General features: G+C 59.4%; 54 protein-coding genes, 1 tRNA gene and 1 pseudogene. 29 read left to right on the top strand and 27 right to left on the bottom strand.

All coding sequences use genetic code 11. The annotated features are described in order from the left end of the window. Window positions 1-37: 37 nt before the first annotated feature. The gene (locus tag F4V60_RS04600) at window positions 38-916 is read right to left on the bottom strand and encodes an ADP-ribosylglycohydrolase family protein (RefSeq protein WP_075729543.1); all 879 of its coding nucleotides are present in this window, start codon (window positions 914-916) and stop codon (window positions 38-40) included. A gap of 53 nt (window positions 917-969) precedes the next feature. Here F4V60_RS04600 and F4V60_RS04595 point away from each other — a divergent pair, with 53 nt between their 5' ends. After that, window positions 970-1923, top strand: a complete 954-nt coding sequence (locus tag F4V60_RS04595) for a DNA glycosylase AlkZ-like family protein (protein ID WP_075729542.1) — start codon at window positions 970-972, stop codon at window positions 1921-1923. Here the strand turns inward: F4V60_RS04595 and F4V60_RS04590 are convergent. Together F4V60_RS04590 and ychF are read right to left on the bottom strand one after the other, a co-directional pair. Further along, on the bottom strand, window positions 1920-2828 hold the full coding sequence (locus tag F4V60_RS04590; RefSeq protein WP_075729541.1) for a cation diffusion facilitator family transporter: 909 nt from the start codon (window positions 2826-2828) through the stop codon (window positions 1920-1922). The genes F4V60_RS04595 and F4V60_RS04590 overlap by 4 nt on opposite strands. 380 nt (window positions 2829-3208) lie before the next feature. Next, on the bottom strand, window positions 3209-4294 hold the full coding sequence (gene ychF, locus F4V60_RS04585) for a redox-regulated ATPase YchF (protein WP_075729540.1): 1086 nt from the start codon (window positions 4292-4294) through the stop codon (window positions 3209-3211). A gap of 29 nt (window positions 4295-4323) precedes the next feature. Between ychF and F4V60_RS04580 the strand changes: the two genes are divergently transcribed. The 3 genes from F4V60_RS04580 to F4V60_RS04570 all read left to right on the top strand — a co-directional run bounded on the left by F4V60_RS04580 (window position 4324) and on the right by F4V60_RS04570 (window position 7804). Continuing rightward, on the top strand, window positions 4324-5814 hold the full coding sequence (locus F4V60_RS04580; RefSeq protein ID WP_141255835.1) for an AI-2E family transporter: 1491 nt from the start codon (window positions 4324-4326) through the stop codon (window positions 5812-5814). A gap of 36 nt (window positions 5815-5850) precedes the next feature. Then, on the top strand, window positions 5851-6927 hold the full coding sequence (locus tag F4V60_RS04575) for a DNA recombination protein RmuC (protein WP_075729538.1): 1077 nt from the start codon (window positions 5851-5853) through the stop codon (window positions 6925-6927). 82 nt (window positions 6928-7009) lie between these two features. Continuing rightward, complete coding sequence (locus tag F4V60_RS04570) at window positions 7010-7804, top strand: DUF6542 domain-containing protein (RefSeq protein WP_141255837.1); 795 nt, start codon at window positions 7010-7012, stop codon at window positions 7802-7804. A gap of 3 nt (window positions 7805-7807) precedes the next feature. Here the strand turns inward: F4V60_RS04570 and F4V60_RS04565 are convergent, their stop codons facing one another. Continuing rightward, complete coding sequence (locus tag F4V60_RS04565; RefSeq protein WP_075729536.1) at window positions 7808-8761, bottom strand: 4-hydroxy-3-methylbut-2-enyl diphosphate reductase; 954 nt, start codon at window positions 8759-8761, stop codon at window positions 7808-7810. Between the two features lie 154 nt (window positions 8762-8915). On the opposite strand from F4V60_RS04565, the gene xseA reads away from it, so the two are divergent. The 3 genes from xseA to F4V60_RS04550 are packed head-to-tail and all read left to right on the top strand — an operon-like array spanning window position 8916 to window position 10883. Continuing rightward, the gene (xseA, locus tag F4V60_RS04560; RefSeq protein ID WP_075729535.1) at window positions 8916-10157 is read left to right on the top strand and encodes an exodeoxyribonuclease VII large subunit; all 1242 of its coding nucleotides are present in this window, start codon (window positions 8916-8918) and stop codon (window positions 10155-10157) included. A 58-nt stretch (window positions 10158-10215) separates the two neighbouring features. Beyond that, a complete protein-coding gene (locus F4V60_RS04555) occupies window positions 10216-10515 on the top strand; it encodes an exodeoxyribonuclease VII small subunit (protein WP_075729534.1) in 300 nt (99 codons plus the stop codon). Next, on the top strand, window positions 10515-10883 hold the full coding sequence (locus tag F4V60_RS04550) for a hypothetical protein (protein ID WP_075729533.1): 369 nt from the start codon (window positions 10515-10517) through the stop codon (window positions 10881-10883). The genes F4V60_RS04555 and F4V60_RS04550 overlap by 1 nt, the downstream gene beginning before the upstream one ends. Here the strand turns inward: F4V60_RS04550 and F4V60_RS04545 are convergent. Continuing rightward, window positions 10880-11458 carry a DUF4245 domain-containing protein gene (locus F4V60_RS04545; protein WP_075731072.1) on the bottom strand — a complete coding sequence of 193 codons (579 nt, stop codon included), beginning with the start codon at window positions 11456-11458 and terminating at the stop codon, window positions 10880-10882. The genes F4V60_RS04550 and F4V60_RS04545 overlap by 4 nt on opposite strands. 276 nt (window positions 11459-11734) lie before the next feature. On the opposite strand from F4V60_RS04545, the gene glpX reads away from it, so the two are divergent. From glpX to F4V60_RS04520, 5 genes are all read left to right on the top strand, one after another. After that, a complete protein-coding gene (gene glpX / locus F4V60_RS04540; RefSeq protein WP_075729531.1) occupies window positions 11735-12754 on the top strand; it encodes a class II fructose-bisphosphatase in 1020 nt (339 codons plus the stop codon). Window positions 12755-12961: 207 nt separating this feature from the next. Further along, entirely contained in the window at window positions 12962-14362 is a 1401-nt protein-coding gene (locus F4V60_RS04535) for a class II fumarate hydratase (RefSeq protein ID WP_075729530.1), read from the top strand. A 305-nt stretch (window positions 14363-14667) separates the two neighbouring features. After that, window positions 14668-15672 (top strand): HNH endonuclease signature motif containing protein, encoded by a 1005-nt coding sequence (locus tag F4V60_RS04530; protein WP_075731070.1) that lies wholly within the window; start codon window positions 14668-14670, stop codon window positions 15670-15672. A gap of 348 nt (window positions 15673-16020) precedes the next feature. Then, window positions 16021-16638, top strand: coding sequence for a TetR family transcriptional regulator (locus F4V60_RS04525; protein WP_075729529.1), 618 nt, complete (start codon window positions 16021-16023; stop codon window positions 16636-16638). Further along, complete coding sequence (locus F4V60_RS04520) at window positions 16638-18206, top strand: MDR family MFS transporter (RefSeq protein WP_075729528.1); 1569 nt, start codon at window positions 16638-16640, stop codon at window positions 18204-18206. The genes F4V60_RS04525 and F4V60_RS04520 overlap by 1 nt, the downstream gene beginning before the upstream one ends. A gap of 124 nt (window positions 18207-18330) precedes the next feature. Here F4V60_RS04520 and F4V60_RS04515 read toward each other — a convergent pair whose 3' ends face one another. From F4V60_RS04515 to F4V60_RS04505, 3 genes are all read right to left on the bottom strand, one after another. After that, on the bottom strand, window positions 18331-18873 hold the full coding sequence (locus tag F4V60_RS04515) for a GNAT family N-acetyltransferase (protein WP_232315982.1): 543 nt from the start codon (window positions 18871-18873) through the stop codon (window positions 18331-18333). 144 nt (window positions 18874-19017) lie between these two features. Continuing rightward, window positions 19018-20376 (bottom strand): RNA 5'-3' helicase PhoH2, encoded by a 1359-nt coding sequence (gene phoH2, locus F4V60_RS04510; RefSeq protein ID WP_075729526.1) that lies wholly within the window; start codon window positions 20374-20376, stop codon window positions 19018-19020. A 221-nt stretch (window positions 20377-20597) separates the two neighbouring features. Next, the gene (locus F4V60_RS04505) at window positions 20598-21272 is read right to left on the bottom strand and encodes a LysR family transcriptional regulator substrate-binding protein (RefSeq protein WP_075729525.1); all 675 of its coding nucleotides are present in this window, start codon (window positions 21270-21272) and stop codon (window positions 20598-20600) included. Window positions 21273-21344: 72 nt separating this feature from the next. Here F4V60_RS04505 and F4V60_RS04500 point away from each other — a divergent pair, with 72 nt between their 5' ends. Further along, window positions 21345-21695 (top strand): DUF5997 family protein, encoded by a 351-nt coding sequence (locus F4V60_RS04500; RefSeq protein WP_232316007.1) that lies wholly within the window; start codon window positions 21345-21347, stop codon window positions 21693-21695. On the opposite strand, the gene glyA is transcribed toward F4V60_RS04500, so the two are convergent. After that, complete coding sequence (glyA, locus tag F4V60_RS04495) at window positions 21692-22993, bottom strand: serine hydroxymethyltransferase (protein WP_075729523.1); 1302 nt, start codon at window positions 22991-22993, stop codon at window positions 21692-21694. The two genes, F4V60_RS04500 and glyA, sit on opposite strands and share 4 nt — an antisense overlap. 119 nt (window positions 22994-23112) lie before the next feature. On the opposite strand from glyA, the gene coaA reads away from it, so the two are divergent. Then, window positions 23113-24039 carry a type I pantothenate kinase gene (coaA, locus tag F4V60_RS04490; RefSeq protein WP_075729522.1) on the top strand — a complete coding sequence of 309 codons (927 nt, stop codon included), beginning with the start codon at window positions 23113-23115 and terminating at the stop codon, window positions 24037-24039. A gap of 12 nt (window positions 24040-24051) precedes the next feature. On the opposite strand, the gene F4V60_RS04485 is transcribed toward coaA, so the two are convergent. The 3 genes from F4V60_RS04485 to mca are packed head-to-tail and all read right to left on the bottom strand — an operon-like array spanning window position 24052 to window position 26051. After that, a complete protein-coding gene (locus tag F4V60_RS04485; RefSeq protein WP_075729521.1) occupies window positions 24052-24822 on the bottom strand; it encodes an isoprenyl transferase in 771 nt (256 codons plus the stop codon). A gap of 22 nt (window positions 24823-24844) precedes the next feature. Next, window positions 24845-25153 (bottom strand): hypothetical protein, encoded by a 309-nt coding sequence (locus F4V60_RS04480; RefSeq protein WP_075729520.1) that lies wholly within the window; start codon window positions 25151-25153, stop codon window positions 24845-24847. Window positions 25154-25157: 4 nt separating this feature from the next. Continuing rightward, a complete protein-coding gene (gene mca, locus F4V60_RS04475) occupies window positions 25158-26051 on the bottom strand; it encodes a mycothiol conjugate amidase Mca (RefSeq protein ID WP_075729519.1) in 894 nt (297 codons plus the stop codon). Window positions 26052-26144: 93 nt separating this feature from the next. On the opposite strand from mca, the gene F4V60_RS04470 reads away from it, so the two are divergent. The 3 genes from F4V60_RS04470 (at window position 26145) to F4V60_RS04460 (ending at window position 27652) form a co-directional block, all read left to right on the top strand. Further along, window positions 26145-26615, top strand: coding sequence for a DUF4307 domain-containing protein (locus tag F4V60_RS04470; protein ID WP_075729518.1), 471 nt, complete (start codon window positions 26145-26147; stop codon window positions 26613-26615). 165 nt (window positions 26616-26780) lie between these two features. Next, window positions 26781-27302 carry a transcription elongation factor GreA gene (gene greA / locus F4V60_RS04465; protein ID WP_075729517.1) on the top strand — a complete coding sequence of 174 codons (522 nt, stop codon included), beginning with the start codon at window positions 26781-26783 and terminating at the stop codon, window positions 27300-27302. A gap of 47 nt (window positions 27303-27349) precedes the next feature. Next, complete coding sequence (locus F4V60_RS04460) at window positions 27350-27652, top strand: RodZ family helix-turn-helix domain-containing protein (protein WP_075729516.1); 303 nt, start codon at window positions 27350-27352, stop codon at window positions 27650-27652. A gap of 93 nt (window positions 27653-27745) precedes the next feature. Here F4V60_RS04460 and F4V60_RS12865 read toward each other — a convergent pair whose 3' ends face one another. The 10 genes from F4V60_RS12865 to F4V60_RS04410 all read right to left on the bottom strand — a co-directional run bounded on the left by F4V60_RS12865 (window position 27746) and on the right by F4V60_RS04410 (window position 37638). Beyond that, the gene (locus tag F4V60_RS12865) at window positions 27746-29380 is read right to left on the bottom strand and encodes a hypothetical protein (protein ID WP_373862531.1); all 1635 of its coding nucleotides are present in this window, start codon (window positions 29378-29380) and stop codon (window positions 27746-27748) included. Window positions 29381-29456: 76 nt separating this feature from the next. Beyond that, window positions 29457-30146 (bottom strand): DUF3558 family protein, encoded by a 690-nt coding sequence (locus F4V60_RS12960; protein ID WP_198154415.1) that lies wholly within the window; start codon window positions 30144-30146, stop codon window positions 29457-29459. A 457-nt stretch (window positions 30147-30603) separates the two neighbouring features. Further along, window positions 30604-31404 carry a Bax inhibitor-1/YccA family protein gene (locus F4V60_RS04445; RefSeq protein WP_075729514.1) on the bottom strand — a complete coding sequence of 267 codons (801 nt, stop codon included), beginning with the start codon at window positions 31402-31404 and terminating at the stop codon, window positions 30604-30606. 117 nt (window positions 31405-31521) lie between these two features. Then, window positions 31522-32529, bottom strand: coding sequence for a dioxygenase family protein (locus tag F4V60_RS04440; protein ID WP_075731066.1), 1008 nt, complete (start codon window positions 32527-32529; stop codon window positions 31522-31524). 370 nt (window positions 32530-32899) lie between these two features. Next, window positions 32900-32973 (bottom strand) — tRNA-Leu (locus F4V60_RS04435). Between the two features lie 57 nt (window positions 32974-33030). Next, window positions 33031-33990: a Ppx/GppA phosphatase family protein gene (locus F4V60_RS04430; RefSeq protein ID WP_075729513.1), complete on the bottom strand. Its 960-nt coding sequence runs from the start codon at window positions 33988-33990 to the stop codon at window positions 33031-33033. A 51-nt stretch (window positions 33991-34041) separates the two neighbouring features. Further along, entirely contained in the window at window positions 34042-34590 is a 549-nt protein-coding gene (locus F4V60_RS04425; RefSeq protein ID WP_075729512.1) for a DUF501 domain-containing protein, read from the bottom strand. 54 nt (window positions 34591-34644) lie between these two features. After that, window positions 34645-35262, bottom strand: coding sequence for a septum formation initiator family protein (locus tag F4V60_RS04420; protein WP_075729511.1), 618 nt, complete (start codon window positions 35260-35262; stop codon window positions 34645-34647). Between the two features lie 188 nt (window positions 35263-35450). Then, the gene (gene eno / locus F4V60_RS04415; protein ID WP_075729510.1) at window positions 35451-36728 is read right to left on the bottom strand and encodes a phosphopyruvate hydratase; all 1278 of its coding nucleotides are present in this window, start codon (window positions 36726-36728) and stop codon (window positions 35451-35453) included. 118 nt (window positions 36729-36846) lie between these two features. Beyond that, entirely contained in the window at window positions 36847-37638 is a 792-nt protein-coding gene (locus F4V60_RS04410; RefSeq protein WP_075729509.1) for a lysozyme family protein, read from the bottom strand. 243 nt (window positions 37639-37881) lie between these two features. Here F4V60_RS04410 and F4V60_RS04405 point away from each other — a divergent pair, with 243 nt between their 5' ends. Then, window positions 37882-38322, top strand: a complete 441-nt coding sequence (locus F4V60_RS04405; protein ID WP_075729508.1) for a hypothetical protein — start codon at window positions 37882-37884, stop codon at window positions 38320-38322. Between the two features lie 39 nt (window positions 38323-38361). Here the strand turns inward: F4V60_RS04405 and F4V60_RS04400 are convergent, their stop codons facing one another. Continuing rightward, on the bottom strand, window positions 38362-38973 hold the full coding sequence (locus F4V60_RS04400) for a MazG nucleotide pyrophosphohydrolase domain-containing protein (RefSeq protein ID WP_075729507.1): 612 nt from the start codon (window positions 38971-38973) through the stop codon (window positions 38362-38364). Between the two features lie 58 nt (window positions 38974-39031). Between F4V60_RS04400 and F4V60_RS04395 the strand changes: the two genes are divergently transcribed. Continuing rightward, window positions 39032-40519: an amino acid permease gene (locus F4V60_RS04395; protein ID WP_075729506.1), complete on the top strand. Its 1488-nt coding sequence runs from the start codon at window positions 39032-39034 to the stop codon at window positions 40517-40519. Window positions 40520-40551: 32 nt separating this feature from the next. On the opposite strand, the pseudogene F4V60_RS04390 reads toward F4V60_RS04395, so the two are convergent. From F4V60_RS04390 to F4V60_RS04380, 3 genes and pseudogenes are all read right to left on the bottom strand, one after another. Further along, a pseudogene (locus tag F4V60_RS04390) lies at window positions 40552-41271 on the bottom strand (zinc-dependent alcohol dehydrogenase); the annotation flags it as partial. A gap of 283 nt (window positions 41272-41554) precedes the next feature. Next, the gene (gene mfd, locus F4V60_RS04385) at window positions 41555-45193 is read right to left on the bottom strand and encodes a transcription-repair coupling factor (RefSeq protein ID WP_075729505.1); all 3639 of its coding nucleotides are present in this window, start codon (window positions 45191-45193) and stop codon (window positions 41555-41557) included. A 14-nt stretch (window positions 45194-45207) separates the two neighbouring features. Continuing rightward, complete coding sequence (locus F4V60_RS04380; protein WP_075729504.1) at window positions 45208-45816, bottom strand: TetR/AcrR family transcriptional regulator; 609 nt, start codon at window positions 45814-45816, stop codon at window positions 45208-45210. Between the two features lie 595 nt (window positions 45817-46411). Between F4V60_RS04380 and F4V60_RS04375 the strand changes: the two genes are divergently transcribed. After that, entirely contained in the window at window positions 46412-47059 is a 648-nt protein-coding gene (locus tag F4V60_RS04375; RefSeq protein ID WP_084559138.1) for an Ltp family lipoprotein, read from the top strand. A gap of 54 nt (window positions 47060-47113) precedes the next feature. On the opposite strand, the gene F4V60_RS04370 is transcribed toward F4V60_RS04375, so the two are convergent. Then, window positions 47114-48715 carry a multicopper oxidase family protein gene (locus F4V60_RS04370; protein ID WP_075729503.1) on the bottom strand — a complete coding sequence of 534 codons (1602 nt, stop codon included), beginning with the start codon at window positions 48713-48715 and terminating at the stop codon, window positions 47114-47116. Window positions 48716-48799: 84 nt separating this feature from the next. Between F4V60_RS04370 and F4V60_RS04365 the strand changes: the two genes are divergently transcribed. From F4V60_RS04365 to F4V60_RS04325, 9 genes are all read left to right on the top strand, one after another. After that, complete coding sequence (locus tag F4V60_RS04365; RefSeq protein WP_075729502.1) at window positions 48800-50035, top strand: MFS transporter; 1236 nt, start codon at window positions 48800-48802, stop codon at window positions 50033-50035. A 64-nt stretch (window positions 50036-50099) separates the two neighbouring features. Next, entirely contained in the window at window positions 50100-51545 is a 1446-nt protein-coding gene (glmU, locus tag F4V60_RS04360; protein ID WP_075729501.1) for a bifunctional UDP-N-acetylglucosamine diphosphorylase/glucosamine-1-phosphate N-acetyltransferase GlmU, read from the top strand. 15 nt (window positions 51546-51560) lie between these two features. Beyond that, window positions 51561-52535 carry a ribose-phosphate diphosphokinase gene (locus F4V60_RS04355; RefSeq protein ID WP_075729500.1) on the top strand — a complete coding sequence of 325 codons (975 nt, stop codon included), beginning with the start codon at window positions 51561-51563 and terminating at the stop codon, window positions 52533-52535. A gap of 261 nt (window positions 52536-52796) precedes the next feature. Continuing rightward, window positions 52797-53441 carry a 50S ribosomal protein L25/general stress protein Ctc gene (locus tag F4V60_RS04350; RefSeq protein ID WP_075729499.1) on the top strand — a complete coding sequence of 215 codons (645 nt, stop codon included), beginning with the start codon at window positions 52797-52799 and terminating at the stop codon, window positions 53439-53441. Window positions 53442-53593: 152 nt separating this feature from the next. Next, on the top strand, window positions 53594-54133 hold the full coding sequence (pth, locus tag F4V60_RS04345) for an aminoacyl-tRNA hydrolase (RefSeq protein WP_075729498.1): 540 nt from the start codon (window positions 53594-53596) through the stop codon (window positions 54131-54133). Window positions 54134-54149: 16 nt separating this feature from the next. Further along, complete coding sequence (locus tag F4V60_RS04340; protein ID WP_075729497.1) at window positions 54150-55019, top strand: fumarylacetoacetate hydrolase family protein; 870 nt, start codon at window positions 54150-54152, stop codon at window positions 55017-55019. 87 nt (window positions 55020-55106) lie between these two features. Next, window positions 55107-55541, top strand: coding sequence for a PepSY domain-containing protein (locus F4V60_RS04335; protein WP_075729496.1), 435 nt, complete (start codon window positions 55107-55109; stop codon window positions 55539-55541). A 104-nt stretch (window positions 55542-55645) separates the two neighbouring features. Beyond that, window positions 55646-56560, top strand: coding sequence for a polyphosphate kinase 2 (ppk2, locus tag F4V60_RS04330; RefSeq protein ID WP_075729495.1), 915 nt, complete (start codon window positions 55646-55648; stop codon window positions 56558-56560). A gap of 290 nt (window positions 56561-56850) precedes the next feature. After that, window positions 56851-57093, top strand: coding sequence for a hypothetical protein (locus tag F4V60_RS04325; RefSeq protein ID WP_150387357.1), 243 nt, complete (start codon window positions 56851-56853; stop codon window positions 57091-57093). The last annotated feature ends 101 nt before the right edge of the window (window positions 57094-57194 follow it).

Genomic DNA, 57194 nt, shown 5'->3' with positions numbered 1-57194 from the left:
GGCGTTTTAGAGGTGTTTCAAGAGGGAATTGCGGGGACTATCCCAGCAAGTCTGCCAAACGGATGGCCAGCTGCGCTACGTCGCACGGGTTATACTCCGCCGGACGATCATGCGCAGGCTGGCAGTTATCAACAACCGTGCGCCAGCGCTGAGGAATAGCATTAACGCCGTAGGCGCCGCCCAAAAACGCGCCGACGATGGCCGCGTTGGTATCGCTATCCCCGCCTAGGCCTACTACCTTAACCAGGCTCTCCTCAAAGCCTAGGTCCGCCGCGACCGCCCAATCGACCAAGCGCACGGCATGGTCGACCCAGCCGATGGAGCGGCTGACATCAGGCAGGGAGCCGTCTAGCTCATGCGGATAGAGCCGCAAATTATCCTGGACGGCCTGTTTCGCGTCCTTGCCAGCAACGACCTCCGCCAGCGCCGTGACATAGAAAGCATTGGCCTCGTCGGTGAGGGCGGCGATGTGGGTGAAGTGGCCGTCGACAAGCGCGAGGCGGGCGGCCATGCCTGGGTTGCGGTGATAGGCCACGGCCAAGGGCGAGATGCGCATGAGCGCACCGTTGGCCTGGGAATCGGGGTTGAAATCATCGTTTCGAAGCGCATTCGCGCAGGTATTTCCAATGTCAAAGGGGTGGGAACGCGCCCAACGGCGATAGGCCTCGTGGACCGTGTCCTGACAAAAACTCCCCTCTTTCACCAGGCTGCGGGCCAGGGCGAGGGCCATCTCGGAATCGTCCGTGGGCTGGCCCGCAGTCAGCTGGAGGTGTCCGCCATCCGCCAGCTCGCGCACCCCCTCCGGATATTTAGCGCGAATTGCTTCTGCCCCCTGGAACTCCACGAGGGAGCCGAGGGAATCTCCAATAATCTGGCCGTAGAGGACGCCTTGGGCGCGTTCATGTAGGGAAGTCATTTTCGCCATTCTAAAAGGAATTCGCCGTCGGCGGAGGTTTAGACTCTTGAAGCATGGACACCTCTGAACTGCTCGCCCGGCGCCTTATCTCCCAAGGCCTCGCGCCAACCCCTGCACGCGAGGGGATGCGCAACGGAAGAGACGTCGCAGCACGGCTCCTCGCGCTCCAGGCGCAGAACTACCCTGCCGGCATCAGAGCCCTGGGCCTTCGCTGCGGCTTAGACGACGCCGCTATAACCGACGAGGTTCGCACTCTCGAGCTCGTGCGCTCCTGGCCGCAGCGCGGGACCTTGCATTTCCTCCACGCCGCCGACGTGCGTTGGATGTCGAAGCTGCTCTATCCCCGCGTGGCTAATTCCCAGCGTGGGCGACGAGCCGCCCTCGGGCTCAGCGAGGAGATGGTGACGCGGGCTAGGCAGGCGCTACTCGAAGCCGTCTCGTCCCCCCTAACGAGGAAAGAAATCTACGAGGTATTCTCCGCCGCCGGAATAGACCCCGGCGACAGCCGCGGATCGCACCTGCTGCGCGCTTTTGGCGGCGAGGGGGAGGTGGTGCAGGGGCCACGGCGCGGAGCACAAGAGATTTTTCTTAGGGTTGACGCGCTAGGCGTCGAACAGTTCGAGCCCTCGGATCCCTTCGCCGAGCTCGCCGCGCGCTACGTCGCGGGACATGGCCCGGTCGGGGTCGCCGATCTCATGGCTTGGTCGGCGCTGTCGAAGTCCCAGGCTTTGAAGGCCTTCGCTAGCATCGACGCCGTGCAGGTTGAAGCCGCCGGACAGCTCATGTGGATGCCTCACTGGCACCATGATGTGAGCGCCGAAGATATTCAGCACGCGCTCGAACTGCGATTGGGGCTGCCGGCCTTCGATGAGTATCTGCTCGGCTATGCCAACAAAGATCTTGTCCTCCCGCCACACCTGCGCGGAGACATCCTCACCCCGAACGGGCTGAGCTGGCCGTGGGTGATGCAAGGAGGCGTCGCCGTAGCCAGCCTGCGCGGTACCTAAAACATCCGCATGATCCGCCGGTGGCGAACCCCAGCAGGCTCAACGTGGATGAATACCTCCGCCCCCGGAAAGAGCTTGTCGACGGCCTCTTCAACCTCATCAGCAACTCCATGCGAGGACAGCACGCTCCATTGCCCCGGCACTTCCATGGTGAGATAGACCAACCGCTGGCGACCGGAAGCGATAGTCCGACGGGAAGTGAAGGACACCCCGTGCTTATCTTCTTCTTCGGACAAGAGAGCATCGATCGCATCGGTTTCCTCTTTGGGAAGGGCCTCCGAGAGCAGGCTGCGCAGCGAGCTTTGTAGCAAGCGGTAGCCCGTCCACAAGATGTTGATACCAACAGCGAAGGCGATGAGGGGATCCAACCACAGCCAATCTGTGAGCGCCACGGCAACTATTCCGACCAAAACCCCAACGGAGGTCCACACATCAGTCAAGAGATGATGTCCATCCGCCGACAAAGTAGCGGATCGATACTGCTTTCCATAGCGCAATAGAGCCAGGCCGACCACTAGATTAAGCGCAGAAGCCAATAAAGAAAGCGCGAGGCCGACACCGGGCTGGTCGAGGGGGCGCGGGTCAAGCAGGCGCTCCGCCGCCGTGTAAATAATGAGCGCCGCTGCGACGAAAACCATCGCACCCTCCACGAGCGCGGAGACATACTCCGCCTTTCCGTGGCCGAATTGGTGGTTATCGTCAGCGGGCTTCGCAGCAATGCGCAGCGCGATAAATCCCACGACGGCGGCGACGAGATTGACGCCGGATTCCAGCGCATCGGAGAGGAAACCGACCGATCCTGTGAGATAAGCGGCTAGAGACTTAAGGCCGATCGTTGCCACAGCAGCGGCAATCGATAGTTTCATGAAACGCTCAAGGATGAGCTGTTCAGAGGGGATAGACATGGTGCACCTTCGGACAGTCGGCGTCAGCCGCTATCTCAAAAGGAGCTCGGCCGACGTAGTTTCTACGGACCGAAGGTCTCGCTCACCTCAGGATTATCCTGCGGCAGGGTGGCCGGGTGCGAAGCACCAGTATGTCGACCATCCATCCGCTGCGCGGACGAGCTACTCCCCTTCAGAGCTACCACTCTAGCAAGGGTTACCTACCTGCTTCAAGTGCTCTGTTGGTCTGTATCTTATCCTGCTGTGGCCGTGTTGCTGCCTCGATGTAGCCATGTTGCTGCCCTGCTGTCCCTTCGCGGGCACACTCGCGGTAAAAGCGCGCAGCAAAACCTCGCTGTGTGTACGCGAAGGGACAGGCGTGGTTGCAAGCAGCGGTGCGCTTAGCCGCCGATCTTGAAGTCGCAGACGTCGCCGTCCTGCATGATGTATTCCTTGCCTTCTTGGCGGACCTTTCCCTCCGAGCGGGCCTCGGCCATGGAGCCTGCGGCATCAAGGTCTGCGAAGGAAACGATTTCTGCCTTGATGAACTTCTTCTCGAAGTCCGTGTGGATGACTCCCGCGGCCTGCGGCGCGGCCGAGCCCTGCTTGATGGTCCACGCGCGGGACTCCTTCGGGCCAGCGGTGAGGTAAGTCTGCAGGCCGAGGGTGGCAAAACCTGCCTTGGCGAGCGTGGCAAGCCCGGGCTCGTCCTGGCCCACAGCTTCGAGCAGCTCGAGCGCTTCTGCCTCATCGAGCTCGAGCAGTTCCGTCTCGGACTGTGCGTCGAGGAATACGGCTTGGGCCGGCGCAACGAGCGTGCTTAGCTCAGCCTTCTTCGCATCATCCGTGAGGACCGCCTCGTCGGAGTTAAACACATACAAGAAAGGCTTAGCGGTCATCAGGTGCAGGTCCCGGAGCAAGGAAAGGTTAATCTCGCCATTCTCAGAGGCCGCGAAGAGCGTGCGATCATCCTCGAGGATTGCCTGCGCCTGCTGGGTGGCAGCGACGTTCTCTGCCAGCTCCTTGTGCTTCTTGGCTTCCTTCTCGAGGCGCGGCAGTGCTTTCTCAATGGTCTGTAGATCAGCCAAGATGAGTTCGGTATTAATCACCGAGATGTCGTGGCTGGGGTCGACCTTGCCGTCAACGTGGATGACGTTATCATCAGAGAACGCGCGCACGACCTGACAGATAGCATCTGCCTCGCGGATATTGGCCAAGAAGGCATTTCCCATGCCTTCGCCCTTGGAAGCGCCCTCGACGATGCCGGCGATGTCAACGAAAGACACGGTAGCCGGCAGGATCCGCTCGGAGCCGAAGATTTCCGCCAAGCGCTTGAGGCGGGCATCCGGCAGCTCCACGAGTCCGACATTGGGCTCGATGGTGGCGAAGGGGTAGTTCGCCGCCAAAATATCAGAACGGGTCAGGGCATTAAACAGCGTGGACTTGCCTACGTTAGGCAGACCGACGATTCCAAGTGTAAGACTCACGGAGCCAATCCTAACGCACCGGCCCTTTTATGAGGCAAGATGGTGGGGTGAGTTCTGATAAGCCATCTCCTGCGGAAGGGCCCGAAGCCGCGCTTGGGGAGAAGTTCGATGAGTCGATAGACACCAGCTCCCTCGACGAGGTATCTCCCCACCCACCCGGAAACCAGGTCGATCGTTCGGTGGTTGTCGGCGAGGTCATCAAGGCCTCGTCGCTGTGGGCCGTGCGCCTACTCATCATCACCGTCTTCCTCTTCGCAATTTATAAGATGGCGGGCAACCTCTGGGGCGGTATCCTCCCCGTACTCTTGGCACTCATCATCTGCACGGTGCTCTCGCCCATGGCTCGCTTCCTGCGCAACCATCACTTCCCTGCTGCGGCTGCGGCGGTCGTAACGATACTTTTCTCCTTCACCGCCGTTGGGGTGCTCGTCACCTTCATCGCGCCTGACTTCGCCCGGCAGTCCCAGACCCTCTATTTGCAGACGGTTGAGGGCATCCAGCGCCTCCAGCTGTGGGCACAGGGGCCACCGCTGAACCTCGACAGCAATGACATGGGCCGCTACATCGACGAGGCGGCGTCGTGGTTGCAACAACGCGCGGGCGCCATCGCGGGCTCCGTCTTCACTGGCATCGGCACAGTCACCTCGATCCTGGTGACCTTGTTCATCGTGCTGGTCTTGACCTTCTTCTTCCTCAAGGATGGGCACCATTTCCTCCCGTGGCTGCGTAAAGCCACGGGCCGTCGCACCGGCTGGCACCTGACCGAGCTGTTGACTCGCGGGTGGAACACACTCGGCGGATTCGTCCGTGCTCAGGCACTAGTATCGCTTGTCGACGCCGTTTTTATCGGCATCGGCCTCGCCCTCATCGGCGTCCCCCTGGCCATGGCACTAGCGATCATTACTTTCATCGCCGGCTTCATTCCCTTTGTCGGAGCGATTTTGGCCGGCACGCTTTCAGTTGTCATCGCCTTGGTTTCTCTCGGCGTGACCGAGGCGCTGTTGGTACTTGGCCTCGTCCTGCTGGTGCAGCAGCTCGAGGGCAACGTGCTCTCCCCGTGGCTGCAATCGAAGGCGATGAACCTGCACCCGGTCATCGTGCTCATTTCAGTGACTGTCGGCTCGGCGCTTTTCGATCTCATCGGAGCATTCCTCGCCGTGCCCACCGCCGCGATGATAGCGGTGGCCTATCGCTACTTCCAGGACATGATGATGCTGCAGTCCGGAGAGAAGAAGGCCGGAGATCTACACTTTGCAACAGTCGCGGGATTCCTCATCGGCCGTTACACGGAAGAGCAGGGGCTGCATAGGCGCGAAGAGTGGCTCAAGATCCCCGACTACGCGGCGCCTTCTGGAGCGCCGGATGACGTCGCCGCGCAGGGAGCAGACAGCCCCTCTCTCGACGATGCTGTGGCGCGAGCCACCGATGGTAGCGACAACGAGCGCCCAGCCGTGCGGGCCAACATCAAGCGTGCGGTAGAGTCTTTCGAACACTTGTTGCATCCGCGCTTTCGCCGTTAAAGGTCATATGTCCGTGGCGCGAGGATACTGGAGGCTATGACGTCTTCTCTGCCCGTGTTATTGCTCTTCCTCGGACTGGTGCTCGGAGCGGTGCTGGGGTGGCTCGCCCACGCCTATGCCACCACGCGAGCCCAACCCAATGAGAGCCACAAGGCTCTTCAAGAGTCGCAGCGTCGGCAGGCGGAGTTGCAGCCTCTTGAGAAGGCCATGGACAGGCTGGGCTACCAGCTGCAGGAAATTGAGGAGGATCGCGCTACCACTTTCGCCTCACTCACCAGCCAGGTGCAGGCGGTTACGCGTACCTCCACGCGCCTGACCGATCGCACCGATAAGTTGGTCAGCGCACTGCGCTCACCCAATGTGCGCGGTCGCTGGGGTGAAGTGCAGCTCCAGAGGGTCGTGGAACTGGGAGGCATGAACAAGCATGTGGACTTTGACACCCAGGTCAGCGCGCACGTCGCAGGGACTGTGGTCCGCCCAGACATGATCATCAACCTCGCAGGAGGCCGCAGGATCGTGGTCGACGCAAAGGCTCCCTTCAGCTCTTATCTCGATGCGCTCGAGACCGAGGATCCGGAGGAGCATCGCGCCTATCTGCGTCATCACGCCCATTTACTGCGAAATCACGTCAAGGCGCTTTCCCAAAAGGACTATATCGAGGCTTTCTCCCCCACTCCGGAGTTCGTTGTTCTTTTCGTGCCTGCGGATCCTTTCCTCGACGCGGCATTATCTGAGGACCCAGAGCTCATCGAGTTTGGTTTTGAGAAGAACGTCGTCATCGCCACCCCGTCTTCGCTCTTCGGCCTGCTGAGGACGGTGGCGTTGGGATGGCGTCAGGAAGATGTCTCTGACAAGGCGCGGGAGGTCCTCAGGCTGGGCAGAGAGCTCTATTCGCGCCTCAATACCGTTACTGAGCACTATTCGCGGGTGGGGAGAAACCTCGAGAAGGCCGTCGAGGCCTACAACGCCACGTTGAGCTCACTCGACTCCCGCGTAGCGGTCACGGCCCGCAAACTCAACGAGCTGGAGATCCCCGCACGCAGCGACAGACTTCCACCCCAGCCCTATCCGGTAGAAACCTGGCCGCGCCACAGCCACCCCGGTGCCGAATAGTCTGAGACACAGGCCACGATTTTGCCTACCACGAGAGAAATGAGTAACGAAAAGGTCACCGGAGCATGTAGGATTCTCCCACGTGTCAGTAGCTAAAAAGAGCAACCACCGAGCCCAGCGGAGTCAAAGCGCCCCAGCGCCCGAACTTAACACGGCTATGGGGCTTCTTATCTTGACTGCTGCTATGGTCACAGGCTTGTTGCTGAGCATGATGAGCGGGGCCATCGCGTGGCCTTTCCTCCTCTGCTTCGTCGTGGCAGCCATCGCGCTTTCGCTATTTATTGAGAAACCAGGCCTTTTTATCTTGGTCTCCTCTCTGCCGCTGTTCTTCTTCGCGAGTGTCCTGGCGACCGGATGGCTCATCGCGCGCGGCGCGGCGCCGGAAGGGGCCAGCCCCTTCTCCAAGACCATACTGTTGACCTCGGCCTTCCCCCTTGTCGAGAACTTCCCGGCGCTCGCCTTGGGAACCGGCGGAGCATTGATCATTGCACTCCTGCGTCTATGGCGCGATCGGGCACGTCTACGCAGCCACAATGAGCAGGCCCGCCGCACAAGGCGGGCCGCCGCCGAGGCAGACCGCAAGGCCAAGTCCGAGCGCCTGTCGGTCGCAGAGATCCTCGCGCGCAACGAGGCCGCCAAACAGGCCACTCGAACCACCACTGCTCCACGGCCGAGCTCCCGCCAGTGGGGCAAGGATAGAGAGCAGCGCCGCCGGGAACAGGCAGCGGAGAGGGAGAACAGACTTCGCCAAGCGCCGCCGCAACCGGATCCCCACCGCAGGGCGGGCGATAACCCTCCGCCCCCGCGACCCAGCCATCGCCTACAAGAGCACAACGAAGAAGGCGGCCCCACATGGGACCGCCTTGAAAAGGAATAGAACCTAGGTACGCGCGGGGCGAAGGTCCCGCGGCAGGGAGAACTGAATGGTCTCCGTGGTGGTAGTAACCTGTTCTACATCGCTATACCCGCGCTCGTCCAAGTACTCGAGTACCTCACGCACCAGCAATTCCGGAACCGAAGCACCGCAGGTTACGCCAACTGTGCGCACTCCCTCGAGCCAGGACTCATCAATTTCGGAGGCGAAGTCAATGAGGTAGGAGGTCTTCGAGCCTGCCTCGAGTGCTACTTCGACCAAACGCTTCGAGTTGGAGGAATTCTGCGATCCCACCACAATCATCAGATCGCACTTGGGAGCAATAGCCTTGACGGATTCCTGCCGGTTTTGGGTGGCATAGCAAATATCATCCGAAGGCGGATTCTGCAGATGTGGAAAGCGCTTGCGCAGCTCGTTGACAATGGTGATGGTCTCATCCACGGACAAGGTGGTCTGCGAGAGCCACACCAGCTTTTCGTCCTCGAGCCAAGCAGGCAGCTTGGCGACGCCCTCTACCCCATCCACTAAGTGTGTTACCTCGGGGGCCTCCCCGGCGGTTCCTTCTACCTCTTCGTGACCCTCGTGGCCGACCAAGAGAATGTGGAATCCGTCGCGGTGGAAGCGCTGCACCTCGCGGTGCACCTTGGTCACCAGCGGGCAGGTGGCATCGAGGGTGAGCTGGCGCCGATCTTGGGCCTCGTCCCGCACGGCGGGCGAGATGCCATGTGCCGAGAAAACCAAGTGCGCGCCCTCAGGCGCCTCCGATGCTTCCTCGACAAAGATGACGCCGCGCTGCGCCAGGGATTCTACGACGTAGCGATTGTGCACGATCTGCTTGCGCACGTAAATGGGTGCGCCGTACTTTTCTAGTGCCTTCTCCACCGTTTCCACGGCGCGATCGACACCAGCGCAATAACCGCGCGGCGCCGCGAGAAGAACATTCTTGCCTACATCAGTCATAGACCCCAGAGTAACTAAACGTTCCAAAAAACAGTAGCCACGTACACAAAGAGTGCCATCCCCACCATCCTGGCCACCCCAGCGCGACGCGGGGGCCTGGGGATCAATAGACTGTGCAAGGTAAGTAGAACTCCGCCCAGAAAGGTCGCAGCTTGTGAACCAACCGGCATCAACACCGGAGACCCCATGGCCTGTAGGCAAGGTCAACGAGCAGGTCAAGGGTTGGATTGAACGCCTGGGGTATCTGTGGGTCGAGGGGCAGCTCACGCAAGTAAACGTCAAGCCTTCGTGGAAGCTGTCTTATCTCACCTTGCGTGATGTCGAGCAGGAAAAATCGGTGCAGCTGACCTGCCCCACCGATCTCATTCGCGGGCTCGACGCGCCGTTGAAGGACGGCGACCGAGTTGTGGTTCATGGCAAGCCCGCGTTCTACGCTGGGCGCGCTTCTTTCTCGCTGTGGACCACTGAGATTCGCCATGTCGGCATTGGGGATCTCTTGGCCCGCATAGAAAAACTGCGCCGGACGCTTGCCGCCGAGGGCCTTTTCGAGCCTTCTCACAAGCTGCCACTCCCCTACCTTCCACAGCGCATTGGCCTTATCACCGGGCGCGGCTCTGCCGCCGAACGTGACGTTCTTAGCGTGGCTGCTGACCGCTGGCCGGCCGTGCAGTTTCGCGTCATCAACACGGCGGTGCAGGGAGCCAACGCGGTCCCGCAAGTCATTGATGCTCTGCGCACCTTGGATGCCGATCCCGAGGTGGATGTCATTATCATCGCGCGCGGCGGTGGTTCGGTGGAAGATCTCTTGCCTTTCTCCGAGGAAGCTCTGCAGCGCGCGGTGGCGGCTGCGCGCACGCCGGTGGTCTCCGCCATCGGCCATGAACCCGACTCCCCCGTACTCGATAACGTGGCGGACTTGCGTGCGGCCACTCCCACGGACGCCGCCAAGCGCGTGGTGCCTGCGGCCAGCGAGGAGTATGCCCTCATCACTGAGGCACGCTCACGCATGGCAGCGGCGCTGCGGGGCTGGGTTGAACGCGAGCGCCGCAGCCTGGCTACCGTGCGATCACGCCCGGTATTGGCGGATCCGCTCGTTCCTATTCGGGCCCAGCGCGAGGAGGTGCGGCGTGCGCTCGCCCTGGCCCGGCGTGACATATCCTTCCGCCTCGAGCGCGAAACCTCCCGCGTGTCTGCGCTGCGTGCCCAGGTCTCGGCACTGGGTCCGGCCGCCACCCTCGAGCGTGGCTACGCCGTCGTGCAAGTGATTCCGCGCGACGGTTCCGGCCCAGAGGTTGTTAACTCTTACCGCCAATCTCCACCGGGTTCCCAGTTGCGAATTCGGGTGGGAGATGGCTCGATTACCGCAGCGGCGATGGCAGCCCAGCCAGCCGATTAGCACGGATTCACGGCACCGCCTCACAACACAGTTACTTGAAGATTAAAAGGAGAAAAGTATGGCTAATGATGCTTTCGGCACCGGAGAATTAAGGGAGGATGCTTTCCCCCCTGTGGAGCAACTCAGCTATGAGCAGGCGCGCGACGAGCTCATCGAAACAGTGAAGATTCTCGAGCTCGGCCAGATGGGACTGGATGAGTCCCTGCGCTATTGGGAGCGCGGAGAGGCTCTTGCAAAGGCCTGCGAGGCGCACCTCGATGGCGCGTCTCGGCGCGTTGAGGAGGCTCTTGCTGCGCACGGTGATGCGGATACCCAGTCAGCCGCAGTTGCGGGCTCGAGCGAGGAGGAAGAAAGCTAATGCAGATCTTTGCTTATCCCGGTGACCGAGTAGATTTCGTATCCAAGTCCGGTTCTGCTGGTTCCTTGTGCTTCGGTGATTCCCGCACCCTGGCAGAGGAGTTTTTCGGCCCAGCCCACGAAGTGGCAGGAGAGGAATTAAGCTACTATTCCGGCTCGCTGCTACTGCGTTTTAAAGCGGATTCCTTGAAGGCGGTGATTCTGCGCCCTAGCCTATCCAAGCACGAGAAGGTCGAGGTCTACCTCAATCGGACTCGCCTCAACGGCCTCGACCAGAATTCACTCGCACAGGCCATCGCTGCGGCAGGAGAAGGCGTCACCGTGCGCGGCGCCGAGGGCCTAGAGGAAATTGAGTTCTCGGCTCTTTAGGCAGCGCTGGAGTTAGGCAGGGGCTGGGCGCGAAGGAAAGCGCGCACGGCTGTCTCGAAGTCGCCGTCGTCCGCGGCGCCGGAGATGATAACGCGCTCGTCACCAAGATCGACCACCCATAGCCGGCGCACGTCCTTATCCTCGGAGCTGGCAACCTCTACGTCCACGCCGTCTACTTGACGCATGGTGGTATCCGGGCGGTACTTCGAGTCATAGCCCTTGATGGCATCAGCGGCGCTCAGGGAGGTCTGGGTCGACTCAACATAGCCTTGAGAATCCGTCACCCAGCTGACCCTAGGGGCGTTTGTGCCGGCGACGGATGCGCGGCGGGCGGCATTAGGCTTCCAGCCCTGGGGCATCTGGGGACTGCGAACTGCGGTATCTCCCACTCTGGCCTCCATCTCCAAGAAAGTCTGTGCATCTACTTCCTGGACTGCCTGCTGGCTGGACTCGGGGTTGATCGTGCACAGGCCGGTTGCGCCGACCACCGCCAACATGGCGATCACGGTAACGCCCAAGGACAAAGTGATGTCCTTGGCGCCTTCAAAAATTTTTGGTTTTTCTTCAGCTGCCACGCGCACCAGTATCGCACGCCTGCGCAGGCTTTAGATAACTTCACTCTCCTAGACTCAACTTCGCTTGCATTGCCCCCGCAGCCGTCACCGCGACCAGTGCTTCTGTCTGCCGAAGCCCGTGCACAATAGCTCCCTCCCACTTTTGGGGTTGCAAACAAGGCTTACTTATAAGCAAAAAGTGCAAGAATAGGTAGGTGCCCCTTGGAACCCCCTCGGCAAGCATCACTCAAGCAATGATTTAGCTTTACTCTTTAACACGGAAGGCAGCATTAACACATGTCCGAAAACACTTCTCAAACGCCCGACCGCAATCTTGCGATGGAGCTCGTGCGCGTCACCGAGGCGGCGGCACTCGCTTCCGGCCGGTGGGTCGGCCGTGGCATGAAGAATGAGGGTGACGGCGCGGCGGTTGATGCCATGCGAAAGCTCATCAATTCCGTGTCGATGAATGGCGTTGTAGTCATCGGCGAGGGGGAAAAGGACGAGGCCCCGATGCTCTTCAATGGCGAGCATGTCGGCAACGGTGAAGGCGCTGCCATGGACATCGCGGTCGATCCGGTCGACGGCACGCGGCTTATGGCCGAGGGCCGCCCCAACGCCATTTCCGTCATTGCCGCTGCAGAGCGAGGGACCATGTATGACCCCTCCACCGTGTTCTACATGGAGAAGATCGCCGTAGGCCCCGATGCAGTTGGTTCCATCGACATCACCAAGTCCGTCGCTTGGAACATCGAATCGGTTTCTAAGGCCAAGGGCATCCGCCCCGCTGACATCACTGTCGTTGTCCTTGATCGCCCCCGCCACGATAAGCTCATCGCGGAAATTCGTGAGGCCGGAGCCAAGGTTCGCCTCATCATGGACGGTGACGTCGCCGGCGCCATCGCGGCCTGCCAGCCCACCAACTCCATCGACCTGATGATGGGTATCGGCGGAACCCCCGAGGGCATCATCACCGCCTGCGCCATGAAGTGCATGGGCGGAGAAATCCAGGGCAAGCTCTGGCCCAGGGACGAGGCAGAGGCTGACAAGGCCCGCAAGGCTGGTCACGATCTCGATCGCGTCCTTCGTACCAATGACTTGGTCTCCTCTAATAACTGCTACTTTGCTGCCACTGGCGTCACCAACGGCGACATGCTGCGCGGGGTGTCTTACCGTTCCAACGGTGCAACCACGCGCTCTTTGGTCATGCGTTCTAAGTCCGGCACCATTCGCTACATCGATTCCCAGCACAAGCTCTCCAAGCTGCAGGAGTACTCCGTCGTGGACTACTCCAACGCGGCTGACGCAGACGCTTAAGGTGCGTCTGGCCCGGCCCTGTTGAAGGGGTCGTCGCCAAGCGCGGGGCGCAACCCCGTACTATGTTCAGTGGGCTATGTCCCTCACCACCGTCATTCAGTGGGTGGGACGCGGCTCACTAAAAGGTAGGGCTCATCCGCCCCACAGTTTTCCTTTTAGTTTTTTTAAGAGCCTATTAAAGAGCAACAGATAATAAAGGTGGATTTCATGACTGAGTACCGTATCGAACATGACACCATGGGTGAGGTCAAGGTTCCGGCCGATGCCCTGTGGCGCGCCCAGACTCAACGCGCGGTGGAGAACTTTCCCATTTCGGGTCGTGGCCTCGAGGCCACCCAGATTCGTGCGCTCGGCCTCCTCAAAGCCGCATGTGCCCAGGTCAACAAGGACTCCGGCGCCCTAGACGCGGAGAAAGCTGATGCGATCATCACTGCCGGTACCGCCATCGCTGAGGGCAAGCACGATGATGCTTTTCCGATCGATGTATTCCAAACTGGCTCCGGCACGTCCTCGAACATGAACACCAACGAGGTCATTGCCTCCCTCGCGCACAAGGCCGGCGTGGAGATCCACCCGAATGACCACGTAAACATGGGACAGTCCTCTAATGACACCTTCCCTACTGCCACGCACGTGGCCGCCACCGAGGCAGCCGTCCATGACCTCATTCCGGGCCTGAAGGTATTGCACGATTCCCTGCTGGCAAAGGCAAAGCAGTACGCGGACGTGGTCAAGTCTGGCCGCACCCACCTCATGGATGCCACCCCGGTCACCCTCGGCCAGGAATTTGGCGGCTACGCCCGCCAGATCGAGCTCGGCATCGAAAGGGTCAAGTCCACGCTGCCACGCCTAGGCGAGCTAGCCATTGGCGGCACCGCCACCGGCACCGGTCTTAATACCTCCGCCGATTTCGGCGCCAAGGTTACCGCCGAGCTCAAGAAGCTCACGGGCCTCGAGGACCTGAAGGAAGCCGAGAATCACTTCGAGGCTCAGGCTGCGCGTGATGCCTTGGTGGAGTTCTCCGGCGCAATGCGCACCATTGCCGTCTCCCTCAACAAGATCGCCAACGACATTCGCCTCATGGGCTCCGGCCCGCTAACTGGCCTTTCGGAGATTCACCTCAAGGATCTGCAGCCCGGCTCCTCCATCATGCCCGGCAAGGTGAACCCGGTTATCTGTGAGGCCGCGACCATGGTTTCGGCCCAGGTCATCGGCAACGACGCCGCCGTGGCTTTCGGTGGCGCGAATGGCCACTTCGAGCTCAACGTATTCATTCCCGTCATGGCCCGCAACGTCCTAGAGTCCGCTCGCCTGCTCGCCAACGTCTCGCGTGTCTTCGCCGAGAAGTGCGTCGATGGCATTGAGGCCAATGAGGAGCGGATGAAGAAGTTCGCGGAATCCTCCACCTCCATCGTCACGCCGCTCAACTCGAAGATCGGCTATGAGAATGCCGCAAAGGCCGCCAAGCATGCGCTGCACGAGAAGATCACCGTGCGCGAAGCCGTCATCGATCTCGGCTTCGTCGATGGCAAGAACCTCACCGAGGAAGAACTCGATGAGAAGCTCAACGTGCTGAGCATGACCAACCGCGACCGAGACAACTTCTAGCGCCTAGCTGCTTTTAGTTTCCTTTCGCTTTAACACGAGGCTCCCAGGGTCACGATGCCCTGGGAGCCTCGTCGTTTTGCTCTAAACCGGCTCTTTTGGTTTTGGGGTGAATTAGTTTTGTTGGTCAGCACCGAGCCCGATCATTCAGGATAGGCCGGAAGGCCTTGCTACCGCACTACCTAATTCTGGCTAGGTGGCGTGCCTGTGGATAACTGCGTCCGGCGTGGGCGGGTTGTCCACAGTTTCCTTGTGTGGTGCGGGTTGGGGATTGTCGCACCGGTGGGTGTGGCCTTAGCGTGACGGTCATGGGCTTGCAGGAGTATTTCGCACAACTTAGTCGAGGTGTTGACCTCGTTGCTGAGTGCTCGGGGCTATCTGCGCCGGACCTTGAAAAGATAGGGGCCAGCACACAGGATGCCGCCGAGCTTATAGGCCTGCACACCATCTACTTCGGTACTACTCCCTACAGCGGCAAGCAGCGCTCGGCCGTTAATGCAGCCAGGCGCAACGGGCACACTCTGAGCACCCTGCACCACATCGAATCCTTTACCCGCCGCGTCAAAGAACAACGAGCCGCATGGAACCTACGCGTAGAGCTATGCGCCACGCCCAGCGAGCAGGTTGATGCGGTAGCCAGGCGCCGGCTGCGCGAGATGCGCGCCCCCCGCGAGTATTGCGAGCGTGTACTGCTGCGCCAGCACCCCAATGGGCTGGCTACCTTGACAGTGACCGGCAATGGGTTGGATATGGCAGATGCTTTCCGGACTATTGACCATAAGCGGCCAGGGGCAAGTTTTATTGCCCGCATGCTCGGCAAGGCAGACGCTGCCACCACACGTACTCGTGTGACGACCATGGCAGTCCTCCAGTTGGAGGACTACGGGAAGCTTGTACGCCGCGAGGGCGATGATGTGATGATACGCACCACCAGTGGGACTGTTGTCACCGGCGCGCAACTTGTAGAGCGTGCTTGTGCCAACGAGGGTCTTATTACGGTGATAAGCCGGGCGCAGGGGCCGGTGGACTTATACCGCTTTGACCGCTTCGCCTCGGTCAAACAACGCACAATGCTCGCAGCAGAACACCCCACCTGCGCGTGGCCAGGCTGTAACACCCCGGCAGAGCGGGGGCAGTTTCACCATCTCACGCCGTGGAGTCATGGTGGGGAGACTAACGTTGCCAACCTGGTGACCTTGTGTAACTACCACAACGGCATCAACGACGATGATCCGAATGCGCCACCGCGGCGCGGGCGCCTTACCCGCGACGGCGGGAAGATAATCTGGCAGCCCCCGCACACCAGCCGTTAGGACAACACCGCCTAACGGCGACTTCCCGCACCCCAAAACAAACCCAGCCGAGCCCGCGTGCTCATGCGGCCGATAAAGATCCAGCGGGCAGGCCCGGTGGGGAAACCAACAATGAGCAGGACTATGACTGTGCGGTGGAGATGATCCCGGAAAATACCGGCAAGGGACTCGCTTTTTGCCCGCCACTCCCACCACGCACTCTAAGACCGGAAGAGCCTATAAACCCATGTCTGATTTCTTTTGCTTGGGCCCGAAATGTGACATTGCTTCCCAAAGGCAGACTCGGGAAAGAAAGATCACCACGGCCATGGTTGGCAAAACTTTACACTCGGTATAAGATTGCACCCCGTGCAAGAAGAATTATCATTACGCGAGCAGAAGAGAATCGAGACGCGACAGCGCATAGAGGACTCCGCTACCAAGCTGGTAGATGAGAGGGGCTTTAGCGATGTCACGGTCGAGGAAATCTGCGAGAATGCGGGGATTTCTCGCCGCACATTTTTTAACTATTTCGATTCGAAGGACTCCGCTGTACTCGGCGCCTCGAGCACTCTCGTCGACTCCGACAGGCGCGACTACTTCCTCAACACTCCGACTGACAGCGTGCTAAAACTCACGCTCGATCTCCTCAAGACTCACCTGCAGGGTCACTACTCCAGCGATGTCATCGCGGAGCGCAGGCAAAGGATTGCCTCAGACCCAGCCGCCGCATTGTCGGCGATGGGCAGACACCGGGCTAAGGCTGTCGAAATCTCCCGTCTCATCCGGCAACGGCTGGAGGCCGAACCGGAACTACGCCGCCTCTCAGAATGTTCCGCAGAGACCGAGGCTCTCATTATCGGAGGAATCGCGCGCGAAGTGCTGTGGTTGGCTATGGCTTCCCCAGACTTCGATTCAGCGATGAGCATCGAAGAGCGCTTTGATAAAGCAATTGAATTAATGAACACTTTTAGGAAAGGATCCTGATGGTAGACACAGCGATCACGCCTGCTCCAGCAGCAGGACGAAGCCGAGCAGACAACCTTGGAGTTATCTTCTCGGCGCTCATTCTCACTATGTTGATGAGCTCCCTTGGGCAGATGATCTTCTCCACCGCTTTGCCGACCATCGTCGGTGAGCTCGGTGGCGTCGACCACATGAGCTGGGTCATCTCTGCTTTCTTGGTCACCATGACCATTGCTATGCCCATCTCCGGCAAGCTCGGTGACATGCTCGGCCGCAAATGGCTCTACATCGGTGGCATCGTAGTATTCATCATCGGCTCCACCATCGGCGGGTTTGCTCACACGATGACGCTGCTGATTATTGGCCGCGCAATCCAGGGCTTCGGCGCCGGATTCATGATGATTTCTTCCCAGGCCATCGTCGCCGAGGTCACCTCATCCCGCGAGCGCGGCAAGTTTATGGGAATCATGGGCGGAGTCTTTGGCCTATCTTCCGTCCTCGGACCAGTCTTGGGTGGCTGGTTCACCGATGGTCCTGGTTGGCGCTGGGGCCTGTGGATGAACATTCCGCTCGGACTTCTCGCCGTGGTGGTCTGTGTCAAGGTATTGCACCTACGTAAAGGCAAGTCGCGCCTAGAGTCCTTCGACTGGGCAGGCGCCGTGCTTATCGCCATTACTACCACCTCGCTCATCCTCATGACCACTTGGGGCGGAACCGAATACGCGTGGGGATCTCCCACCATCATTACCTTGGCCGTCATCGCCGCCATCGGCGCCGTAGTGACCACCTTCGTGGAGTCGCGGGCCAAGGAACCGCTCATCCCGGTCACTCTGTTCAAGAACCGCAATATGGCACTGGCCACCGCCTCCGGCGTGGTCTTGGGTCTGGCCATGTTCGGCGTCTTGGGCTACATGCCGACCTACCTGCAGATGGTTCACACCCTTACCCCCACCAAGGCCGGCCTCATGATGATTCCGATGATGATCGGCCTCATCGGCACCTCCACCACCGTGGGCTTCGTGATCGCCCGCACCGGTCATTACAAGTACTACCCCATCTTCGGACTCGCGGTCACCAGCGCGGTACTTGTCTGGATGTCTCGCCTAACGGCGCACGCCAGCCTTACCCAGCTGGGAATCGAGCTTCTCTTCTTCGGTATCGGACTCGGCTTTGTTCTCCAGGTCTTGGTTCTCATCGTCCAGAACTCCTTCCCCATCTCCTTGGTCGGTACCGCTACCGCCGCGAATAACTTCTTCCGTCAGATCGGCTCCGCAGTAGGCGCTTCCCTGGTCGGCTCGCTGTTCATTCACAATATGAAGGATCAGCTGGGCCAGAACATGCCGGCTGCTTTGCAGTCCATGGGTACACAAGGCGCGGAGTATGCACAAAAGTTCGCAGGCGCCGACGGTTCCTCTTCACTCACCCCTTCGCTCGTCGCCACGTTGCCGGATCCGATTAAAGAGGTCATTCTCAACGCCTATAACGATGGATTGACCCCTGTGTTCTTCCTCATGGTGCCGATGACCATCATTGCCATGCTGCTGCTCATCCCGCTGCGCGAAGAGCACCTCAAGGAGACCATTTCCTAATCCTCTATCTGCACAAAAGCGAGGACGTGCAGGATAGACAAAACCCCTGCTGCTTTCCACGGCACCGAAACCATGGTGCGGAAAGCAGCAGGGGTTTAATTTTCGCTGCGCTAGGTATTCCTCTTTAGATATTCTTCGGCTTAGGCAGCAGCTTCTCGTAAACGTCCGTATCGCGCCAGGAGCCGGCGAGATCACCATAAGTCATCTTCGCCAGGTGAGAATACGTACCCACTTTCACGAATCCGCGCGACTTATGCAGGGCCGCCGAACCTTCATTCTCGGGGAAAATCCACGAGTGAATGGCCCACTTGTGCAACTCTTCGCACGTATCAATGAGCTTGTCCAGCAAAGCCCCGGCAATGCCACGACCTTGGGCGGAAGAATCGATATAAATCGAATCCTCAACTACGCCGTGAAACACCGAGCGCGAGGAAATCGGCGCCGCTGATACCCAGCCCAAGACCTTGGAGTCATCATCGGTCTCGACGGCAACGAAAACCGAAGCCATGATCTTGGAGCTGCTGAACTGCTCAAGAGTCAGCGCATTAGTCTCATAAGAGGCATGCCCCGAGCGCAGACCTTGCTCATAGATCTTCTGCATCTGCGGATAATCCGCAGTATTGAAAGGGCGGATATTAAAGCTCTTCTTAGAGTCTTTCTCTGTCATGTTGACCATTATCGCGCTACTCCGTCTCATTCGGCTACACAATCTTCAAAATTGCGACTGATAATTGGGGAAAGACCCGTATCCTAATCGCGAGAATGCCCAAGTCGCAATTTCCCCGGCCATCAGCACGAAGTACCTAGACCTCTAGCAATCCCCTTCGAGGAGATCCGTGACCAGTTCCGCAATCCGGGAGCGCTCAGAACGCTGCAGGGTGACGTGTGCAAAAAGCTCGTGCCCTTTGAGCTTTTCGATGACGGCCTGTACCCCATCGTGGCGGCCAACGCGCAGGTTATCGCGCTGGGCGACGTCGTGCGTGAGCACCACGCGCGAGCCACGGCCAAGCCGCGACAAGACCGTGAGCAGCACGTTACGCTCTAAAGACTGCGCCTCATCGATGATGACGAAGGCATCGTGCAAAGATCGCCCACGAATGTGCGTTAGGGGCAGGACCTCGATGAGCCCGCGGTCAAGGACTTCCTCCATGACGTTGCTCGACACCAATCCGTCGAGCGTGTCGTAGACCGCCTGCGCCCAGGGGTTCATTTTCTCCGCCTCGCTGCCGGGCAGGTAGCCCAGGTCCTGGCCACCCACGGCGTACATGGGCCGAAAGACGATTATCTTGCGGTGCTCCCCGCGCTCGAGCACCGCCTCCAGCCCTGCGCACAGGGCCAAGGCCGACTTTCCGGTTCCTGCCCGCCCGCCGATGGAGACAATGCCTACCTCCGGATCCATGAGGAGATCTAGAGCGAGGCGTTGCTCCGCAGAACGCCCACGCAGCCCAAAAGCGCTAGTGTCCCCGTGCACCAAGCGCACGGTCCCTTCCGCAGTCACGCGCCCTAAAGCAGATTGCCCACTGGCGTTCAGCGTAATACCGCAGTGAACGGGAAGGTCGCAGATGCGGATGTCAGTGGTGGTCACGACCTCATCCAGGTTTACCTCTCCGTCCCGGAATAGCTCGTCGATGTCTGCCGGGGAGACGAAGGCCGTCGCCGTGCCTGTGTAACCGGTAAGCACGACATCCTGAGCGTGGTACTCATCCGCGCTCAGCCCCACTGCCCCTGCTTTGACGCGCAGCGGTACATCCTTGGTCACGAGCACCGTATCTTTTCCTTCGCGAGCGAGGTTGAGGGCGCAAGCCAAGATGCGCTGGTCTCCTCCGGAACCGCGGAAGGCCTCGGGCAGCAGCGACTGATCCTGGTGGTTGAGTTCGACGCGCAGCGTGCCACCATCGAGGTTGACTGGAACCGGCTGGTCGAGCGCATCATAGGTGGACCGCAAGTCCTCCAAAAAGCGAAGCGCCTGGCGGGCGAACCAGCCAAGCTCTGGGTGATGACGTTTTGCTTCCAATTCGGAGATGACGACGATGGGCAGGACCACCTCGTGCTCCGCGAACTTCTTCAACGCCCACGGATCTGAGAGCAATACCGAGGTGTCGATGACGAAGGTTGTGGTGGCTACTCGGTCTTCGCGCTGTGGCCGATAAAGTACTTTTGGCTGGGTCATGGTGGCAGGGTTCTCCCTTAGTAATCTCCACCCCACAACGCACCTAGTAGCTGATAAGCACCGGCGCGTGCCGAGCGGAAAAGCGTAGTGGAATCTTCCGGAGCCTTGTGCAAAGGCGACGCTGCAGCGCGCCGCCACCCACTCGGCTAAGGCCCAAAGTAGAAGCCCGAGGTGGAAATTACATGGGTGGAAGATGAATTCTTAGAAAACCCGCCCTGCCCTCAGCGACGTCGCCCCCGCTTGCTGGCAGTGCGAGGCGAGGGGGGCTGCGCCACCTTTGCCCGCCGCTGCGCCTTTTCTCGCGCCGAGCGCTTCGGCTTCTCCTGCCGCGAGGAGTGTGCGGTGCGTCCCTTGGTAATGCCGACGAAGTCCTGGATGGCATCGCCGTCCTTGTCCTTGGGCCAAATCAGGACAATCGCGGTGCGCGGCACCTCCGGATCGTTCAGACCCAAGGGCTTGACCTGCTTCTTGCTCAAAACTTTGAGCAACGGACGCGGCGCAATAACGATGCCGACGTTCGCGCCGACCACCTGCAGTCCGGCCCGCACGGCCGCCACGTCCACGGCGCCATCGTCCCCGAGGCGATAGTTGATGATCTCCCCGGCAAGATCCTGCTTGGCGACGTCCTCCCCCATCTCGGCGTAAATTGAATCCTTCGGCACCGCAACGCCGGGGGCCTCTTCATAAAGGAACACCTGATGAAAGCCTTCACCGACCCGCGAGTCTCCCCCCTCGCGGGGTATGCGTGCTATCGCCACGTCAGCATGGCCGGCTAGGACTTCCGCGAGCGCGTCATCGGCCGCGGCCGTCTCAAGACCACCGTGAGCGGTATTCTCTCGAAAGCGAGTGAACCACTTCCCGGGTTCTGTTCCAGTGGCGAAGGCAACGTAAAGCATGCAGCTTATAGTACTGGAGGTGCTACGGTAGGCAGCGTGACTGATTCAAATACGCAACCATCCGGCACCGCCATGCGCGCGCAAACCGCGGCGAAGAAACTCGGCATTTACCTGCCCGCCGCCCCCGAAGAGTTCCAAAACACCGCGGTTACTCACGCGCAGCTGCGCGAGCTGCAGACAAATCGTCCGGAGTGGCTGGCGGAGCTGCGCCGGACGGGGCCGCACCCGCGCCCGGTCGTGGCGCAGAAGCTGGGTATTTCCGTGACCGCGCTGAAGAAGAACGAGCTCGACCGCCCGCTGACCACTGCGGAGATTACTGCCCTTTTGCAGGACCAGCCCGAGTGGCTGCGCCAAGCGCGCACCGCCCATGCGGAAGCACGCGAGGGCGAGGAGAAGTCCCCTCGCCCTGAGCCGGAAGCTTAAACCAGCTTCCAGTCTTCCAAGCCCTCATAGAGCGGGAACTGCTCGGTGACCTTGGCAACGCGGGCACGCAAGGCAGCCACGTCAGCGTTCTTGCCCGCCGCGAGGGCCGTGCCGATAATGTCGGCGACCTCGCTAAAGGCAGCGGCGTCGAGACCGCGAGTAGCCAGCGCAGGAGTACCAATGCGCAGGCCGGAGGTCACCATCGGGGGACGGGGATCATTAGGCACCGCATTGCGGTTGACCGTGATACCCACCTCGTGGAGCAGATCTTCAGCCTGCTGACCATCGAGTTCCGAATTGCGCAGATCCGCCAAGACGAGGTGAACATCGGTTCCGCCGGTGAGAACATCTACGCCTGCGGCCTTGGTATCCGCTGCGGTCAAGCGCTCAGCCAAGATACGCGCACCTTCTAGCGTGCGCTCCTGACGCTTCTTGAACTCTTCGCTCGCAGCAATCTTGAGCGCGATAGCCTTAGCAGCCACCACGTGCATGAGCGGACCGCCCTGCTGACCGGGGAACACCGCGGAATTGATCTTCTTAGCAAACTCCTGCTTGGCCAAGATAAGGCCCGAGCGTGGTCCGCCCAAGGTCTTATGGACCGTGGTGGAAACGACATCGGCATAGGGCACGGGAGAGGGATGCAGGCCCGCAGCAACGAGTCCTGCGAAGTGTGCCATGTCTACCCACAGGTAGGCCCCGACCTCATCAGCGATGGAACGGAAGGCGGCGAAGTCAAGGGTGCGCGGGTATGCCGACCAGCCGGCGATGATGACCTTGGGCTTCTCGGCGATGGCCTGCTCGCGCAGCTTGTCCATGTCGATCTGCATGGTCTCCGGATCGACCTCGTAGGCAGCGACATCGTAAAGCTTTCCGGAGAAGTTGAGCTTCATGCCGTGTGTGAGGTGACCGCCGTGGGCCAAGGAAAGCCCGAGGATCTTGTCACCAGGGTTGGCCAGCGCGGAAAGCACCGCCGCATTTGCCTGCGCGCCGGAGTGGGGCTGAACGTTGGCGAATTCTGCTCCAAAGAGGGCCTTGGCGCGATCCCTAGCCAGATCCTCGATCACGTCGACGAACTCACAGCCGCCGTAATAGCGGCGGCCGGGGTAACCCTCAGCGTACTTGTTGGTCAGCACCGAGCCCTGCGCCTGCAGGACTGCGCGGGGAACGAAGTTCTCCGAGGCGATCATTTCCAGGGTGTCGCGCTGGCGGGAAATCTCGCCGTTGATGGCCTCGAATACATCGGGGTCAAGATCGCGCAGCTCACTGTAACGCACGTCGTTGGAGTTATGGGAAGTCATGGAAACAAAAGTCCCCTTATCTATACAAGGATTGATGGCCGGTTTATATACTAACCAATCCCAGCCGAATTCCGGCCACGTTGGCTGATATTCCATTCAGGCAATGCCACAATAAGCAGATGGCGAGAATCACCGACTCCAGCCCCTACCTCGATTTCGATCGTGATACCTGGCGAAATTTACGTAACTCGATGCCCCAGGTGCTTACTGCCAGAGAGGTCGAGGAGCTCTCTGGAATCGGTGACCGCATCGACCTCAACGAGGTAGCAGAGGTCTACTTGCCGCTCTCGCGCCTCATTCACATGCAGGTCGCCGCGCGCCAAAGGCTGACCGCTGCCACGGAATCTTTCTTGGGAAACCCTCCCACCCACGTGCCCTTTGTCATTGGTGTGGCAGGTTCGGTCGCCGTCGGCAAGTCCACCACCGCCCGCCTTCTCCAGGTCCTGCTACAGCGCTGGGAAAGCCACCCCAAGGTCGACCTCATTACCACGGATGGCTTCCTTTATCCGACGGTGACGCTCAAGGAGCGCGGGCTCATGCAGCGCAAGGGCTTCCCGGAGTCCTACGATCGCCGCGCCCTCATGCGCTTCGTCACCGATGTGAAATCCGGGAAGGCCGAGGTTAAAGCGCCGCTCTACTCGCATATTTCCTATGACATCGTTCCGGATGACTACCAAGTGGTGCGCCAGCCTGACATCCTCATCCTGGAGGGACTCAATGTCCTCCAGACGGGGCCGACGCTCATGGTCTCTGATCTCTTCGACTTCTCCGTCTACGTCGACGCCCGCGTCGACGACATTGAGACTTGGTACATCGAGCGCTTCCTCAAGCTTCGCCACACCGCATTCCGCGAACCGGGCGCGCACTTCGCTTCCTTCGCCGACATGGATGATGAAGAGGCCTTCGCCCAAGCTCGCGAAATCTGGCAATCCATCAACCTGCCCAACCTGGTGGAGAATATCCTGCCCACCCGGGTACGCGCCTCCCTAGTTCTACGCAAGGGCTCGCATCACTTGGTCGAACAAGTCCGCATGCGCAAGCTCTAGAGAGCCACTGCGCTACTTGCCAAAGCGGCGGGAACGCTGGGAGTAGTCCCGCAAAGCCCGCAGAAAGTCAACGCGCCGGAAAGCCGGCCAGTAGGTATCCGTAAACCAGATCTCGGAATAAGCCGCCTGCCAAAGCAAGAATCCGGACAGGCGCTGCTCCCCTGAGGTGCGGATAACCAGGTCCGGATCAGGCAAACCCTTGGTGTAAAGGTGTTCGGTGATCAAGTCTACGTCGACAAGCTTGGCGATATCCTCCGCCGAGGTCCCCTTGGCAGCCTCGCTGCGGATGAGTGTCTGCACGGCGTCGACGATTTCTTGGCGCCCGCCGTACCCAACCGCAATGTTGACTATGACCCCGTTGTGGTCCTTCGTACTCTGCGCAGCAGCCTGCATCTTCGCGGTGATCTCCGGAGGCAAGAGGTCGAGGTGCCCGACGAGGCGAATCTGACAATCCAGCTCCCCCTGTGAAAGATGGGTGACCACGTCAGAAATGATGTCGAAGAGCAGCTCCACTTCCTTGGTGCTGCGCTGGAGATTCTCGGTGGACAAGAGGTAGATGGTTACCACCTCGATGTCTGTGTCGGCGCACCAGGAAATCATCTCGCCGATCTTCTTCGCGCCTTGGCGGTGCCCGTGGCTGATGTCTGTAAAACCAGCCTCACGAGCCCAGCGGCGATTGCCATCGGCCATGATGGCTACATGCTTAGGCTGGGGCTTGCCCTTGATGGACCGGGCCAAACGCGCCTCGTACGCCGGGTAAAGCAATTGCTGCAGGAACTTCACGATTGTTAGCCTAAATTACTAATTAGAGGAGCGAGCGCTTACGGCGATCGTAAATACCGGCTTCCTGCATTGCCGCGTCGATGGCAGCATCATCGAAGGGATCAATGCCGTGATTCTGGGCGAAAAGCGTCCGCCTGCGGAAGCGGGAATAGCGGCGGTGAAAGTTCCAACCGGCGAAGAGGACAACGGCTGCCATGAGTACCAGCACCAACAACCCGATGGGAGAGGCCTTACCAAACTCCGGCCCCATAGGCCCCTGCTGGGCTGCCTGGGCGAGGACGCTCACATGCGCCTGCGACGCCGCCCATATCATTGAATCAATTGCACTCATGGCTTTAAGTTTCCTCTACTTCATCGATACCCGCAAATAAATCATCCTCCGGCAAAGACGTGGAAACGCGGGTGCGCGCCAGCTCGAATTCCTCGGTGGGCCACAGGCGCTGCTGAACCTCAACCGGAGTGGCTAAGAAGGCTCCTGCGGGGTCAATCTGAGTAGCATGTGCGCGCAACGCGGCCTCCCGGTTGGGGAAGTAGTCTGCGCACTCGACCTGGGTGGTCACGCGCGCCATGATATCCCCGAAGCCCTTCTCCCAACGCTCCATCATGGGCGCATAAGGACTGGGCTTTCCCTCCTTAACCAGGAGATCATGGAACATCTTCATACGCTGGAATACGAAACCGTGCGAGTAATAAAGCTTTTTCGGTTCCCAAGGCTGACCCAGCTCGGGGTGATAAGTGGGATCCCCAGCCTTTTCCCACGCGATCATGGAGGCACGGTGAACCATGAGGTGATCAGGGTGTGGATACCCGCCGTTTTCGTCATAGGTGACGATGACGTGAGGACGGAACTCCCGAATAACCTGGACCAATTCCTGTGCGACCTCATCATCGGGGATGAGCGCGAAGCACCCTTCCGGCAGCAGCTCACGCATCGGACTGCCCTCCGGATCCGGATCCGGAAGACCAGAATCAATGTGGCCGAGCCAACGGTGCTTCACACCCAAAGCCTTGACCGCAGCAGCCATTTCCTCATGGCGGATGCTCTTCATGTTCTCTTTGACGCCCGGACGATCCATGGCCGGGTTGATAATATCGCCGCGCTCTCCACCGGTACAGGTAAGAACGAGAACCTCGACGCCCTCGGCGGCGTACTTGGCGGTGGTGGCAGCACCCTTTGAGGACTCATCATCCGGGTGTGCGTGGATAGCTAACAGGCGCAATCCGCTCACTGATTCTTCCAACCCCTCTATGCTAGCTGCTTTGATAAGCGTCCAGTCTAGTAGATAGTTCCGTTTTAGAAGGGCTCGACTAGACTAATCCTCATGACTTCGCCTGGCCCCCTCCGTCCTGCTTCTCGTTATGGTTCCGCACAGCACCCCGAAAAGCGCGGCTTGGGCCTCGGCAGCAAGGCCATCGTCTTAGTCTTCGCCGCCATGTTTGTCGTCCTCGTCTTCTACAGCGTGCAGTATTTCCAATCCCGGGAAAAGGTTAACGCCAGCTTGTCCTACGTGACGCACGACATCACCTCCGATAGCTCGATCCGCGTATGGGTGGATGTCACCCGCAATCACCTCGATCAGGATGCCTACTGCATTGTCCAGGCCTTCGACTATTCCAAGGCTGAAGTGGGACGCCGGGAGTTCCCGGTTCCAGCCGGTGGCGAGGAAGCCATGCGCGTGGCAGTCGATATTCCTACCAGCGCGCGCGCCGTGGCCGGCGGGGCTTATGGTTGCTCCGGCGCCGTCCCTGCCTACCTTGACATGGACAACCCGCAGTACGCGGAAAGCAGCTAGCCCCGTGTGCTAGTATTTGTAGCGCTTAGGACTCGTTGTTTCCCCAGTGCTTGTTCACTGGATATAGCGCACGTCCCCCCAACTCGATGAGGCCCCGCCGCTGCCACCAGACAGGCAGCGGGCAGGGCCGCGTACATTTTCTTCGTCCCAACGGAAGGTTGCACTATGGCTGAGCAGCAGAAGCAGTACATTACCCCGGAAACCAAGGCCAAGCTCGATTCCGAGCTGCAGGTCCTCATCGATCACCGTCCGGTCGTTGCTGCGGAAATCAATGAGCGCCGCGAAGAAGGCGACCTGAAAGAGAACGCCGGCTACGATGCCGCCCGTGAGATGCAGGATCAAGAAGAGGCCCGCATCAAGCAGATCTCCGAGCTTCTCGCCAACTCCACCACGGAGCGCACCGCTGTTCAGGAAGGCGTAGCCCATATCGGCTCCGTCGTCCACGTTTATTACAACGGTGACAAGGATGCCAAGGAGACCTTCCTCATCGGTACCCGCGCTGCGGCTTCCGATAACAAGGACCTGGAAACCTACTCCGAGCAGTCCCCCTTAGGCTCCGCCCTCATCGGCGCGCAGGAGGGTGAGACCCGTGAGTACACCGCTCCCAACGGCAAGACCATCTCCGTAACCGTGGAGTCCGCTGCACCTTATGATTCCGCTAAGGCCGCCACGCCCCGCGAATCCTAACTATCGTCTTCTTTTTAACCGCTTACTTGAGAAAGAGCATTCACCCCATGAAGAAGTTCTCCCGTATCGCCACTGCCGGTCTCATATTCGCCGCGGGCCTCAGCCTCGCTGCTTGCCACCCTCCGAACCAGCAGGACTCCACCTCCGAGAAGATCGATAATGCATCGACCTACACCGGCACCGCCCCCGATCACGCGGAGCACTCCTCTACTGCGGTAACTCCTACCGCCATCCCCGGCACCGAGGGCGAGCTTGGCATCGAGTCCCCTTATGCCACCCAGGAAGGCCAGACCGCCCTTGAGACGGGCGTAGCAGGCGTTAGCACTACCTCGATGGCGCCGGCTCAGTAGCCAAACGTAGCCAACTCCCGCTCCGGGTTCGCGTACCTAGAGTCAAAACAAAGGCACCTTGCAGCCACAAAGCTGCAAGGTGCCTTTGTTTATCTAGCTAGGATCGTTGCGCACCCAATCCCCAATTACTCCCGGCACCACTGCCCGGCTCTCACCCAGCAACGCACGGCGGTTGGGGTCGCGTTCAACCTGACTAGTCACCGACTTAACCCGTCGCGATTTCTCCTGCGCGCCACGCCCGTGTCCGGCCATAACCGGCGCCATTCCTCGTCCCTGTGCACCGCTGCCCACCCCGCCTGCGCGCGTTCCCGCACCCGCCACATGCCCGGATGGTGGCGCCGCAATTCCGCCTCCGCCGGCACCGGCGTTCATCCCCGCGCCTGCACTCATTCCGCCGACACCAGCACCAGCACCAAGGCCGCCAAGCCCTCGCACTCCCATTGCGCCGCGTCCGGCACCGGCCGACGCGCCCGACATAACTGGCAAGGGTGCGCCCACACTATTGCTTGACGACGCCGCTCCTACCCCCAGCCCCGCACCCACAGGCATCCCTGCCGCTCCTAGTGTCCCCGGCTGCCCCGCGGTTAGCGAAGCCGCTCCTGCACCCGGCAGGTTCATCTGGGACGCTCCCGCGGCTTGGGCTCCCGCCGTGGCGACGTGGCTAGCATCGATTGCGGGCAAGGCATCACCGAATCCGAGCTCCGTCAGCATCTGCCTTCCACTATGCCGGAGGCTGTCATGAAACTTCGCGATCTCCGCCTCGCTCATCCCTACTTGTTCAAGACCGCTTATCTCTCCGTCAACCACCTGCAGCGAGCCCGGACCTAGGCGCCCATCGGCCAAGGCCTCCGCCACGGCTTTCGGCCATGCAACCCCCGCTGTGTTGTAACGGCTTCCGTCTCCATCGATACCACCTAAACCTGCGGTGATGCTTCCACCACCGCTTGCCGGTGCCGCTTCCATGAGCGCGTTCTGAAACGGCATGGCCGCCACGACATCTTCTTGCAATTGCACCTGCATCTTGGCAAGTCCGGCCTTCTTCGCGACCTCTTTGGCCACCGGATCAGGGATGCTCTCCGCCGCCCCAGCCAATGCCATAGCTATCGTCGGTGCGAACATGAGCTTGGAATGGAAAGTGAAGAGCTTCTCCCGCATCACCGCCGCGTTAGAAACAAAGTGCTCGCCGGAAGATGCCACCTCTCGGATCTTCTGCGCCGCTGCCGCCGTGGCGTCACTGTTGTTCTCGGATTCCAATGACTCAGCCGCGCTCTCCAACCCATCGATAATGGACTGCACCTCTTCCGAAAGCGCTTTCCATCGCGAATTTGCCTCGGATACGTCCCAGATTTTCGTCGCCATCAAATCGAATGCCAGACCCTTAAGGTCAGTGCCGACATCTACGATAGGCATGTTAAACCCAAACGGGCTATAGCCCGGCTCTGGCTGATTGAGCACCGGAATTGTCTCCACCCCCACGTATCCACCAGCATCCGCAATGGATATCGCCCGATCGTTCGCAGACTCTTGTTGTTCAAAGCCCTGCGCATCCGCCGACAACGTCCGCGTCAACCACTCCAACTGACGCGCAAACCCACGCAACGAGTTCTGCGCCGACCCCGGATCAGTCGCAATCACCCGCTCATGGATGGCCCCAACCTCGTCGACTCCTCTAACTCGAGAAAAACTCCGGTCGATAGGGCTCTGAGCCGATGCCGTCAAGCTCTCCATTTTTCTGGTTAGGCGCTCTAGCTGAACTCTGTTTCCATTCAAGCTGTTCTGATTCAAGTACATTTTTCCCCCGGTTTTATAAATCAAGTAATTGCCTAACGATGCGTCCAACATCATCACAAATGTCTGAATGGGAGACACCTTTGTTATCCACGAGTAGCGAAACTGATAGCATCCCGTTCTCGGAATCCCATTGGACCTCGCATACTTCGTCCACAAAAAGGGTCCCACGATAGTAATGCAGACTTGCTCCGTTTACGGACCGCGTGTACAAGAATCTCTCACCATCTTCCTCCGGCTTTCCTAGGTTCTCGGCGTCAGACGATATCCCTAGTTCTCCATCTCGATGGTCGACAAATGTACACATCCTAAACCCGGACTCGATGAGTGGACTTGCTCTCGCCCTATTGAAGCCGAGAACGCTTAGCTTGTTTGCAACCTGTTCTGAACAAGGATCAAAAAGCTCAAACCCCGGAGCTGTCGGGTCGAAGGGGCCTGGTTTGGGAAGCACCCCTGTGGTTTCGGTGTTCCCCTCGCGGGCGGTGGTGGCTTGCTCCCCCGAGCTGCTGCCACCACCGCCCGTTCCTTCATCACTGCTTTTGAGCGTATCCCCCGAAAGCTGAGCACCTGTCTCGTGGTCCCCCGAGCCGCTGGGTCCCCCCGGTTTTCCCGAGTGAGTTTCACCTTCTGCCCCGCGTTCCTCCGCTTTGGACTTAAACGAGACTTCCGGTGACTCCCCCTCGATACCCAAACCGCAGCCCGTCATGGTCGCCAGACCAAGACAGGCTATAACGGTGGCTCCCCATCGAAACATTGTGCTCCTCTGCCCCTAAACAGTGACGCTTTAACTCGAGAGATCTTTCAGAAAGGATTGCCCCAACCGCTTCCTGACGAGTGCTCTCGAAAAGAATCTTGCACCAGGCGGGGGCTTTTGTCGCGCCGAAAGCCTCCCGGATGGTGATTTTGAGGTGAGGATGCGGCGGATTTAAGCCGGCGGCTATTCACTTAGGGGCAGAAAGTACCTGTTTATTGGCTGTAAATCTCATTCGGGACGCCTGTGGAAGTTAGGTAGACCTTAAGCATTGCTTAATCCCCCATTTCCACCCCATAATTACAAAGTTGTAAATAGGCGCAGTGTCTGTTTCGGACGTTGGGATTAGAGAGAGCACGAAAGACCCTCACGAACTTTGCCGTGAGGGTCTTTCGGTTGTAAAGGCTAGTTATTAGCGCTGCTGGAAGTAGCTCAGGAGGCGGAGGATCTCCGTGTAGAGCCAGACCAAGGTAACGGATAGGCCGAGCGCTACGCCCCAAGCGTTCTTGGCCGGTACACCAGCGCGAATCATGCGGTCAGCTTGATCAAAGTCCGTGAGGAAGCTCATTGCAGCCAGGACAATACACACCAGCGAGAAGATGATTGCCAGCATGCCGCCATCACGCAGCGGGCTCATTCCGGTGAACACGGCGAGGAGCAGGTTGCCCAAGGCCAAGACTGCAACGCCGGCGATGAGGCCGAACATGATCTTGTTGAACTTCGGCGTCACCTTGACCGCGCCAGTCTTATAAACAAACAGCATTCCGAGGAATACGCCGACGGTACCCATCAGCGCCTGGCCGATGAGAGCCATGCCGTTGCTGCCCTGGAACTGCATGTTGGCAAAGACGAAGGAGAAGCCACCAACAAAAAGGCCCTCAAAGACCGAGTACGTAAGGGTAACAGGAGCAGAAGCCCACTTCTTGCCAAAGGTAGCTACCAAGACGGTAATGAAACCGCCCAGAGCGCCGACGAGCGTCAGGCCGAGAGCCGCAGGGGTGCTGACAAACATGCCGATTGCGAAGTTGACCACGGCGAAAGCGATGATGACGGCCAAGGAGATGCCCGTCTTGGTCACAACATCATCGACCGTCATGGGACGTTCATTAAGATGAGGTGGCTGCTCGTAGGAGTTTCCGTAGCCCGAAGGAGCGTATCCCGCTTGGGCTTCAGACTTGGTCAAAGAGTTCATTACCGGGTTGCTAGAGCGCAATGGAATCCCGATTCCTTTCGCAATTGAAGTTTATGAAGATAGCAGTATTAAATTATGCTCACCCCTTTCAACGCTCCTGGCAGACAGTTAGTTCCCACTTGTGGAAACTTTTTGCGTTTACTGTGCACGATCTGGTGTTGACGGGCCTTCGCCAAGCGGGGGCCCACCAGGAAACTCCCCTTGCGGAGGAGTGCCGCCGTCAGGTGCGCCGGGACCGCCTTGGCCGCCACCACCCATCGGTGCGCCGGAGGCCTCGGACTTGGTGGTCGGGTCCACCGGAACATCGATTCCTAGAGCGTAGCCACGCGAGGCATCGCCGCTCACGGTGGGTGTTTGCGCCTGCCATCCATCTGAGAACACGTTGTCGGTCGCCAGCGTGATACGCGCGAGGTTATCGCTCGAGCCCACGTAGTCCGCGCCTTCATATACTGGGCTGCACACCTCCTCCGGCACTACGATCTGCGAGGTCAGGACGCTGTTGGTGGAATCGGTGATGTCATTTATCGAGGGAAAGACCTCGAAGTGGATATGCGGCCAGCGCCCCGTGTAGCAACCGGGGACAATGCTATCGAAGCTGACTTGTCCGTTGGAGTCGGTGATCTGCACGCCACGCAGCCAGGTCTGCTCGGTGACGCCTTCCGAGTACATGGAGTACTCGCCTTTGCCATTGCAGTGCCAGACGTAAACCGCGGCCCCCACCAGCGGACAATTATCCTTCGCGATGTCGATGAGATTCATTGTGAGGGTCATGGGGGTTCCGGTGGCACTCCCGTTGCCGTCGATCGATTGGGTGAGATCGCGGCGCTCAATGCCAGAGGCTTCCAACACATCCGGGCCATTGGAACCATCGCCCGGATAGGGGCCGGCGGTCTCCGTGTTCAGCTCCACAAGGTCTTCGGTGGCTTGCACGCTTGGTGAAGTCGTGCTTTGCGACGCCGCCGTCTCCGTCTTGGAGGAGGGAGCACAGGCAGCCAGCGCCATTGAACCGGCACCGACCCCCAGTACACCGAGAATGCGGCGGCGAGAAAGAACGGTTCGGACGTCGAAACTGAGTCCCTGGTCCTCAATATCTTCGGAAGGGCGGGCGAGCGGTCGGCCCTCGAAAAGGGTATTTGATGTGCTCATAGAAATAAAGCTAAAGGGAAGTTCTGAAAACTTCTCCGCTAAACCCATAAGCAAACAAGGGATTTGCTGGACAAACACCGGAAAATAGCCCGTAGCTTCCTCTGCCCCGGACGAGCCAGTGCTGAGACTGCCTTTCACAAGAGTCTCCCCAGCGATGTCTGGTTCCGTGACATACTTGCGCCATCACAAGCCCGAATATCGAAGCATCTCGATTGCAACGCAGCACGCCCAGGACGCCAGAAAGCATCACCCCTAAGAAAGACCCCGACGCGCCACCGCCAAGACTTCCGGAACGCCCCGATTGGCCTCCACGTGGATCGCAAAAGTCTCGAGACATCAAGTAGGAACGATGTCTCGAGACTTCACAAAGTGCCCCCACTGGGACTCGAACCCAGACTGAATTGATTTTAAGTCAACTGCCTCTGCCGATTGGGCTATGGGGGCCAAAAGGGCGACTTCGATTCTATGCGATGATGAAGGCCGCCCATAAATCGGGTGGGCTTAGGTCAGTTCCTCAGCCAGACCGGCGATGATTCCGTCGAGGATGTCCTTCTCACTAATGAAGAACGAGCGCGCCGAGGAGTTACGTTCAATCATGTCGATGATGCCTTCAACCGCTACTGCCCCGCCGCCGATGACATCGGCGCGGCCGGGGTGGATGACTGGGTTGAGTGCGCGAACATCGGAGGGAACCTTGAGTATCTGCTTCGCCAGCACCCGCAGCGCGGCGAAGCGAAGCTCGGAGCCGTGGATAGCGTCGGCGTCGTAGCGCTCGAGACCTTGAGCTAGGGCGGAGAGGGTGGTGAAGGTGCCCGCACATCCGACGAAGGTCTTGGCCTTGTCGATAGGCACGATCTTCTCGACTTCGGCGGTGCGCTCAGCCACGTACTCGGAAGCGATCTCAATCTCAGCGGGAGTGGGCGGGTCCGAGCGCATGATCCGCTCGGTAAGGCGAACACAGCCCAGCTGGGCCGAATGTGAACCCATAATCTCCCCGTCGATGGTTCCGACGATAAACTCCGTGGATCCACCTCCTAGGTCAATGACGCAAAAGGGCCCGCGCTCAGCCGAGAGATCCGCCACGGCACCGGTGAAGGACAACATGGCTTCTTCCTCGCCCGAAATCACTTCCGCCTGAGCTCCCGGTTGAATCTCCCCGAGCAACTCCGCGGTCATGTTGAAGAACTCCTGATGGTTCTTCACATCTCGAGTGGCGGAGGTGGCCACCATGCGCACACGCTCGACGTTCTCGAACTTCATCTGCTGGACGAAGCCGCTCAGCGCCACACGCGTGCGCTCGAGAGCCGCGGGGTCGAACTCCCCTGTGGCGTCGACACCTTGGCCAAGACGCACAATTTCCATGACACGCAGGATGTCACGAACTTTGCCATCCGGCTGCGCCTCGGAGATGAGGAGGCGGATGGAGTTGGTCCCGCAGTCGACGGCTGCCACTCGAGTCATAAGTTCTAGTATTCCTTTCTCACGGGCCGCGCTGGCTACCGCGAAACCTTCTTATTCGGCGTTAGAGAAATCGAACTGTTGAAGATCAATGCCCAGCTCCTCCAACGTGGGCCAGTCCTGCGGGATGGCCGTCCCACGCAGCTTACCGTGGTCCGCGGCGAAGGCGACCGCCTCCGTGCCGAGGCGAAAGTGCTGGGGGCCTTCAGCCAGTGCGTAGGCGATGAGAACGTGGAGACACTTGACGCGATCAGGCATTCCCCCACCGGAGAAGGTGGTGCCGAGGTCCTCGATCTCGTTGCGCTTAGCCAAGAAGTGCTCATGGGCGGCTAGGTAGTCCGCCGCCAGAGCCTCGTCTTGGGCTAGGCGGCCCTCCATCCACTTCATGACATGGGCGACTTCGAGGCGTGAGGCCTCCGCGGTCAGACGTGGGTCAGTGAGGTAGTACAGCGTGGGAAAAGGCGTCCCATCCGGCAGCTTCGGCGCCGTCTTAATAACCGCGGGTTGTCCATCCGGGGTACGGAAAGCAATGTCGAGGACGCCGCGCGGCTCACGGCCCAGCTGCTTGCTGACTATGGATAGGTCTGCATCGTTGACAGTCATAGGCACCATTGTCTCACGCGCCCACGCTCGGAGAGCCTTTTGGCAGGTTGCGGCCTAACCCGCGGTGTTCGCACCCTCGTTGACGGCGGCACCGACCCCGCTGTCAGGAACGTCCGATTCTTCGGCAGGAGCGACATTATCCTCGGTGGGCAGTTGGCCAGGATCCACATCTGAGTTCATCTTCTCCGCATCCTTCGGTGGCTCGGCCACAGAATCCCAGAGCACCTCGTACCAGGAACGGTCATCGCTTTCTGCACTACGGTCCGTGGTAACGGTATGCCCTGGGGTCATCTGCGGATCCATGATCCGGTAGGCGGTCTCACCTTGGGCCACGACACCAAAGCGCCGACGTGCTTCCTGTTCCACATACTCATCGGAGCGGTAGCGATCAATCTCGGTGAGGAGGTAGTCCTTCTCGGCTTGCTTGGCTGCGATTGACTCATTGAGGCGGGCGATTTCAGAGCGCCCATGGTAGTAGTTACGCAAAGGCACAGCGATAGTCAGCAAGACGATGACCACTATTGAGATGATGATTCCCACGCCAACGATAGTCATCTTGGCTGCCTGGGGCTGCACTGCACGACGGGCAGAAGAGGTGTGCTCTTTCGCGGTGCGGGAGACTACCGGAACCGTAGTCCGGCGCTTTTTCTCGCTGTCTGTCTTGCGTGCCATGGGTTCCCATAGTAGCCGCCACCTAGGCCCGTGGCGCGAAGCGGCGCGAGAGGAGCAGGATAAAACTTTCTGAGACGCTCTAAGCAGCTAAAACAACGAATGCCGGCCTTCAACCCCTCCTGCAAGAGGGATCCAAGTCCGGCAGCGTTGAACGGTTGAGCTGTTGAGCTGTTTTGCTCTCTAGCTAATTAGCCGTTGAAGCGCGGGAAAGCGGAACGACCCGCATATACAGCCGCATCACCGAGCTCCTGCTCAATGCGCAGCAACTGGTTGTACTTGGCCACGCGCTCAGAGCGAGCAGGCGCACCAGTCTTGATCTGGCCACAGTTGAGGGCAACTGCGAGGTCAGCAATGAAGGTATCAGCGGTCTCACCGGAACGGTGGGACATCATGGTGTGGTAGCCGGCACGGTGTGCCATCTCCACGGCGTCGAAGGTCTCAGTCAGGGTGCCGATCTGGTTGACCTTGACCAGTAGTGCGTTTGCGGCCTTCTTCTCAATGCCCTCTGCCAAACGGGCGGGGTTGGTGACGAAGAAGTCATCGCCGACGATCTGCACCTTGTCACCGATGGCTGCGGTCAGCTTGGTGTAGCCCTCCCAGTCATCTTCCTGCAAGGGATCCTCGATGGAGACGATCGGGAACTCGGTCAGGAGCTCCTCGTAGACGTGTGCCATCTCTTCAGCGGTGTGCTCGCCGCCCTCGAAGTGGTACTTGCCGTCCTTGTAGAACTCGGAAGAAGCAACGTCGAGGGCCAGTCCGACGTCCTTGCCCGGCTCGTAGCCGGCCTTCTCGATGGCCTCCATGATGAGCTCGAGTGCTGCCTTGGTGGACTCGGCCTCGGGGGCGAAGCCGCCCTCATCACCCAGACCGGTGGACAGGCCCTTGCCCTTGATGACGGACTTGAGGGCGTGGTAGATTTCCGCGCCCATGCGCAGTGCCTCGGAGAAGGTCTCAGCGCCGATAGGAGCAATCATGAACTCCTGGACGTCAACGCCGGAGTCTGCGTGAGCGCCACCGTTGACGATGTTCATCATCGGCACCGGAAGCACGTGGGCATTCGGGCCACCGAGGTAGCGGTAGAGGGGAAGACCGGCCGACTCGGCGGCGGCCTTAGCGGTAGCGATGGACACGCCAAGAATGGCGTTGGCACCGAGGCGAGACTTGTTCTCCGTGCCATCTAGCGCGATGAGTGCCTCGTCCAAGAGACGCTGGTCATCCGCCTCGAAGCCGGCGATCTTGTCCGCGATTTCTTCGTTGATGTTCTCGACGGCCTGCAGCACGCCCTTACCGAGGTAGCGGTCACCTCCGTCACGCAGCTCGTGGGCCTCGTGGACGCCGGTGGAGGCGCCGGACGGGACGCCGGCCTCGCCGTGCGCTCCGTCATCTAGGAAGACCTCTGCCTCTACGGTCGGGTTGCCGCGGGAATCAAGAATTTCGCGTCCGAAAACGTGGATGATGTCAGCCATGCTGTTTCTACTCCTATTGAGCCGATTCTAGTTCGTAGATGTGTTGAGGAAAGCCCTCAAGCACCTTTAACTAATTGTTCCAGAAAACCCGATTCCGTGACGCCGACTGGAGAGAAATCTAGGAGGTTGCGCGCTGCGGGATGGAATAGGAGTTGGCCGCGGATTGAACCTTTCGCAGGTAGTCGAGGGATTGGTTATAGTTTAGGACGCCAGCTTTCCAGCCTTCTTCGATGGAGAGATCGCGGTCACCAAAGCACAAAAGCGCCGCCGCACCTAACGCTGCGTCGTCGATTTGGTTGGGATCGGCAACGCCATCACCATTGCCGTCCGCGCCTACTTGCTCCCAGGATTGAGGTAAAAACTGCAGCGGGCCTACCGCGCGATCATGCTCGGAGTCGCCGTCGATGGTGCCATTGTCTGTATCGGGGATCTTCGCGGTGTTATTGGTACCGTCCAAAGCGATTCCGACAATCGGAGGATCCGGGTATCCGTTTTCATCCAGCTTCGACGGCTTGAACCAGTTTCCGTTGTACGTACCGTGGCGAGTTTCCACATAGGCCAGACCGGCAATAGTATTCCAGCGAATGTGGCAATTGGGAAAACGCTCGCGGGCAACAAGCTCCGCGTTGCCATAAGCGCGCAGGGCTTGGGGCTCAATCTCCGTCTGTGCCGAAAGATCTTCGGCCCAAAAAGTCAGCTTGTCTGCGGTACGGCCGCCAGAGTTAACGTCTATGGCGGGAACTTCTGCACCAGGTTCCGGCGGCATGGATTGTGGGACGGGAGCCAGCTCATCGAAAGCGGGGGGCTTGCCCAAAAATGAGAGCACCCATCCCACGAGCGAGATGATGACGATCACCACTAGAACGACACCGATACCGCATCCCCCAATTCTGCGCAGTCTTCGTGTCATGAGGAAGAAGCTTACCCAAGGATTGACTCAAGTCCCCTATCCACAGTCCCCACCCCAGCAACTGCGCAGATTACTCCCAGATCGGCAGCAGGACTGCCACTACCGAGCGCCGGTTATGTCACACCATTTAACTTGAGCCACATAAGTTGCTTTCTGTCGCTATACTCCTGTGCTTAAGCTGTCATTATTCAGCCGCTCTCACTATCTCATCCGCTATTACTAGCTACTGAGTAAAGGAATCTCATGTCTCTTCGTCGCTTTGGCGCAGCACTCATCGCCGCCGCCGCACTAACTGGTATCGCCGCCCCAGCCGCTTCAGCACAGCCTGCCGCTAATGCCGCTGCACTCAACTCGGCCATCGTAGACGGCATCAAGAAGACCGATTGTAGGACTCTGGGGTTCGTGCTCAACGAGCTCAATAAGCGCACCGGCGGCAAGGTTCTAACGGAGTCCACCACCCGCACGCAGCTGATTAAAAACCTGCGCGGTCTCACCCCGGAAGATCGCAAGAATATCTACGTCAATCTTGTCAGCGCCCAATACGCGCACGGCACGGCGGATCGCGCGCTCGAGTGTGGCCTCGTCAAGCCGGACCCGACCATCCCCGGATTTGATTCCCCGCTCTCCGCACAAGCATCGTCCCAGCTCGCCGATCTGGCCCTCCTCGCCGATATCCTCAAGTAGAACGAGACTCGCCAAGCACGTAGCTAGCTGGCTAGCTAGCTACGCTTCGCGCTCTTTGCCTTTGGCCCACAGCGCCTCCTGCTCTTCTTGGGGCACTAGCTGCGCGGTTCCGTCAAAAAGATAAGGGGCGCGGGAGCGGAGTTTGGTGATGAAGGAGGAGGCGACGTCGTCAAGCGCGAAAGCGCCGCGGCGGCTGGCAATCTCCGCGTGGAAGAGGACCTGGAGGAATACGTCCCCCAGCTCTTTGCAGAGTTCTTCGTCGCCAGAGCCCTGCTCAATGGCATCGATGAACTCCTCTGACTCCTCCCGCAGATAAGGAATCAACGTGGCGTGGGTCTGGGATTGCTCCCACTCCCCCAGCTGGCAGGCCTGCGCCATCACCTGCTGCGCCAAGAAGATCGGATCCTTGCGCGACGGAGCTTCGAAAACCTGCTCTCCGGCTGCAATACGCTCTTTAACGTCTGCGTCCTGGGCCTGCGTGCTCACCAAGACCCCACGGCCTGTGGCATCCTCCCCGTTGAGGTACTCGCCAAAGTTCCATCGAACAGAGACTGGCACCTCGGCGCTGAAATGGGCCGGCCCATAAAGCTTTCCGATGGCCTCCATCGGAATCATCGTGGGCCACCGCTCATCTAACAACAGGACAGTCATGGGCTAGGAGTATAGGCGTATTGGCCCCGCAGCGTCGCGCACGGGGTATTTTATTCTAATGACCTCCAGCACCTCTCCGCTCGGAAAGAAGTCCCACACCGTCAATATGTGGACACTTGTGGCTCTCATTATCGGCTCCACCGTCGGCGCCGGAATCTTCTCCATCCCCCAAAACATCGCCTCCGTCGCCGGGCCCGGCGCCATGCTCATAGGTTGGCTCATCGCCGGCATGGGCATGTTGTCGGTGACCTTCGTCTTTCAGATCTTGGCTCACCGCAAGCCCCACCTGGAATCCGGGGTGTATTCCTACGTGCGCGCAGGACTCGGTGACTTCATCGGCTTCGCCGCGGGTTGGGGCTACTGGCTCGGCTCGGTCGTGGCCCAGGTGGGCTATGCCACGTTATTCTTCAACACTGTCGGCTTCTATCTGCCCATCTTTGATAGCGATCACCGCTGGACCTCAGCCATTGCGGTCTCCGTCTTGTCTTGGGGCATCTTTGCGCTCTTGACCCGCGGGATTAAACAAGCTGCGTTCATGAATATGGTCACGGCGGTGGCCAAGATCCTGCCCATCCTCGCCTTCATTGTCCTAGTCGCATTCTTGGGCTTTAGTTGGGACAAGTTCAGCTTCGATTTCTGGGGAACGAGCACAGACACGTCGGTTTTTAAGCAGATCCAGGGAATTATGCTCTTTACCGTCTGGGTCTTCATCGGTGTGGAAGGCGCTTCGGTCTATTCCAAGCAGGCCCGCACCCGCTCCGATGTCAGTCGCGCGACGATCATCGGCTTCTTCTCCGTGCTGGTGCTTTTGGTATCCGTGTCCACGCTATCCTTCGGCGTACTCAGCCAAGAAGACCTCGCCGCCTTGCCCGATAATTCGATGGCATCGGTGCTCACCGCCGCCGTTGGCCCGTGGGGCGGCGCGCTCATCTCCATCGGACTGTGCCTATCAGTACTGGGCGCCTATGTTTCCTGGCAAACCTTGTGCGCCGAGCCCATCGTCATGATGGCTTTCGACGGCCTGCTGCCTCAGCGGATCGGCACCATAAACAAGGCGGGTTCTCCATGGGCCGCACAGTTAGTATCGACCTGCGTGATTCAGTTCTTCATCATCGTGTTCTTCCTCAACGAGACCTCATACAACGCCATGGTCCAGCTCGCGACCATCATGTACCTCTTGCCCTATATCTTTTCCTCGTTGTATCTCTTGTTGCTCACCGTGCGCGGCCAAGGTCTCAACCGGACGCGTAAGGGCGCTGCTTTCGATCTTTCCGGGCCCGAGGTGAGCACCCGCCAAAACCGCAAGCACTTAGTGGTTGCCACCGTGGCTTTTGTCTATTCTCTCTGGCTTATCTACGCCGCCGACCCAGTTTATGTTCTCTTGGGCGCCTTGGCGGTTGTTCCCGGTCTTATCCCCTATGTAGGAACCCGGATATACAAGAAGGAGCGCATCTTCAACGCCTTCGAATGGTGCGTCGTCACCATCATCTCTGTGGGCGCGGTAGCGGCCGTGTGGGGTTTGCTCAACGGCCAGATCTCTTTCTAGCTCTCCTACATACCCCACAAGGCTCAGCACACCTAGTAGCGGATGACGCGACGCCCGTCGATGGCGCCATCGACGAGGCCCTGGATGATCTCGTTGGCGTCGCCAAGCTTTACTTCTTTAACCGTAGGGTTGATCTTGCCACGCGCATAGAAGTCGAGGGCCTCCTCTAGGTCCTGACGCGTGCCGACGAGGGAACCGCGGATGGTCAGGCCGTTTAGCACGATATCGAAGATGGAGGCGGGGAACTCCCCTGCGGGAAGGCCATTGAAAACAATGGTCCCTGCCTTGCGCGCCATCCCTACTGCCTGGCCAAAGGCGTCGGGATGCACCGCCGTGACGATCACTGCGTGCGCACCACCCGAGGTATATTCGGCGACTGCCTCCGCCGGATCCTCACTACGGGCATTGACCGTGAACTCTGCGCCATGCCGCTTGGCCAGGTTGAGCTTGTCGTCCGCGATGTCGACCGCGATGACCCTCATCCCCATGGCCACCGCATATTGCACCGCTAGGTGGCCTAGGCCGCCGATGCCAGAGATAACGCCGAACTGGCCTGGGCTGGCCCCAGAAACCTTCAAAGCCTTGTACACGGTCACGCCGGCGCACAGAATGGGCGCCACCTCCACTGGATCGGAGCCCTCGGGAATGCGGGCGCAGTAGCGCGTATCAACGAGCATGTACTCCCCGAAAGACCCATCGACGGTGTAGCCGCCGAACTCGGCCTCATTGCAGAAGGTCTCGCGGCCGGTGCGGTGAAGTGCTGGTTCATAATCTCTGAGACTCCTTGAGCCCTTAAGGCCCTGTTGGACGGAAAGCATGTCGCTTCCCCACGCTAAGGACACAGACAGTTTCGGGCAGGAGCCCTCCCCCGGCTGTTAATTCTGCGAACTTTGACGCAGCCTCAAAGATCACGGCATCTTCTTCCCTACATCGCACCACATGGGGCATGTCACATTCTAATATTAAAAGTGATATTCATCTCATTAAGTTCTGCAAAGTCTGGGGTCTTACCCCCCCACTCCGGATACAGAGCGCTTATTGGCTGACGGAGACTACCTCCGCCCCTGCCTGCGGTGCGGCTCCTCCCATGACGTCGAGCTTGTCTAGATCAAACATTCTCGCCAAGAAATCACTCATCCACTGCAGAAGCTCAACATCCCGCAGCTTGGGGCTGGTGACGTTTCGACCGGCCTTGGGGAAGGAAAGCTGGATTGCCTGCGCCGCGGGACGATACGTCGATCCCGGGTAAAGGCGTTTGAGGCGAACCTGCTTGGAATCAGGCAAGACTACCGGATGCACCTTGATGCGAGTGCCCTGCACAGTAATGTCCGAAACCCCGGCCCGGCGCGCCTGATGGCGGAGCCGTGCTACAGCGAGCAGGCGCGTGACTTCCCGCGGGATGGGACCGTAGCGGTCCTCCATTTCCTCCACAGCCACGCGCAGATCCTGATTGTTCTTGGAGGCGGCGAGCTTGCGGTAGACCTCTAGGCGCAGGCGCTCAGAGTTGATGTACTTCTCCGGGATATGCGCATCAACCGGAAGATCGATGCGAATCTCCTTCGGCCCATCATCCGTGGCCTTGGGGATCTCCCCCTTCGCGAGCGCTTTGAAGGTATCTACCGCCTCTCCGACCAAACGGACATAAAGGTCGAATCCGACGCCGGCGATATGCCCGGATTGCTGCGCGCCAAGCACGTTTCCGGCACCACGCATCTCCAGGTCTTTCATGGCCACGGCCATACCGGCACCGAGATCGTTGTTCTGGGCAATGGTTGCTAGGCGGTCATAGGAAGTCTCCGTCAGCGTGGCACCCTTCGGATAAAGGAAGTAGGCATAACCGCGCTGCCGGGATCGCCCGACGCGCCCGCGTAGCTGGTGGAGCTGGCTGAGCCCCATGTGGTGGGCATTTTCCACGATGAGTGTGTTGGCATTGGGAATATCCAGGCCCGTCTCCACGATGGTGGTACACACCAGCACGTCATACTCCCGGTCCCAGAACCCCTGCACTGTTTGCTCGAGCAATTCCTCGTTCATCTGCCCATGAGCGACCACGATGCGGGCCTCGGGAACCAAGTCACGCAGCTCGCGCGCCTTCTTCTCAATGTCAGCCACCTTGTTGTGGATGAAGAAGGTCTGTCCATCACGCAACAGCTCGCGGCGAATGGCGGCGACAACCTGCTTGTCCTCATAGGCACCGACGTAGGTCAACACGGGGTGCCTATCCTCCGGCGGGGTAAGAATGGTCGACATCTCACGGATCCCGGCCATAGACATCTCCAGGGTGCGCGGGATCGGAGTGGCGGACATGGTCAAGACATCGACGGAGGCCTTCAAGGCCTTGATGTGTTCCTTGTGCTCCACGCCAAAGCGCTGCTCCTCGTCGACGACGACGAGCCCCAGGTTCTTCCAGTGCACGCCAGTCTGGAGCAGCCGGTGGGTACCAATAACGATGTCAACGGTGCCATCCGCGAGAGCCTTGAGCGTTTCCTTCGTTTCTTTGGGCGAGGTAAAGCGCGAGAGCACCCTGATTTCGATGGGGAATCCGGACATGCGCTCGACAAAAGTCTCATGGTGCTGCTGGGCAAGCAGAGTCGTGGGCACGAGAACCGCGACCTGCATCCCATCCTGCACCGCCTTGAATGCCGCGCGCACGGCTACCTCGGTCTTGCCATAACCGACGTCGCCCACAATGACGCGGTCCATGGGCACCGTGGATTCCATATCGTGCTTGACCGACTCAATGGCAGACATCTGGTCTTCGGTCTCGACGTAGGGGAAGTTATCCTCCATCTCCGCCTGCCAGGGCGTGTCCGGGGCGAATTGATGCCCGGGCGCGGACTGCCGCTTGGCGTAGAGCTCCACGAGTTCGCCGGCGATTTCTCGCACAGCGGCGCGTGCTTTCTTCTTGGTATTCTTCCAATCCGAGCCGCCCATCTTGGACAGAGTCGGCGACTCTCCGCCTGAGTACTTGCTCAGCAAATCGAGGGAATCCATGGGCACCCACAGCTGATCTGCCGGCTGCCCACGCTTGGCTGGCGCGTACTCGAGGACGATGTATTCGCGCCGCGAGGTCTCATCACCGGACTGAATCGTACGCTCGGCCATCTTGAGAAAACGACCGATACCGTGCGTCTCATGCACGACATAATCGCCCTGCTTCAGCGCCAGCGGGTCAACGCGGTTGCGGCGCTTGGCCGGACGACGCTTGGCCCCGGCAATATCGCCGACGCGGTTGCCGGTGAGATCAGTCTCCGTGATGACAACCAGCGGCAGCGCCTGCGCATCCTTGAGCTTGCGCACCTTGGGGAATACGAGTCCGGCATGGCTCAACGCCTGGTAGAGGGTGACCTCGCCCGCGCTAGGCTCCCAGCCCGGCGTGGCTACCTTGGTGCGAATGCCTTTCTCGGCAAAACGCTCGACCATGCGCTTGATTGCGCCTTGCGCAGGCGCAATAAACGCGGCTCTCCCTCCAGCGTTGGTGTGTGCCAAAAGCTCGGACATCATAGTCTCGATGGCTGTGATGTCACCGCGCGGGGCTGGGCCCGCCTCAAATTCGAGGGGAAGGGTCTGCGATTCATCGGCCACGAGCATGCCTGGCGGGGAGAAAGTCCACAACGGCATGCCGTGCTTTTCCACGGTGACCTCTAGCGATTCAAAGGAACGGTAGCTTCCCGCACTCGTGTCGAGGCCCTCGGTAGCCAGCGGTCCATCCGCGCCCATGGCCGCGGCCTCCCAACCGGCGGCAAGGAACTCGGAATCGGTCGACTCCAGATCCGCAACCCGGGTATGGATCCGCTCCGGCGCTATGAGCAGCACGTGGGTGTCCCCCGGCATGAACTCGGGCAACGTCACCATCTCCGAGGTGCTTAGGGCCGGCAGCAGCGCCTCCATTCCCTCGGAGGGGATGTACTCCCCCACTTTGCTTAAAAGCTCGACCAAGGCCGGGTTTCCGGGAAACTCCACCGCCAGCTGGGCTGCGCGCGCGGCTACTTCTTGGGTAATGGGAAGCTCGCGAGCCGGATAGACGTCTACATGCCCGACCTGTATTTCGGGGATGGTGCGCTGATCCGCGACAGAGAATTGACGGATGTCACTGATTTCATCGCCCCAAAACTCCACGCGAACCGGGTAGTCCAGCGTGGTGGGGAAAATGTCAACGATGCCGCCACGGGTGGCGCATTCGCCGCGCTTGGCCACCATGTCCACGTGCTTATAGGCACGAAACTGCAGCTCGGATACCACGTGGTCGAATTGGTATTCCTCGCCCTCTACGAGCTTGAGTGGCGCTCGCCCTTCGACCTCGCGCAGAATCGGCTGCGCAAAACCACGGGCGGCGGTGACCACAACGGAGAGCTCGTCCAGGTGGTCGAGCACCCGTGCGCGCTTGCCGACGATGTCTGCACCAGGGCTCAACCTCTCGTGCGGGAGGGTTTCCCACGCGGGAAAGAAGGCCACCTTGTCCCCCACCATCGCACGCAATTCCGCAGTGAGGTCTTCGGCCTCACGCCCGGTTGCTGTCACCACCAGCAGGCGAGTGCGATGAGCCAGTGCGCCGATGGCCCACGACCGCGCTTGGTCGATACCTGTGATGGCGAGGTTCTTGGCGCCCACCTGTGCGAGCAGCCCCTTGAGCTTGGGATCAGTGGCGCAGACTTTGAGCAGTCCCCCCAGCATTGGAGTAGTACTCATTAACGCTTTCCTCCGAGCTTGGGCTTTGCTTCCATTCCAGACAATCCATTCCAACTGAGATTTACGATGTGGGCGGCCACGACTTCCTTATCCGGCGTGCGCTCATCGAGCCACCACTGGGCGGTCATGGCCACCATGCCCACGAGCGCTTGGGCATAAAGGGGCGCCAGTTCCGAATCGAGCCCGCGGCGCACGAAGGCTTCTCCCAAGAAGTGCGAAGCCTGGTTGACCGCGGTGTTAAGCAGCGTGGAGAAGCTGCGCTGATCGCCCGGCTTTGAATCTCGGACAAGGATAAGGAAACCATCTGTGTCTTCCTCAACATAGGTCAGCAAAGCCACGACCGCGTTTTCGATGCGTTCGCGCCACGTTCCGCTTTCGAGGGCCCGAGTAATGAGCTCCTCTAGGGCGAGGAGCTCACGGTCGATAACGACTGCGTAGAGGCCCTCTTTGCCGCCGAAGTGCTCATAGACCACGGGTTTGGACACACCCGCGCGTGCGGCCATCTCCTCCACGCTGGTGCCGCTAAATCCCAACTCCGCGAATGCGGAACGCCCAATTGCAATGAGCTGCTCACGACGTTCGCGGCCCGTCATCCTCTGTCGAACCATGGGTTCTAGCCTATCGCGAAACCGCGACACCACTAACCAAGCCCCTCTTTCCCCAACACTGCGGGCTCGGGTACCCTAATCTGGCTGCAGGATTTGCGCTCGCTTTGGCCAATAGCGTTATATAGTCCAGGAATCCTTTCCCCATGGTGTAATCGGCAACACTACGGTTTTTGGTACCGTCATTCTAGGTTCGAGTCCTGGTGGGGAAGCAATTAATCCCCGTCTCCACATGCAGTTTGCTGGAGGCGGGGATTTTCTCAACCCAATTCACGTGCGCCGCACTCACGCATACTCATGTCACGCTGGCGTGTTCACGGTAAATAGTGACCAGTTTTTTGAAGTTTTTGGCCACTGCGCGCAGTGAACGCGCCACACCACCAGAGACCCCAAAGTTCGGAGGATCCAGTCCTGAGGTGAGTATTGCTCACCCCAGTTCGAATAGACGTTCCCTGAATTGGTTTGGATGTCCGCCGTGGCTGTTTCAATGACGTTTATCCGCTCACTAGGGGCGGCGCAGGATTAGCAACTACCGGCTTATATTTGGTGGCTGCTTTCCTAGAAGTTTCTCTATCTCCTCCCTTGGAAGGTTGTCCCAATGTCAAACCCGTATCAGTCCCCGATTCAGAATCAGTCCCCTGTAGCGACACAGCCGCAGCAGAACCCCGCGGCGCAGCAGTTCGCAGCCCAATCCAATGGCGGGATCAAGCCCAAGAAGCCGATCTGGAAGAAGTGGTGGTTCTGGATCATCGCGGTCGTAGCAGTATTCGCCATTTTCGGCTCCATGGGTGAAAAGAGCGAAGGCTCCACCTCGAGCTCGGCACCGACTACCAGCCAGGCCCTGCAGGCGAATAATGAAGCACAGGAAGAAGCCGGAGCGGGCTCACCTGAGGAAGATGGCAATGCGCAACCAGCTCCGGCAGCCCCCGCAGCAGACGTACCGCGCGAATATAAGTCAGCGCTCAAGAAAGCCGGCACGTATTCCAAGATGATGCACATGTCCCAGCAGGGCATCTACGACCAGCTCACCAGCGAGTACGGCGAGGGATTTAGCCCTGACGCAGCCCAGTACGCTATTGACAATCTCGACGCGGACTACAACGCCGCTGCGCTGGAAAAGGCGAAGTCTTATCAAGACAACATGTCGATGTCTCCTTCAGCCATCTACGACCAGCTCACCAGCGAGTACGGCGAGAAGTTCACCGCAGAGGAGGCTCAGCACGCCGTGGATAACCTTCCCCAGTAAAGCGCAGAAAACCTCAGTCCCAGCCTCGACCGCAGTCTCAGTGTTAGCTTTCAGCTAGGCATAAGGACTGCGCGAAGTGTCTACCACGCCCATCGCATGCTGCGAGTGGGCGTCTTTGTTCTCAAAGACCAAGGCTCCCGGTTCCACCCGGACATCTGCCTTGTCTCCCTTGTTTACTATGACGAACTGTCCCATCATTCCCTCGTCTTCGTGCAGCAGCATGTGGCAGTGATACATGTAGGCGATGGTGGGGTCGGGATAGTGTCCAAACTCGACCACAAGATCCGCGCTGGCATTAGGAGGAAGATTGATAAGGTCTTTCCACCCAGCGTGGGCGACCTCAACATCGGTTCCGGAGAAGGATAGGACCTTGAAACGGGCATTGTGGATGTGGAAGTTATGCGGCCAATCAGAGTTTTCATTGGTGACAGTCCACACCTCCGGCTCATCATGATCAATGGTGAGGTCAACGCGCGACATATCCATGGATTCGCCATTGATCATGAAGGTGTTGAGAACGAAGTCACGGTGCGTCAGCCCCTCCGTTGCAGGAGTCTCGGCCGCGGCCGGATCCAGTACCTCGGGTACCGGCGGTGCCTCCTGAGCTTCAGCGCTCGGGCCGACCAGTCGCAGGATGTCGAACTTATCCTTAAAGCCGAAGTCGACCGAGTATTCGTCCTCGGGAATGCCGAAGTTATCGCGCCGTGGGAGAGACTCTAGGGTTATCTCTTTCTCGGGCTCGACATCCACCAGAACTTCGACTCGCTCGCCAGGGCCGAGCAAAATCTCATCGGTTTCTATGGGGGCTTCGAGAAGCCCGGAATCCGTGGCGATAACCTGCATCGACTTCTTATTGGAAAGAGCGAGGGTATAAAAACGCATCGACGCCCCGTTGAGCAGGCGCAGACGCACCCGCCGAGTCTGGGCTTGGAAGGAAGCGTTGGTTATACCGTTGACAACGGGGGTTGTCCCCAGCAGACCCAGCGTGGAATCGGAGGAGTGATCCAGCTGGCCGTCCTCGCTGAACTTCGCGTCCATGATCACCAGCGGAATGTCATCGACGCCATACTCGTGGGGGATGTCAAGCGCTTCAGTGACCTCGTCATCAATGAGGAACATTCCCGCCAGACCGCGATAGGCATGCGCCGCAGTAGCGAGGTGGGGGTGCGGGTGGTACCACAACGTGGCCGCTGGCTGCTCCACCGTCCAGCTGGGAGTCCAGGTATCCCCCGGCTCGATGGGTGAATGAGGGCCGCCATCGGAAAAAGCGGGAAGCTTCATGCCGTGCCAATGTACGGTGGTCATCTCGATGAGGCTGTTGTGCACCTCGACGCGGACCTTTTCTCCGCGGCGCGCATGCAAGGTAGGTCCGAGGAAGGCTCCGTTAAAACCCCACGTGCGGGTGCCAGTTACCCCGGGCAGAATCTCCGAATGGCCGTCCTGGGCGTCGAGCTTAAATACCCGGGAGTCTCCCTCCACTTCCGACTCGAGGAGCGGCGGAATAGGAAGCGGGCGAGGCTCACCCTCGTATCCTGCGGGTTCCGCCTGGTCGTGCGTGGATGAGCATGCCGCTACGGTAGGTCCCAGCGTTGCCCCGACAGTCAAGAGTAACGCGCCTTTGAAGAAGGTGCGCCTTTGCATCCGAAATCCAGTCATGACTACCGAGTCTAGAGTCTCTCGCCGCTGACAGGTGCACGAGTTCTCAAAGGTGGTCCCTTCTCACATAAGCTGAAAGTCCTCATGACTTCTTCTCAATCTCAAGCGCCCGCAGCGCGGCGCATTGCTTGGTCAAATGGCCTGCAGAACATTGCTGACGAGCTCGTTTCAGCCAAGACCATCTTGCCCTGGATCTTTGGTGCCGCTGGCGTACCCCACGTCTTTACCGCCCTGCTGGTTCCTATCCGTGAATCCGGCTCCATGCTGCCTCAAGCAGCCTTGACGCCTTGGGTCAGCATCCACGCCGCCCGCAAGCGCTTGTGGCTGGTGGGCTCGGTGGGCCAGGGTCTGTGCGCCCTAGGGCTGGCAGCCGCAGCCCTGCTCACGAAGTCCTGGTTTCTCGGGGTACTCAGCATCGTGGTGCTTGGTTTTCTCTCGATTTTTAGAGCCTTGTGCTCTATCACCGGCAAGGACGTGCAGGGCAGGACAATCTCCAAAGGAAGTCGCGGCCTGGTGACCGGTCGCGCCGCTCAGATAGGCGGGGCCGGCACACTCATCACGGGAGTTACCCTGGCACTGTTTAGCCCAGTGCCCAATTGGGCACTGGCCTTGGTGCTGGGCTGCGGGGCCATATTCTGGCTGTTGGCCGCCGAGATTTTCCGGGGGATCAGGGAACCTGTACCAGATACTGATACTCCTGAGCGGGGCATCGACAAGCACTGGCTCACAGATACCTGGCGGCTCTACAGCCAAGAAGCCGACTTCCGCGCCTTCGTCAACGTGCGCGCGCTGATGCTCATTACCGCGCTATCTACCTCCTTTATCGTGGCCCTGGCTAGCTCCTCCGGTCACAGCGCTCTCAGTGGCCTGGCCGGATTCGTGCTTGCCTCCGGTATGGCCAGCCTCATCGGCGGCAGGATCTCCGGTATCTGGTCAGACCGTTCCTCGAAAGACGTGATGTCGGCGGGAGCATTAGCCGCTTCCCTGACTTTGTTGGGCGTCATTGCCTGCGCTGCGTGGGCGCCCGCCGCCGTCAACGCCTGGGCGCTTCCGCTGGGTTTCTTTCTGGTCAACCTTGCCCACACCTTCATCCGTGTCGCGCGCAAAACCTATGTTGTGGACATGGCCAGCGGTGACCGACGCACCCAATACGTGGGTGCAGCTAACACGATGATGGGCCTCATTCTGTTGGTTCTGGGGGCAATTTCTGCTGCTGTCGCCCTCGCGGGTCCGATAGCGACTCTGCTCTTCTTTGCCTGCGTAGGCCTATTTGGCTCCTATCGCGCGCGGGCGCTGAAGGATGTATCAGCCCCCGTTTAGGACGAGGGGCGTTAAGATGTGGAAAGCAAACTCAGACTCGAGACCCCCAGGAGTTCCCATTCCAGTGGTAGCAACACAACCTTGCGCCATCGTCGTCCTCGCGGCCGGCGCCGGCACCCGCATGAAGTCCAAGACGCCCAAGACCTTGCATAGCATCGGCGGGCGCCCCCTCGTGGGCCACGCTCTGCATGCGGCAGACGGTCTAGATCCTGTCCACATCGTCGCCGTTGTAGGGCACCAGCGTGAGCTGGTTTCCCCCGCCATCGATGCGATTTCGGCGGAACTCACCCACGAGGTCATCCAGGCCGTCCAGCCCGAGCAACAGGGCACGGGTGACGCGGTGGCCTGCGGCATCGCCGCCATCCCGGAATTTAAGGGAACCGTCATCGTCACCAATGCTGATGTGCCATTGCTTCGCCCCCAGACCCTGCAGGACTTGGCCGCATCTCACGTCGAAGCGGGAAACGCCGTGACAGTATTGTCCATGCGCCAAGAGGACCCGACCGGGTATGGACGCATTATCCGCACTGCGGATGGCCAGGTCGAGGCGATTGTCGAGCACAAGGATGCCAGCCCGCAGCAGCTCCTCGTCGACGAGGTTAACTCGGGCGTTTTTGCCTTCGATGCCGCGGTACTGCGCCACGCGCTGAAGGAATTGAATTCCGATAACGCCCAGGGTGAGCTCTATATCACCGATGTGTTGGAGATCGCGCGCAAAGAGGGCCACAAAGTGGGCGCCTACACTGCTAAGGATCCAGCCGAGCTGGCAGGAGTCAACGACAGAGCTCAACTCGCTAGCGCAGGGCGCGAGCTCAACCGGCGCGTGGTGCATTCCGCGATGCTCGCCGGCGCCACCATCATCGATCCGGAGAGCACCTGGATTGATGTGACTGTCACCATCGCCTCCGATGTCACTATTTATCCTGGCACTCAATTGCTAGGTACCACCTCTATTGCTGAGGACGCCGAGGTCGGCCCGGATTCCACACTGACAAACATGCAGGTTGGTTCCGGAGCCAAAGTTGTGCGCACACACGGTTTTGACTCCGTCATCGGCACCAATGCCAACGTTGGACCTTTCACCTATATTCGCCCGCACACGCTGCTTGGGGAGGGAGCCAAGCTTGGCGGCTTCGTTGAGTCAAAGAACGCTCAGATCGGCCGCGGCTCCAAGGTTCCGCACCTGACCTACATTGGGGATGCCACGGTGGGCGAGGAATCCAACATCGGCGCCTCCTCCGTCTTTGTCAATTATGACGGGGTTAATAAGCATCACACTAATATCGGCAGCCACGTGCGTACCGGTTCTGACACAATGTTTATCGCTCCGGTCAACGTCGGTGATGGCGCGTATTCCGGGGCGGGTACAGTAATCAAAGACGATGTTCCCGCGGGAGCACTCGTGGTCTCCGGTGGAAAGCAGCGCAACATCGAGGGCTGGGTACAAAAGAAACGTCCGGGCACTCCGGCGGCCGAGGCCGCTGCCCGCGCACAGGAAAACATAGAGTAAGGGGCACATTCTCCCATGACTGGCAAGGTAACTGGCAGCAGCAAGAATATGAAGCTATTTTCCGGGCGTGCACACCCGGAATTGGCTCAGGCTGTAGCCAAGGAACTCAAGACTGAATTGGTTCCCACCACCGCTCGTGACTTCGCCAACGGCGAAATCTTCATCCGCTTCGAGGAGTCGGTGCGTGGCGCCGACTGCTTCGTCATGCAGTCGCACACGCAGCCATTGAATAAGTGGCTGATGGAGCAGCTCATCATGATCGATGCGCTCAAACGTGGTTCCGCCAAGCGCATTACCGCGATTTTGCCCTTCTATCCTTATGCCCGCCAGGATAAGAAGCACCGCGGCCGTGAGCCCATCTCCGCCCGCCTCGTTGCGGACCTCCTCTTGGCTGCTGGAGCCGATCGCATTGTTTCCGTCGATCTGCACACCGACCAGATCCAGGGCTTTTTCGATGGCCCAGTCGATCACATGCACGCCATGCCGATCCTGGTTGACTACATCAAGAACCACTACCCCATCCACAACCTCGCTGTCGTCTCCCCTGACGCCGGCCGCGTGAAGGTCGCGGAGAAGTGGGCACACGAGCTCGGCGGCGCGCCGCTGGCCTTCGTCCACAAGTCACGTTCCACCGAGGTAGCAAACCAGACCGTGTCTAACCGCGTCGTGGGCGAGGTAGAGGGCAAGGATTGCATCTTGCTCGATGACATGATTGATACCGGCGGAACCATCGCCGGCGCTGTCCGCGTCCTACGTGAGGCCGGTGCCAAGTCCGTCGTCATTGCTTGTACTCACGGCGTCTTCTCCGATCCGGCACGCGAGCGCTTGAGCGAGTGCGGCGCTAAGGAGATCATCACCACCGATACGCTGCCGCAGTCCACTGAGGGTTGGTCCAACCTGACGGTTCTCTCCATTGCGCCACTGCTGGCCCGTACCATCCACGAAATCTTCGAGAATGGTTCCGTGACCACGCTTTTCGAAACCGAGTAGCCAGCGCACCGCTGCACCAAATGAGGAAGTTACAGGCATTTTGGTTTCCTTATCTGGCGCATGCTACGCTATGGGGCGTCTCGGCGAGGGCAACCTGTGTATTATCAGCAGGAAACCGTTATCGACGCGATTATAGTTTGAGCACTGTGCTATCTAGCCTGCGATGACTCGTCCAAGACGTCCATCGGCAGGCTTTCGTCGTTTTTCTACCTCGTCGGCCGCCGCATCCCCGTAAAAGACTTTATTCAAGGAGAGTGCCTCATGGCAGAGCGCGAAATTATCAAGGCAGAAGTACGTAACGAGTTTGGCAAGGGCTTTGCCCGCCGCCTGCGCCAGCAAAAGCGCGTCCCCGGCGTGATCTACGGCAACAAGCAGGATCCTATGCACTTTTCCGTTGCCCTCCTCGAAATCCAGTCCCTCGTCCGTAACCACGGCGTCAACGCTGTTCTCGAGCTCGAGCTCGAGGGCGAGCAGCACCTGGCCATGGTCAAGCACGTTGACCAGAACGTCCTGACCTTCGACATCGACCACATCGACCTGCTGGCTATTAAGCGCGGCGAAAAGGTTGAGGTTGAGGTTCCCGTCACCATCGAGGGCGAGCCGGAGCCGGGCACCATGTACCTGCAGGACGCCAGCGAGATCCTGGTTGAGTCTGACGTACTGAGCATTCCAGAAGAGATTGTTCTGTCCATCGAGGGCCTTGGAGAGGGCACCGTAATCACCGCCGGCGAGCTGGTTATGCCGGAGGGCACCACCCTCGTTGCAGACCCCGAGACCGCCATCGTCTCCATCAACCTGCCTGAGGTTGATGAGGAGCTCGAGGAGGCCGCTGAGGCTGCTGAGGAAGGCGGCGCCGAGGCTGGTGCTGAGTCCTCCGAGGACGCAGCGGCCGAGGGCGAGGAGTAAAACTCTCCCCGCACTTCCTGTGCACACAGCACCCTTATTCTCCCTGACTCTATTGTCTGGGGCGGATAAGGGTGCTTCGCTGTTTTTGGCTTAAGCGCTAGCACCTCACCTAAGAGCCCCAAGCGTATTTCTATGTGTCACAATGAGAAACCGTGAACACCACCCCCCTGCTTATCGTGGGCCTTGGCAACCCCGGCCCCAAGTACGAGAACACTCGGCACAACATCGGTTTCCGCGTGCTGGAGGAACTAGCCGGCGAGTATAGCGCGCGCTTTTCCGTACACAAGAAAAGCAATACTGAGGTCGCTGAGGCACGCGAAGGCAACTCCAAGCTCATCTTGGCCAAGCCGCGCAGCTTCATGAACCTCAGCGGCGGCCCCGTTAAATCGCTGGCACAATACTTCGATGTGCCACCGGCGCGTATCGTGGTGGTCCACGACGAGCTGGAACTCGATTTTGCAGCCTTGCGTTTGCGTCTCGGCGGCGGGGACCACGGCCACAACGGGCTGCGCTCTTGCACATCCTCGCTGGGCACCAAGGAGTATCAGCGCTTGTCCATCGGCATTGGGCGTCCACCCGGGCGAATGGACCCAGCGGCTTTCGTGCTCAAACCGTGGAGCAAACGCGAGTCTGCAGAGATTCCGATTATCTGCGCCGATGCCGTAGACCTGCTGCGTGAGAACCTGGGATAGTCGTAGACTATCCCTCATGAAATTAGCCACCCTGCGCACTGCTTATGGAACAACCGCTATCCGCATCGATGCTCCGCGCGTCGGTGTGGAACTTGACTTCGATGATGTCGGCGCACTGCTGCGCAGCGAGGACTGGCGTAAATCAGCGCACATCTCGGGCGAGCCCCTCGTCTTCGACCCCGCAGATCTTGATGCGGTAGTGCCCACTCCAGGCAAGATCATCTGCGTCGGGCTCAACTATGCCAAGCATATTCGCGAGATGGGCCGCGATTTTCCTGAGTTCCCCACCCTGTTCATCAAGTTCCCGGAGGCCCTCACCGGCCCCTATGACGATATTTTCATTCCTGACTACGCCACTTCGCAGCTGGACTACGAGGGCGAACTGGCCGTAGTAATTGGGCAACGTGCTCATCAGGTCACTCGCGCCGATGCACTCGAGTATGTGGCCGGCTATGCCATCATGAATGATTACACGTTGCGGGATTTTCAGCGCCGTACCTCGCAATTCCATGCAGGCAAGTCCTTCTACAAGACTGCGGGATTCGGCCCCTGGCTTACAACGGCGGACGAGTGGTCACCCGGTTCCCATGCCAAGCTGACGACGACCGTTGACGGTCAGGTACGCCAAAGCGACGATACTGACGATCTCATCTTCTCCGTGGCCGAGCTCATCGAATTCTGCTCCCATATCTATCCGCTTAACCCCGGAGACGTGATCGTCACCGGTACCCCCGAAGGAGTGGGCTTTGCGCGTGACCCGCAGGCCTTCATCCACGACGGCCAGAGTGTCGACATCGACATCGAGGGATTGGGGCATATTTCTAATACAACGCACTTCGGCGCTGCCCCTGAAACCTGTGGCGAGGATTGCTCCTGCCACAGCTAAGGGTGTGGCAAAGTAACTGCCTGGGCGCGGGCAGGGGTGAGAAGATGGGGGTGCCGGTTTCTGCGGGAACGAAGAAATTATGGCTCAATGGTTGCTATCCCAAAAGCACTTTTCCTCGACGACTTCATGGAGGTAAACGAAATGAAGTACAACCGTGTCCTCGCCGGAACCTGCACCGTAGCTTTCGCCACCGTACTCGCAGCCTGTGGGTCCAATTCCGCCTCACAGCCAGAAAGCCCCACGGGAGATACTGTCACTGTCACAGAGAGCCCGCGGGAAGAATCCCCAGCTCCGGACGCAGCCGGGGCTGAAATCTCCGCGGATGAGGCATTCGCCATTGCCTTCGCCGACTCTGGCGTGGCCGCGGATGCCGCGCGTGATCGCGAGGCGGAGCTGGACACCGATGATGGGCGCAGAATCTGGGAACTTGAGTTCAGCGCCAATGGAATGGACTACGACTACGATATCGATGCTGTGAGCAAGGAGATTGTCCACGTCGACAACGACCGCGACAACCATTAGCCGCAGCGCCGCTCGCTCTCTTCGCCGCAACTGTTGGTGGTGTGCTTCGTAGATCTCAGCTCTATCCGCACATGGCGGGAGTCCAAGCTACTAGGATCGATAGAATGAGTAAACAGAAATCTAAGTCGACATCAGCAGCGACGAAGCCCGCCAAGTTGGATAAAGAGGCCTATGAGAAGGAACTCGTACGCCTTCAGGCCGAGCTCGTCGAAATGCAGCAGTGGGTCGTGGAAACCGGGGCCCGCGTGGTGGTCATCATGGAGGGCCGTGACGCCGCCGGTAAGGGTTCCGCCATCAAGCGCATCACCCAGTACCTCAACCCGCGTACCTGCCGCATTGAGGCACTTCCTGCCCCGAACTCCCGTGAGCAGGGGCAGTGGTACTTCCAACGCTACGTCGAAAAGCTGCCCACCAAAGGCGAGATCGTCATCTTTGACCGCTCCTGGTACAACCGCGCCGGCGTCGAGCGCGTGATGGGTTTTTGCACCGACCAAGAATACGTGCAATTTCTCCACCAAGCCCCTGTCTTCGAGCGCATGCTTGCTGAGGACGGAATCATGCTGCGCAAATACTGGTTCTCTGTCTCGGATGAGGAGCAGATTGCTCGTTTCAAGTCACGCCGCAACGATCCGCTGCGTCGTTGGAAGCTCTCCCCCATGGACTTGCAGTCCATCACCCGCTGGGAGGACTACTCGCGCGCGAAGGATGAGATGTTCATTCATACCGATACCCCGAGCGCACCGTGGTACACCGTCGAGTCCGAGGACAAGAAGCGCTCTCGTATCAACGTGATTTCTCATCTGCTCTCCACCATCCCCTATGAGAAGATTCAGCGTAAACTGCCCGAAATCCCCGCGCGCCCAGCCTCCGAAAAGCCTTATGAGCGCCCGCCGCGCGATGAGTTCCGCTACGTGCCGGATGTCGCCTCCGGACTGGAGAAATCCAAGGTGAAAGAGGCAAAGAAAGAGAGGAAGGAAAAGAAGGGCAAGAAAGACAAGAAGAACAAAGAAGAAAAGTAAAGAGTTGAAGTAGAGCCTGATGAAAATCAGACCTCTCGGCGCTAGGATTCCCCCAGAACTAGCGCCAACAAAGTAGCTCTTCCGGTTGTAGAGTGCATTGGTTTTGTTGGTCAGCACCGAGCCCGATCCTTCAGGATAGGTCGGATGGCGTTGCTACCGCACTACCTAATTCTGGCTAGGCGGCCCGGCTGTGGATAACCGGGGCGGTGCGGGTGGGTTATCCACAGTTCTCCGCCTTGGTGCGGGTTGGGGATTGTCGCACCGCGTGGCGGTGCCTTAGCGTGACGCTCATGGGCTTGCAGGAGTACTTCGCACAACTTAGCCGAGGTGTTGACCTCGTAGCCGAGTGCTCGGGGCTATCCGCGCTAGACCTCGAGAAGATGGGGGCTAGCGCGCAGGATGCCGCCGAGCTTATAAGCCTGCACGCCATCTACTTCGGCCCCACACCCTACACAGGCAAGCAACGCTTAGCCGTTAATGCGGCCAGGCGCAACGGGCACGCCCTGAGAGAGTGTCTAATGGTTTGTGTGTGAGGGACTTCCTTCACATCAAGGAGATAAACCATAATGACTACTGTGGCTAAACGAGACCCAGCAGATTCCGCACGGATCAAAGCAATTGAGGAAAAGCTCCT

Source organism: Corynebacterium flavescens (genome assembly GCF_008693105.1).
In the GTDB taxonomy this organism is placed as follows: Bacteria; Actinomycetota; Actinomycetes; order Mycobacteriales; family Mycobacteriaceae; genus Corynebacterium; species Corynebacterium flavescens.
This window is presented reverse-complemented; position numbering and strand designations above follow the sequence as displayed.

Coding starts and splice junctions, on each gene's coding strand:
- F4V60_RS04600 (WP_075729543.1), bottom strand. CDS start 916: ATGACTTCCCTACATGAACGCGCCCAAGGCGTCCTCTACGGCCAGATT.
- F4V60_RS04595 (WP_075729542.1), top strand. CDS start 970: ATGGACACCTCTGAACTGCTCGCCCGGCGCCTTATCTCCCAAGGCCTC.
- F4V60_RS04590 (WP_075729541.1), bottom strand. CDS start 2,828: ATGTCTATCCCCTCTGAACAGCTCATCCTTGAGCGTTTCATGAAACTA.
- F4V60_RS04580 (WP_141255835.1), top strand. CDS start 4,324: ATGAGGCAAGATGGTGGGGTGAGTTCTGATAAGCCATCTCCTGCGGAA.
- F4V60_RS04575 (WP_075729538.1), top strand. CDS start 5,851: ATGACGTCTTCTCTGCCCGTGTTATTGCTCTTCCTCGGACTGGTGCTC.
- F4V60_RS04565 (WP_075729536.1), bottom strand. CDS start 8,761: ATGACTGATGTAGGCAAGAATGTTCTTCTCGCGGCGCCGCGCGGTTAT.
- F4V60_RS04555 (WP_075729534.1), top strand. CDS start 10,216: ATGGCTAATGATGCTTTCGGCACCGGAGAATTAAGGGAGGATGCTTTC.
- F4V60_RS04550 (WP_075729533.1), top strand. CDS start 10,515: ATGCAGATCTTTGCTTATCCCGGTGACCGAGTAGATTTCGTATCCAAG.
- glpX (WP_075729531.1), top strand. CDS start 11,735: ATGTCCGAAAACACTTCTCAAACGCCCGACCGCAATCTTGCGATGGAG.
- F4V60_RS04535 (WP_075729530.1), top strand. CDS start 12,962: ATGACTGAGTACCGTATCGAACATGACACCATGGGTGAGGTCAAGGTT.
- F4V60_RS04530 (WP_075731070.1), top strand. CDS start 14,668: ATGGGCTTGCAGGAGTATTTCGCACAACTTAGTCGAGGTGTTGACCTC.
- F4V60_RS04520 (WP_075729528.1), top strand. CDS start 16,638: ATGGTAGACACAGCGATCACGCCTGCTCCAGCAGCAGGACGAAGCCGA.
- F4V60_RS04515 (WP_232315982.1), bottom strand. CDS start 18,873: ATGACAGAGAAAGACTCTAAGAAGAGCTTTAATATCCGCCCTTTCAAT.
- phoH2 (WP_075729526.1), bottom strand. CDS start 20,376: ATGACCCAGCCAAAAGTACTTTATCGGCCACAGCGCGAAGACCGAGTA.
- F4V60_RS04505 (WP_075729525.1), bottom strand. CDS start 21,272: ATGCTTTACGTTGCCTTCGCCACTGGAACAGAACCCGGGAAGTGGTTC.
- F4V60_RS04500 (WP_232316007.1), top strand. CDS start 21,345: ATGCGCGCGCAAACCGCGGCGAAGAAACTCGGCATTTACCTGCCCGCC.
- glyA (WP_075729523.1), bottom strand. CDS start 22,993: ATGACTTCCCATAACTCCAACGACGTGCGTTACAGTGAGCTGCGCGAT.
- coaA (WP_075729522.1), top strand. CDS start 23,113: ATGGCGAGAATCACCGACTCCAGCCCCTACCTCGATTTCGATCGTGAT.
- F4V60_RS04480 (WP_075729520.1), bottom strand. CDS start 25,153: ATGAGTGCAATTGATTCAATGATATGGGCGGCGTCGCAGGCGCATGTG.
- F4V60_RS04470 (WP_075729518.1), top strand. CDS start 26,145: ATGACTTCGCCTGGCCCCCTCCGTCCTGCTTCTCGTTATGGTTCCGCA.
- greA (WP_075729517.1), top strand. CDS start 26,781: ATGGCTGAGCAGCAGAAGCAGTACATTACCCCGGAAACCAAGGCCAAG.
- F4V60_RS04460 (WP_075729516.1), top strand. CDS start 27,350: ATGAAGAAGTTCTCCCGTATCGCCACTGCCGGTCTCATATTCGCCGCG.
- F4V60_RS12865 (WP_373862531.1), bottom strand. CDS start 29,380: ATGGAGAGCTTGACGGCATCGGCTCAGAGCCCTATCGACCGGAGTTTT.
- F4V60_RS12960 (WP_198154415.1), bottom strand. CDS start 30,146: ATGACGGGCTGCGGTTTGGGTATCGAGGGGGAGTCACCGGAAGTCTCG.
- F4V60_RS04440 (WP_075731066.1), bottom strand. CDS start 32,529: ATGAGCACATCAAATACCCTTTTCGAGGGCCGACCGCTCGCCCGCCCT.
- F4V60_RS04430 (WP_075729513.1), bottom strand. CDS start 33,990: ATGACTCGAGTGGCAGCCGTCGACTGCGGGACCAACTCCATCCGCCTC.
- F4V60_RS04425 (WP_075729512.1), bottom strand. CDS start 34,590: ATGACTGTCAACGATGCAGACCTATCCATAGTCAGCAAGCAGCTGGGC.
- F4V60_RS04420 (WP_075729511.1), bottom strand. CDS start 35,262: ATGGCACGCAAGACAGACAGCGAGAAAAAGCGCCGGACTACGGTTCCG.
- eno (WP_075729510.1), bottom strand. CDS start 36,728: ATGGCTGACATCATCCACGTTTTCGGACGCGAAATTCTTGATTCCCGC.
- F4V60_RS04410 (WP_075729509.1), bottom strand. CDS start 37,638: ATGACACGAAGACTGCGCAGAATTGGGGGATGCGGTATCGGTGTCGTT.
- F4V60_RS04405 (WP_075729508.1), top strand. CDS start 37,882: ATGTCTCTTCGTCGCTTTGGCGCAGCACTCATCGCCGCCGCCGCACTA.
- F4V60_RS04400 (WP_075729507.1), bottom strand. CDS start 38,973: ATGACTGTCCTGTTGTTAGATGAGCGGTGGCCCACGATGATTCCGATG.
- F4V60_RS04395 (WP_075729506.1), top strand. CDS start 39,032: ATGACCTCCAGCACCTCTCCGCTCGGAAAGAAGTCCCACACCGTCAAT.
- mfd (WP_075729505.1), bottom strand. CDS start 45,193: ATGCTGGGGGGACTGCTCAAAGTCTGCGCCACTGATCCCAAGCTCAAG.
- F4V60_RS04380 (WP_075729504.1), bottom strand. CDS start 45,816: ATGGTTCGACAGAGGATGACGGGCCGCGAACGTCGTGAGCAGCTCATT.
- F4V60_RS04375 (WP_084559138.1), top strand. CDS start 46,412: ATGTCAAACCCGTATCAGTCCCCGATTCAGAATCAGTCCCCTGTAGCG.
- F4V60_RS04370 (WP_075729503.1), bottom strand. CDS start 48,715: ATGACTGGATTTCGGATGCAAAGGCGCACCTTCTTCAAAGGCGCGTTA.
- F4V60_RS04365 (WP_075729502.1), top strand. CDS start 48,800: ATGACTTCTTCTCAATCTCAAGCGCCCGCAGCGCGGCGCATTGCTTGG.
- F4V60_RS04355 (WP_075729500.1), top strand. CDS start 51,561: ATGACTGGCAAGGTAACTGGCAGCAGCAAGAATATGAAGCTATTTTCC.
- F4V60_RS04350 (WP_075729499.1), top strand. CDS start 52,797: ATGGCAGAGCGCGAAATTATCAAGGCAGAAGTACGTAACGAGTTTGGC.
- F4V60_RS04340 (WP_075729497.1), top strand. CDS start 54,150: ATGAAATTAGCCACCCTGCGCACTGCTTATGGAACAACCGCTATCCGC.
- F4V60_RS04335 (WP_075729496.1), top strand. CDS start 55,107: ATGGTTGCTATCCCAAAAGCACTTTTCCTCGACGACTTCATGGAGGTA.
- ppk2 (WP_075729495.1), top strand. CDS start 55,646: ATGAGTAAACAGAAATCTAAGTCGACATCAGCAGCGACGAAGCCCGCC.
- F4V60_RS04325 (WP_150387357.1), top strand. CDS start 56,851: ATGGGCTTGCAGGAGTACTTCGCACAACTTAGCCGAGGTGTTGACCTC.